53 protein-coding genes, 2 riboswitches and 1 other annotated feature (2 of these 56 cut by a window edge) are annotated in these 57,671 nt (G+C 45.0%); of the genes, 1 reads left to right on the top strand and 52 read right to left on the bottom strand.

The window, feature by feature from the left end:
* The 16 genes from Q3W56_RS00560 to Q3W56_RS00485 all read right to left on the bottom strand — a co-directional run.
* Positions 1 to 438, bottom strand: the 5' portion of a protein-coding gene (locus Q3W56_RS00560) for a thiamine diphosphokinase (RefSeq protein WP_302894151.1). The gene continues 210 nt to the left of window position 1, outside the view; only the first 438 of its 648 coding nucleotides appear in the window; its start codon is at positions 436 to 438; its stop codon lies off the left edge, out of view.
* Positions 439 to 509: 71 nt separating this feature from the next.
* Positions 510 to 1,163 carry a ribulose-phosphate 3-epimerase gene (gene rpe, locus Q3W56_RS00555; protein WP_268400966.1) on the bottom strand — a complete coding sequence of 218 codons (654 nt, stop codon included), beginning with the start codon at positions 1,161 to 1,163 and terminating at the stop codon, positions 510 to 512.
* A gap of 4 nt (positions 1,164 to 1,167) precedes the next feature.
* Positions 1,168 to 2,067, bottom strand: coding sequence for a ribosome small subunit-dependent GTPase A (gene rsgA / locus Q3W56_RS00550; RefSeq protein ID WP_302894150.1), 900 nt, complete (start codon positions 2,065 to 2,067; stop codon positions 1,168 to 1,170).
* A 14-nt stretch (positions 2,068 to 2,081) separates the two neighbouring features.
* The gene (gene prkC / locus Q3W56_RS00545) at positions 2,082 to 4,028 is read right to left on the bottom strand and encodes a serine/threonine protein kinase PrkC (RefSeq protein WP_302894149.1); all 1,947 of its coding nucleotides are present in this window, start codon (positions 4,026 to 4,028) and stop codon (positions 2,082 to 2,084) included.
* On the bottom strand, positions 4,022 to 4,786 hold the full coding sequence (prpC, locus tag Q3W56_RS00540; RefSeq protein ID WP_302894148.1) for a protein-serine/threonine phosphatase PrpC: 765 nt from the start codon (positions 4,784 to 4,786) through the stop codon (positions 4,022 to 4,024). The genes prkC and prpC overlap by 7 nt, the downstream gene beginning before the upstream one ends.
* A 6-nt stretch (positions 4,787 to 4,792) precedes the next feature.
* A complete protein-coding gene (gene rlmN / locus Q3W56_RS00535; RefSeq protein WP_019714373.1) occupies positions 4,793 to 5,884 on the bottom strand; it encodes a dual-specificity RNA methyltransferase RlmN in 1,092 nt (363 codons plus the stop codon).
* A 2-nt stretch (positions 5,885 to 5,886) separates the two neighbouring features.
* Positions 5,887 to 7,230 (bottom strand): 16S rRNA (cytosine(967)-C(5))-methyltransferase RsmB, encoded by a 1,344-nt coding sequence (gene rsmB, locus Q3W56_RS00530; RefSeq protein WP_302894147.1) that lies wholly within the window; start codon positions 7,228 to 7,230, stop codon positions 5,887 to 5,889.
* The gene (gene fmt, locus Q3W56_RS00525; protein WP_019714371.1) at positions 7,217 to 8,170 is read right to left on the bottom strand and encodes a methionyl-tRNA formyltransferase; all 954 of its coding nucleotides are present in this window, start codon (positions 8,168 to 8,170) and stop codon (positions 7,217 to 7,219) included. The genes rsmB and fmt overlap by 14 nt, the downstream gene beginning before the upstream one ends.
* 4 nt (positions 8,171 to 8,174) lie before the next feature.
* The gene (gene def / locus Q3W56_RS00520) at positions 8,175 to 8,657 is read right to left on the bottom strand and encodes a peptide deformylase (RefSeq protein ID WP_302894146.1); all 483 of its coding nucleotides are present in this window, start codon (positions 8,655 to 8,657) and stop codon (positions 8,175 to 8,177) included.
* 26 nt (positions 8,658 to 8,683) lie between these two features.
* Positions 8,684 to 11,101: a primosomal protein N' gene (gene priA, locus Q3W56_RS00515; RefSeq protein WP_302894145.1), complete on the bottom strand. Its 2,418-nt coding sequence runs from the start codon at positions 11,099 to 11,101 to the stop codon at positions 8,684 to 8,686.
* A complete protein-coding gene (gene coaBC, locus Q3W56_RS00510; protein ID WP_302894144.1) occupies positions 11,098 to 12,318 on the bottom strand; it encodes a bifunctional phosphopantothenoylcysteine decarboxylase/phosphopantothenate--cysteine ligase CoaBC in 1,221 nt (406 codons plus the stop codon). The genes priA and coaBC overlap by 4 nt, the downstream gene beginning before the upstream one ends.
* An 81-nt stretch (positions 12,319 to 12,399) precedes the next feature.
* Entirely contained in the window at positions 12,400 to 12,603 is a 204-nt protein-coding gene (gene rpoZ / locus Q3W56_RS00505; protein WP_003221520.1) for a DNA-directed RNA polymerase subunit omega, read from the bottom strand.
* 3 nt (positions 12,604 to 12,606) lie between these two features.
* Positions 12,607 to 13,221, bottom strand: coding sequence for a guanylate kinase (gmk, locus tag Q3W56_RS00500; protein WP_302894143.1), 615 nt, complete (start codon positions 13,219 to 13,221; stop codon positions 12,607 to 12,609).
* 7 nt (positions 13,222 to 13,228) lie between these two features.
* A complete protein-coding gene (gene remA, locus Q3W56_RS00495; RefSeq protein ID WP_003154355.1) occupies positions 13,229 to 13,498 on the bottom strand; it encodes an extracellular matrix/biofilm regulator RemA in 270 nt (89 codons plus the stop codon).
* Positions 13,499 to 13,574: 76 nt separating this feature from the next.
* A complete protein-coding gene (locus tag Q3W56_RS00490) occupies positions 13,575 to 14,450 on the bottom strand; it encodes a YicC/YloC family endoribonuclease (protein WP_302894142.1) in 876 nt (291 codons plus the stop codon).
* An 82-nt stretch (positions 14,451 to 14,532) separates the two neighbouring features.
* A complete protein-coding gene (locus tag Q3W56_RS00485) occupies positions 14,533 to 17,205 on the bottom strand; it encodes a calcium-translocating P-type ATPase, SERCA-type (protein ID WP_302894141.1) in 2,673 nt (890 codons plus the stop codon).
* A gap of 121 nt (positions 17,206 to 17,326) precedes the next feature.
* Between Q3W56_RS00485 and rqcH the strand changes: the two genes are divergently transcribed.
* Positions 17,327 to 19,039, top strand: coding sequence for a tRNA modification protein RqcH (gene rqcH / locus Q3W56_RS00480; protein ID WP_302894140.1), 1,713 nt, complete (start codon positions 17,327 to 17,329; stop codon positions 19,037 to 19,039).
* Between the two features lie 38 nt (positions 19,040 to 19,077).
* Here rqcH and sirC read toward each other — a convergent pair whose 3' ends face one another.
* The 36 genes from sirC to ftsA form a co-directional block, all read right to left on the bottom strand.
* Complete coding sequence (sirC, locus tag Q3W56_RS00475; RefSeq protein WP_302894139.1) at positions 19,078 to 19,566, bottom strand: precorrin-2 dehydrogenase; 489 nt, start codon at positions 19,564 to 19,566, stop codon at positions 19,078 to 19,080.
* Entirely contained in the window at positions 19,547 to 20,332 is a 786-nt protein-coding gene (gene sirB / locus Q3W56_RS00470) for a sirohydrochlorin chelatase (protein WP_302894138.1), read from the bottom strand. Before sirB ends, sirC begins: the two co-directional genes overlap by 20 nt.
* Before the next feature lie 2 nt (positions 20,333 to 20,334).
* Positions 20,335 to 21,108, bottom strand: coding sequence for a uroporphyrinogen-III C-methyltransferase (gene cobA / locus Q3W56_RS00465; protein WP_019714362.1), 774 nt, complete (start codon positions 21,106 to 21,108; stop codon positions 20,335 to 20,337).
* 98 nt (positions 21,109 to 21,206) lie between these two features.
* A complete protein-coding gene (cysC, locus tag Q3W56_RS00460; protein ID WP_268399393.1) occupies positions 21,207 to 21,800 on the bottom strand; it encodes an adenylyl-sulfate kinase in 594 nt (197 codons plus the stop codon).
* A 12-nt stretch (positions 21,801 to 21,812) separates the two neighbouring features.
* Positions 21,813 to 22,961 (bottom strand): sulfate adenylyltransferase, encoded by a 1,149-nt coding sequence (sat, locus tag Q3W56_RS00455; RefSeq protein WP_268399396.1) that lies wholly within the window; start codon positions 22,959 to 22,961, stop codon positions 21,813 to 21,815.
* 48 nt (positions 22,962 to 23,009) lie between these two features.
* Positions 23,010 to 24,074: a sulfate permease gene (gene cysP / locus Q3W56_RS00450; protein WP_302894137.1), complete on the bottom strand. Its 1,065-nt coding sequence runs from the start codon at positions 24,072 to 24,074 to the stop codon at positions 23,010 to 23,012.
* Positions 24,075 to 24,085: 11 nt separating this feature from the next.
* Positions 24,086 to 24,787, bottom strand: a complete 702-nt coding sequence (locus Q3W56_RS00445) for a phosphoadenylyl-sulfate reductase (RefSeq protein ID WP_003221498.1) — start codon at positions 24,785 to 24,787, stop codon at positions 24,086 to 24,088.
* Between the two features lie 164 nt (positions 24,788 to 24,951).
* Positions 24,952 to 25,057: riboswitch (SAM riboswitch) on the bottom strand.
* 144 nt (positions 25,058 to 25,201) lie between these two features.
* On the bottom strand, positions 25,202 to 25,834 hold the full coding sequence (pyrE, locus tag Q3W56_RS00440) for an orotate phosphoribosyltransferase (protein ID WP_302894136.1): 633 nt from the start codon (positions 25,832 to 25,834) through the stop codon (positions 25,202 to 25,204).
* A complete protein-coding gene (gene pyrF / locus Q3W56_RS00435; protein ID WP_302894135.1) occupies positions 25,831 to 26,550 on the bottom strand; it encodes an orotidine-5'-phosphate decarboxylase in 720 nt (239 codons plus the stop codon). Before pyrF ends, pyrE begins: the two co-directional genes overlap by 4 nt.
* Positions 26,519 to 27,454 (bottom strand): dihydroorotate dehydrogenase, encoded by a 936-nt coding sequence (locus tag Q3W56_RS00430; protein WP_302894134.1) that lies wholly within the window; start codon positions 27,452 to 27,454, stop codon positions 26,519 to 26,521. The genes pyrF and Q3W56_RS00430 overlap by 32 nt, the downstream gene beginning before the upstream one ends.
* The gene (gene pyrK / locus Q3W56_RS00425; protein ID WP_302894133.1) at positions 27,454 to 28,224 is read right to left on the bottom strand and encodes a dihydroorotate oxidase B electron transfer subunit; all 771 of its coding nucleotides are present in this window, start codon (positions 28,222 to 28,224) and stop codon (positions 27,454 to 27,456) included. Before pyrK ends, Q3W56_RS00430 begins: the two co-directional genes overlap by 1 nt.
* Complete coding sequence (gene carB / locus Q3W56_RS00420) at positions 28,221 to 31,436, bottom strand: carbamoyl-phosphate synthase (glutamine-hydrolyzing) large subunit (RefSeq protein ID WP_302894132.1); 3,216 nt, start codon at positions 31,434 to 31,436, stop codon at positions 28,221 to 28,223. The genes pyrK and carB overlap by 4 nt, the downstream gene beginning before the upstream one ends.
* Positions 31,421 to 32,515 (bottom strand): carbamoyl phosphate synthase small subunit, encoded by a 1,095-nt coding sequence (locus Q3W56_RS00415; RefSeq protein ID WP_302894131.1) that lies wholly within the window; start codon positions 32,513 to 32,515, stop codon positions 31,421 to 31,423. Before Q3W56_RS00415 ends, carB begins: the two co-directional genes overlap by 16 nt.
* Entirely contained in the window at positions 32,512 to 33,798 is a 1,287-nt protein-coding gene (locus Q3W56_RS00410; protein ID WP_302894130.1) for a dihydroorotase, read from the bottom strand. Before Q3W56_RS00410 ends, Q3W56_RS00415 begins: the two co-directional genes overlap by 4 nt.
* The gene (locus Q3W56_RS00405; protein WP_268399414.1) at positions 33,782 to 34,696 is read right to left on the bottom strand and encodes an aspartate carbamoyltransferase catalytic subunit; all 915 of its coding nucleotides are present in this window, start codon (positions 34,694 to 34,696) and stop codon (positions 33,782 to 33,784) included. The genes Q3W56_RS00410 and Q3W56_RS00405 overlap by 17 nt, the downstream gene beginning before the upstream one ends.
* A 146-nt stretch (positions 34,697 to 34,842) precedes the next feature.
* On the bottom strand, positions 34,843 to 36,150 hold the full coding sequence (gene pyrP / locus Q3W56_RS00400; RefSeq protein ID WP_302894129.1) for a uracil permease PyrP: 1,308 nt from the start codon (positions 36,148 to 36,150) through the stop codon (positions 34,843 to 34,845).
* Positions 36,151 to 36,324: 174 nt separating this feature from the next.
* Positions 36,325 to 36,870: a bifunctional pyrimidine operon transcriptional regulator/uracil phosphoribosyltransferase gene (pyrR, locus tag Q3W56_RS00395; RefSeq protein ID WP_003221477.1), complete on the bottom strand. Its 546-nt coding sequence runs from the start codon at positions 36,868 to 36,870 to the stop codon at positions 36,325 to 36,327.
* Between the two features lie 181 nt (positions 36,871 to 37,051).
* Positions 37,052 to 37,963, bottom strand: a complete 912-nt coding sequence (locus tag Q3W56_RS00390; protein WP_302894128.1) for an RluA family pseudouridine synthase — start codon at positions 37,961 to 37,963, stop codon at positions 37,052 to 37,054.
* A 1-nt stretch (position 37,964) separates the two neighbouring features.
* Positions 37,965 to 38,429: a signal peptidase II gene (gene lspA, locus Q3W56_RS00385; RefSeq protein WP_003221473.1), complete on the bottom strand. Its 465-nt coding sequence runs from the start codon at positions 38,427 to 38,429 to the stop codon at positions 37,965 to 37,967.
* 102 nt (positions 38,430 to 38,531) lie between these two features.
* On the bottom strand, positions 38,532 to 38,906 hold the full coding sequence (locus Q3W56_RS00380; protein WP_302894127.1) for a TraR/DksA family transcriptional regulator: 375 nt from the start codon (positions 38,904 to 38,906) through the stop codon (positions 38,532 to 38,534).
* Positions 38,907 to 39,049: 143 nt separating this feature from the next.
* Complete coding sequence (gene ileS, locus Q3W56_RS00375) at positions 39,050 to 41,815, bottom strand: isoleucine--tRNA ligase (protein WP_302894126.1); 2,766 nt, start codon at positions 41,813 to 41,815, stop codon at positions 39,050 to 39,052.
* A 53-nt stretch (positions 41,816 to 41,868) separates the two neighbouring features.
* Positions 41,869 to 42,095: a binding site (T-box leader), on the bottom strand.
* Positions 42,096 to 42,157: 62 nt separating this feature from the next.
* On the bottom strand, positions 42,158 to 42,652 hold the full coding sequence (gene divIVA / locus Q3W56_RS00370) for a septum site-determining protein DivIVA (protein ID WP_003221468.1): 495 nt from the start codon (positions 42,650 to 42,652) through the stop codon (positions 42,158 to 42,160).
* A 93-nt stretch (positions 42,653 to 42,745) separates the two neighbouring features.
* Positions 42,746 to 43,519 carry a YlmH family RNA-binding protein gene (locus Q3W56_RS00365; RefSeq protein WP_302894125.1) on the bottom strand — a complete coding sequence of 258 codons (774 nt, stop codon included), beginning with the start codon at positions 43,517 to 43,519 and terminating at the stop codon, positions 42,746 to 42,748.
* A gap of 60 nt (positions 43,520 to 43,579) precedes the next feature.
* On the bottom strand, positions 43,580 to 43,852 hold the full coding sequence (locus Q3W56_RS00360; protein WP_014479736.1) for a YggT family protein: 273 nt from the start codon (positions 43,850 to 43,852) through the stop codon (positions 43,580 to 43,582).
* 6 nt (positions 43,853 to 43,858) lie between these two features.
* Entirely contained in the window at positions 43,859 to 44,314 is a 456-nt protein-coding gene (gene sepF / locus Q3W56_RS00355; protein ID WP_014113725.1) for a cell division protein SepF, read from the bottom strand.
* The gene (locus tag Q3W56_RS00350; protein ID WP_302894124.1) at positions 44,311 to 45,003 is read right to left on the bottom strand and encodes a YggS family pyridoxal phosphate-dependent enzyme; all 693 of its coding nucleotides are present in this window, start codon (positions 45,001 to 45,003) and stop codon (positions 44,311 to 44,313) included. Before Q3W56_RS00350 ends, sepF begins: the two co-directional genes overlap by 4 nt.
* 6 nt (positions 45,004 to 45,009) lie before the next feature.
* Positions 45,010 to 45,846 (bottom strand): peptidoglycan editing factor PgeF, encoded by an 837-nt coding sequence (gene pgeF / locus Q3W56_RS00345; RefSeq protein WP_302894123.1) that lies wholly within the window; start codon positions 45,844 to 45,846, stop codon positions 45,010 to 45,012.
* 162 nt (positions 45,847 to 46,008) lie between these two features.
* On the bottom strand, positions 46,009 to 46,254 hold the full coding sequence (locus Q3W56_RS00340; RefSeq protein ID WP_003221455.1) for a YlmC/YmxH family sporulation protein: 246 nt from the start codon (positions 46,252 to 46,254) through the stop codon (positions 46,009 to 46,011).
* 82 nt (positions 46,255 to 46,336) lie between these two features.
* Positions 46,337 to 47,617 (bottom strand): acetylornithine deacetylase, encoded by a 1,281-nt coding sequence (locus Q3W56_RS00335; RefSeq protein ID WP_302894122.1) that lies wholly within the window; start codon positions 47,615 to 47,617, stop codon positions 46,337 to 46,339.
* Between the two features lie 87 nt (positions 47,618 to 47,704).
* A riboswitch (TPP riboswitch) is annotated at positions 47,705 to 47,807 on the bottom strand.
* Positions 47,808 to 47,818: 11 nt separating this feature from the next.
* Positions 47,819 to 48,613 carry an ABC transporter ATP-binding protein gene (locus Q3W56_RS00330; RefSeq protein ID WP_302894121.1) on the bottom strand — a complete coding sequence of 265 codons (795 nt, stop codon included), beginning with the start codon at positions 48,611 to 48,613 and terminating at the stop codon, positions 47,819 to 47,821.
* Positions 48,614 to 48,765: 152 nt separating this feature from the next.
* Positions 48,766 to 49,548: an RNA polymerase sporulation sigma factor SigG gene (gene sigG / locus Q3W56_RS00325; protein WP_019714339.1), complete on the bottom strand. Its 783-nt coding sequence runs from the start codon at positions 49,546 to 49,548 to the stop codon at positions 48,766 to 48,768.
* Between the two features lie 138 nt (positions 49,549 to 49,686).
* Positions 49,687 to 50,406, bottom strand: a complete 720-nt coding sequence (sigE, locus tag Q3W56_RS00320; protein ID WP_003221446.1) for an RNA polymerase sporulation sigma factor SigE — start codon at positions 50,404 to 50,406, stop codon at positions 49,687 to 49,689.
* A gap of 62 nt (positions 50,407 to 50,468) precedes the next feature.
* Complete coding sequence (gene spoIIGA / locus Q3W56_RS00315; protein ID WP_029317037.1) at positions 50,469 to 51,398, bottom strand: sigma-E processing peptidase SpoIIGA; 930 nt, start codon at positions 51,396 to 51,398, stop codon at positions 50,469 to 50,471.
* A gap of 195 nt (positions 51,399 to 51,593) precedes the next feature.
* Positions 51,594 to 55,895, bottom strand: coding sequence for a S8 family peptidase (locus tag Q3W56_RS00310; protein WP_302894120.1), 4,302 nt, complete (start codon positions 55,893 to 55,895; stop codon positions 51,594 to 51,596).
* A gap of 287 nt (positions 55,896 to 56,182) precedes the next feature.
* Entirely contained in the window at positions 56,183 to 57,331 is a 1,149-nt protein-coding gene (ftsZ, locus tag Q3W56_RS00305) for a cell division protein FtsZ (RefSeq protein WP_003232167.1), read from the bottom strand.
* Between the two features lie 35 nt (positions 57,332 to 57,366).
* Positions 57,367 to 57,671, bottom strand: the final stretch of a protein-coding gene (ftsA, locus tag Q3W56_RS00300) for a cell division protein FtsA (protein WP_302894119.1). 1,018 nt of this gene lie beyond the right edge of the window; 305 of the gene's 1,323 nt are visible here — the last part of the coding sequence; the start codon falls outside the window, past its right edge; the stop codon is at positions 57,367 to 57,369.

Here is a 57,671-nt window from a genome sequence, read left to right as displayed (position 1 = left end):
ATCATATTCACCGGGAGGAAACATTTGAATATAATTTTGTTTGTCTATCAGCCTAATTTTTATATTCGTTTTTACACCTCTGTACAGAAGCTGAATGTTGCCTAAAAAATGATCAGCTCTGCCGCCTGTAATGCCGAATATCTGAATGATATCCGGCTGCTTTTCCAGTGCCCAATCAAGGGCGAGGTCTAAATCTGTTTGATCTTTTTCTGCTTGATACACATGGAGTGCGGGAGCGGCTTTTTGAATACGGAGGCGTTCTTGCTCTGTTATGCTATCAAAATCTCCAAAGGCTTCATCAGGAATGATCCCGGCATCTAAAAGAGTGACGGTGCCTTTGTCAACACCGATCCAAAGGATGTGCTCAGCCGCCGTATAGCAGGTTAGATCGGGAATGAGATCTTTAGGGCCTCCCGCAACAATATTGATTGTTTTCATTTCTGATTCCTTTCTCTGCATACAGGAAAAAGAGCTTAGGCCTCTGTACGCCCAGCTCTTTTTTCTGCTGCTTATTTACTTCCTCTAATTTCAGAAATTGCTTTTTTGCGGTCGGGCTGGCCATAAACAGCTGAACCGGCAACGAGTAAATTTGCACCCGCTGCAATGACTAACGGAGCGGTTTCCTTGTTGACACCGCCGTCTACTTCAATTAAAAGATCTTTTTTTCCTCTTTCTTCAGCCAATCGCTTAACCTCTTTGATTTTAGGAAGGACGGAATGAATAAATTTCTGCCCGCCGAATCCCGGGTTCACCGTCATCAAAAGAACAAGATCAAGGTCGTCAAAAACGTGCTCGATGACTTGTACAGGCGTATGCGGGTTTAGAACAACACCGGCCTTTACACCTTGTTCCTTAATGAGCTGGATGGTGCGATGCAGGTGCGGACATGCCTCAGCATGCACAGACAGGATATCTGCGCCCGCTTTCGCGAAAGCGGGGATGTAACGATCCGGCTCTTCTATCATTAAATGAACATCAAGCGGCAGATCTGTTACCGGCCGGACAGCTTCTACAATCAGTGGACCGATCGTGATATTCGGGACGAAATGGCCGTCCATGACATCAATATGAATAATATCGGCCCCGCCCTTTTCTACATCTTTAATCTCATTGCCTAAAGCGGCAAAATCAGCGGAAAGAATAGATGGTGCAACCTTTATCATTATGCTAATACCTCGGCTTTCTGTCTTTAATCTCCGTCATAAATTCAACATAATGGTCATAGCGGTACTGCTTTAAATCCCCGTCTTTAACGGCTTGTTTCACCGCACATTTCGGCTCTTTTAAATGTAAACAGCCTCTAAATTTGCATGAAGAGCTTTTTTCTCTCATTTCAGGGAAGGTATAGCCCAGCTCTTCTTCCTCAATGTCTGTAAATTCAAGCGAGCTAAATCCCGGAGTATCCGCAACCAAGCCTCCGGACGTGTGAATCAACTCCACGTGGCGGGTTGTGTGTTTCCCGCGGCCCAAATGCTCGGAAATCTCGTTTGTCTTTAAACCGAGATCCGGACTAATTGCGTTGAGGAGCGAGGATTTTCCAACACCGGACTGACCGGCAAATACCGTTGTTTTGTTCTGAAAATGCGGGATGATATCCGCTAAACTGTCTTGGTCCTTAGAGGAGGTGAGATACACGTCATAACCAATATTTCGGTAGTCTTCTGCATAGGCTTGAATCGCAACTTGTGTATCTTGATCTTCAATCAGATCCATTTTTGTAATGCATATAATCGGCTGAATATCATTGGACTCAACGAGAACCAAGAAGCGGTCGAGCAATGCCGTGCTGAAAGAAGGCTGAACCGCTGAAAAAACAAGGACCGCTTGATCAATGTTGCAAATTGGCGGCCTGATCAGCTCATTGGTTCTTTCTTTAATTTCTAACAGATATCCCTCTTTGTCATTTTCAGCTTGATACACAACGTAATCACCGACAAGAGGGGTAATTTTGTTCTTTCTGAAAATACCTCTTCCTCTGCATTGTATTACTTTATCTGAATCTTCCTCTGATTCATCCAGTACATAGTAAAAGCCGCTTAGCGCCTTAATAATTTTGCCCTCAGGCATATTTTCCCTCCTTGTTATTCATCTTTCGGATACGCAATGGTTTTGTAGCTGACGACTTTATTGTTTACCATTACTTGATAGTACCCTTTTTGGCCGGGTTCAATCTTTAGTTCAATCGTCCGTTCAGTCGGCCCTTTTATCTTAAATTCTTCATATGTGTCAGAGATGCTGTGATCCGCATCGTCAATCGCGACTTGCACTTCAAGCTCGTCCCCTTCATTATCTGGCTCGTAGGGGATCTCGACCTTTTCTTTCACTGTTTTCGCAGGTTTTTTCTCAGGTCCCAGAGAGAATGTCACTTCAACTTCGTTTCCTGGCTTTACTGCCGTGCCTGCCGCTGGTTTTTGTTTGACAACCTGTCCTTCTGGAACGTCATCTGAGTATGCTTCTTTTTCTACCAGCTTCAGTCCGTTGTCTTCCAGATATCCAGACGCTGCTTCTTTACTGTACGTTTTTAAGTCTCTCAGCGTAATGTCTTCGGGACCGATACTGACTGTGAGTTTGACTTGATCTTCACTCGGCACAAGCTCAGTCCCTGCTGACGGATTCTGTTCAATGACAGTGCCCGCACTTTTCTCGTCGTTCACTTCATTCACCGTTACATGTTTAAATCCTTGGTCCTTTAAGGCTTTTTTTGCCTGATCGACTGTTTGGCCTGTCACATCACCGATCTCCGTTTTAGCTTTTCCGGTGCTTTTATAAAGCGTGACCGTTGCACCTTCTTTAACTGTGGAATCCGCTTTAGGATCCGTTTTCACCATCAGGCCTTCTTCAATTTTCTCATCTGAGATTTCTAAGACCTTTGAATCAACTTGCAAACCGTCTTTTTCCAAGAGGTCTGCCGCCTTTTCGTATTCCATTCCGGAGACATCAGGTATTTTGACATCTTCAGGCATAAAAAGTGACGGGAAAACGGTGACAGCGAGAATTCCAGCTGTGATGAAGACGATGCATATCGTGAGCAAAACCCACGGCCACTTTTTTCTTTTGCCGTTTTTCTTTGCTTTATTGTCTTGGGCGGATGTCAATTCAGCTTCTTTTTCGCCAGCAGCTTTAGCGAGCTCTTCGTCTTTAATGATAGGGATCGCTTTTGTCATTTCTTCATCTTCTTGAACCGTAAATCTCTTTTCATTGAGTCTGTTGGCATCAAAAGCTGATTGGATATCTGCTTCCATGTCTTCAGCCGTTTCGTAGCGATGAAAAGGATCTTTGGCAGTTGCCTTTAGTATGATGTTTTCAACGCTTTGGGGTACTGACGGATTCCACCTTCTCGCCGAAGGGGTTTCCGCCTGCAGATGCTTTAAGGCGATGCTGACTGCCGATTCTCCATCAAACGGGATACGGGCGGTTAAGAGCTCGAATAGAACGATTCCAAGCGCATAAATATCTGATTTCTTTGTTGCCAAACCGCCCCGCGCCTGTTCAGGTGATAAATAATGGACTGAGCCCAGCACAGAATTGGTATGGGTGATTGTGGTCGAACTTAGTGCCGTCGCAATGCCGAAATCTGTCACTTTGATATTTCCCATGTGGTCAATCAAAATGTTATGCGGCTTAATGTCTCTGTGAACAATCTGATTTTGATGGGCATGAGCGATGGCTGAAACAATTTGCTTTATGATGTTCAGCGCTTCTTTAGGGTGAAGCGGCCCGTTTGCTGTTATGTATTCTTTAAGCGTCATGCCCTCAACGTATTCCATGACAATATAGTAGATATCATCTTCCTCGCCCAAATCGTAAATGCTGACAATATTCGGGTGATCGAGGCTTGATGCGGATTGGGCTTCTCTGCGGAAACGCCTGATAAACTCATTGTCGTTCACATAGTCAAACCGCAGGATCTTGATTGCGACTTCACGGTCTAGAATGATATCCTCAGCTAAATACACGTTGGCCATTCCCCCGCCGCCTATGACGCGGAGAATTTGGTAGCGTCCGCTGATCCGCTTGCCGATTAGCACTGATCTTCACCCTCTTCAACTTGTAAAGCAAGCTCAAGCAAAACTGCTGTAATGTTGTCTTCCCCGCCATTCTGATTGGCTTTGTCCACAAGCAGGTTTACTTTTTCCTGAGGAGCTGAATCGCTTTGCAGGATGTCTTTTAACTCAGTGCCTTCCACTTTATTCGTCAGTCCGTCAGAACATAGAAGCAGTTTGTCCCCGGCTTCAATGTCAAAAGAACGTGTGTCAATGCTGACTGACTGGTCTGTTCCAAGTGCCTTCGTCAACACATTTTTTCGCGGATGATGTTCGGCGTCCTCTCTGGAAATCTCTCCAGTGCGAACCAGTTCATTAACAAGCGAATGATCTTCTGTCACTTGAATGAAATCATCGTCCTGAAGCAAATAGCATCTGCTGTCTCCTATATGAGCAACAGAAACCGTTTTCCCCGTAAAAAGCGCACATACAATCGTCGTCCCCATGCCTTGGCATTCTGCGTGGGCTTGGGCATGATCGTATATTTTGCTATTTACCGCAAGAATCTGTTCAATGAGCCATTCTTCACATTCCGAGGGCGCAACTGGAATCGCCTCTGCTTCATTCCATTTCTCCCCCATGGCTTTCACAGCCATCTTGCTTGCAACATCTCCAGCAAGATGGCCGCCCATGCCATCAGCGACAACCGCTAATACAAATTGATCTTTCCCCTTGAATATCCCCGCATCATCTTCATTATGCTGGCGGATTTTTCCTGCATCTGTTTTTAAGGCTGTTAACAACCCTCATCACCTCGTCTCGTCTTGACGCTCCTTCGCGCGAAGCTGACCGCAGGCTGCGTCAATGTCATGGCCTTGCTCTCTTCGGATTGTGACATTTACTCCGCGGGATTTCAGCGTTTTCTCAAAAGCAAAGATTTGATCGCGCGGTGTGCGAACATAGTCCCGTTCAGGCACGTAGTTTACAGGAATCAAGTTCACGTGGCATTTGACTCCTTCTAGCAAGTCGGCAAGTTCTTCAGCGTGCTCGACCTGGTCGTTCACACCCCCGAACAGCCCGTATTCAAAGCTGATACGGCGTCCCGTTTTATTAATATAATATTTAACGGCTTCCATTAAGTCAGGAAGCTTGTACGCTCTGTTAATCGGCATTAATCGGCTTCTGATTTCTGTGTTCGGTGCGTGCAGAGAAATCGCAAAGTTAATTTGCATTTGCTGATCAGCGAATTCGTAAATTTTCGGGATGATTCCGCTTGTTGAAACCGTTATATGGCGAGCGCCAATATTCAGGCCCTTGTCATGGTTTATGATTTTCAAGAAAGCGAGCATTTCATTAAAGTTATCAAAAGGTTCACCGATTCCCATGATCACGACAGAGCTGACGCGTTCATCGGTCTCATCCAGAGCTTTTTGAACTTTGAGTACTTGAGCGACAATTTCACCCGCTTCAAGGTTCCGCTTCAAACCTCCGAGCGTTGACGCACAGAATGTACAGCCGATACGGCATCCGACTTGTGTCGTTACACATACAGAATTGCCATACTCGTGTCTCATTAAAACGGTTTCGATTGTATAACCGTCATGAAGCTCGAACAAAAACTTCATTGTACCGTCTTGAGAGGTTTGCTTAACAGCCGTTTTTAGCGTTGTTAGCACAAAATGAGTGCTTAATTTCTCACGCAGACCCTTTGACAGGTTTGTCATTTCTTCAAAAGAAGATACGCGTTTTTCATATAGCCATTCAAAGATCTGGGCCGCGCGGAACGGTTTCTCTCCGTTGTCTGTCAGCCATTGTTTGATTTCATCTAATTCAAAAGAATAAATAGACGGACGCTCTGTCCGCAATTCTTTTCTAGCTTTTGTTTTTTTAAGTTCTGCCATTGTTATCCCTTCTTTCTCATGCTGCAAATAAAGAAACCATCTGTTCCGAAATAATGAGGAAGGATTTGCAGCCTTCCATCCCGAACAAAGGGTCTCGCCTTTTCGGGCAGCCGCTTTTCAAGAGACAAATCGGGTTCAAAATCAGGATGTTCTTGTATAAACGCATGAATTACTTCATCATTTTCTGTCCGGTCCATTGTACACGTACTGTAGACAAGAGTGCCACCTTTTTTTACTAATGGTGCGATTTCCCTCAAGATCGACAGCTGGATTTCAGCAAGCCGTGCGCTGTCGTCAGGCTTTTTCGTGTACTTCATATCCGGCTTTCTTCGGATCACGCCAAAACCTGAGCACGGGGCATCGACCAATATCCGGTCAAACTGACCATTTTCAAACGTTTCTCCTGCTTTTCTCGCATCCATTGTTTTCGCGTCAATGATTGTAAGGCCAAGCCGGTCTGCCGCTTCTTTAATCAATTTCACTTTATGTTTGTGAAGATCAAGCGATGTAACGCTCCCCTTGTTCTCCATCAATTCTCCGATATGAGCTGACTTTCCGCCAGGCGCAGCACACGCATCAAGCACCGTTTCACCGGGCTTAGGATCAAGGGCGCGGGCAACGAGCATGGAGCTCTCATCCTGGATGGAAACTTCACCGTTTTGGAAGAAATGAGTTCCAGCGATTGACCCCTTTAAGAGCTTCACCGCGTCTTCTGCAAGGTCGCCATTTTCAACTTCGATTCCCTCAGCAGCCATTTGATCAATTAAATTCGCTCTGTCTGCTTTCATTTGATTAACACGCAGTGTCTGCCTTGGCGGAATGAGGTGGATGCGGCAAATCTTTTCAGCCGCATCAAATCCATACGCATCCGTCCACTCTTTTACGAGCCATTCCGGATGGCTTGTCTCTGTCGCCAACCGGCGGACAGGATCTTCGATGGCGTCAAAGGATGGAACACCTTCGCGCTGTATGGAACGAAGCACACCGTTGACAAATGAAGCAATCCCCTGGTGTCCGCGGATTTTAGCAATCTCGACCGCTTCATGAATGGCAGCCCTGTCTGGAATCTTCTCCAGATACTCCATTTGATATAAAGATAGGCGAAGAAGCTGAATCACCCATGGCTTTACTTTTTGAGGCTTATTAATAAACGGTTTGAGCATATAATCAAGCGCGATCTTGTTTTGCAATGTCCCGTAGACAAGTTCAGTCAAAAGTCCTCTGTCCTGATCACTCAGTTCATTTGTTTTAATGACCGATTTGAGGAGAAGGTTGCTGTATGCCTGGTTTTGTTCTAGTTTGATCAGCGCCTCAAGGGCGATATCACGAACACTATTTTTTTTCATTGTTTACTCCTAACTTTTCGCCAGCTTCAACATGAGCGCCGCGCACAAAATCCTCGCCTTTCATGCGTTTTTTGCCGGCTGGCTGAAGTTCGGTTAATAAGAGGGCCGTATCGTTACCTGTGGCAACGATAATCCCTTCCTTTTCAACCGCAACGACTGTACCGGGCTCAGCTTTTGTTGGTGCGGGTGTTTTTTTCGACGCCCACACTTTCAAGTTTTGTCCATTAAGAGTCGTATAGGCAACAGGCCAAGGGTTTAAGCCGCGGACCTGGTTGTAAAGCTCTTCACCCGTTCTAGACCAGTCGAGCAACTCTTGCTCTCTTTTGATGTTAGGCGCGTATGTCGCTTTCTCTTCATCTTGCTTTTCAGGTGATATGCTGCCGGCAATAACGTTTGGAACCGTTTCAGACAATAGCTTTGCGCCAGCTACGCTTAATTTATCATGCAGCGATCCGACATTGTCGGTTTCCTCGATGTCCACTTCCACTTTGGAAATCATATCGCCGGCATCCAATTTTTCTACCATATACATAATAGTAACCCCAGTTTTTTTCTTTCCCTGCAGAATGGAGTAATGGATCGGAGCACCGCCGCGCAATTCCGGCAAAAGTGACGCGTGAACGTTAATGCAGCCGTATTTCGGGCTGTCAAGAAGCTCCTTGGGCAAAATTTGGCCAAATGCCGCTGTTACAATAAGGTCAGGCTTTAATGCCAACACTTTTTCAATCTCTTCTTTTAATCTGACTTTTTCCGGCTGGAGAACCGGGATGCCGTGGCGCAATGCCTCTTCTTTTACCGGAGGAGGTGTAAGCACTTTTTTTCTGCCCTTCGGACGGTCCGGCTGTGTGACGACCCCCACTACTTCATAACCATCCTCTATCAGGGTTCTTAAAACAGGAACTGAAAAGTCCGGCGTCCCCATAAATACGATTCTCGTCATCAAATCATCCTTCCATATCCGCTAGTTCATCTTCTGTATAGTATTTACTTATTTTAGATGTAAACAGCACACCGTCTAAATGGTCCATTTCGTGCTGCACGGCTCTCGCTAAAAAGCCACGCGCTTCCAGAATGAACGGTTTTCCCTGACGGTTAAACGCACGCACTTTGACATATTCAGCACGTGTGACATCACCATAGACGCCAGGAAAGCTCAGGCATCCTTCAATTCCGGTTTGCTCACCGCTTTTTTCTAAAATCTCGGGATTAACAAGATCAATTCTGCCGCTGTTATCCCCGATATCTACAACAGCCACTCTTTTTAAGATGCCGATTTGCGGCGCTGCCAGTCCGACTCCATCCATTTCAAGCATGGTATCGTACATATCATCCAGCAGTTTTTTTAGCTTTTTATCAAAAACAGTCACGCTTTCCGTCGGTGTTTCCAAAACTTCCGCTGGATGTGTGACGACCTTTTTTACTGCCAATTTGTTACCCTCCAAGACGTGAGATCTTACATCATCATATAAGGATTCATATCAATTGAGATCATTATATGCTTTTGTTCAATTTCTCGTTTATAATGTTCCAGTATCTTCTTCAATAAAGCGGATAACTGGGTTTCCTGTTTGTATTTTATCACGCATTGATAGCGATATCTATCTTTGATCCTGGCTATCGGTGACGCGCTTGGCCCAAGAATTTTCGTGTCAGCTCCGCAGTTTGCTTTCAAAAAGTGAGCGATTTTTTCAGCCGTCACAGCTGCTTTCGCTACTTCCTCATGAGAAACAGTCACAAGAGCCAAATAATAATAAGGCGGATAGGATTGCTCTCTCCTGTGCGCCATCTCATGCTGATAGAACGTTTCATAATCGTGCGTCTTCGTCAGCTGGATGCTGTAATGGGACGGTGTATACGTTTGAATGATGACTTTGCCGGGTTTTTCATGCCTGCCTGCCCGGCCGCTGACTTGCGTTAACAGCTGAAATGTTTTTTCGGCCGATCTGAAATCAGGGATATGGAGTGTTGTATCAGCACTTAACACTCCGACAAGAGTAACATTCGGAAAATCAAGCCCTTTCGCAATCATTTGCGTTCCGAGAAGAATATCCGCTTTTCCTTCTCCGAAAGCTGACAATAATTTTTCATGGGCGCCCTTCCTTGAAGTCGTATCAACATCCATTCGTATCACTCTCGCATTTGGCAGAACTTTTGTCAGCTCTTCCTCCACTCTCTGTGTCCCCGTCCCAAAAAAGCGGATATGCTCGCTTGCACATTCTGGACAAGTATGCGGGACAGGCTCTTCATGTCCGCAATAATGGCATTTCAGCCTTTGCCCGTAACGATGGTACGTCATGGAAATGTCGCAGTGCGGGCATTGCGGGACATATCCGCAATCCCTGCACATCACAAAGGACGAATAACCCCTTTTATTTAAAAACAGCACAGCCTGCTCGCCCTTGGAAATCGTTTCTTCAAGCTTTTCCATCAATTCAACTGAAAACATTGAGCGATTGCCGCTTCTGAGCTCCTCTCTCATATCAACAAGCGAAACCTCTGGCATCACCTGATGGTTAACGCGGTGCTTCAGTGAAAGAAGCTCGTATACACCCTTTTGCGCCCGTGCATATGACTCTAATGTCGGCGTAGCGCTGCCCAGTACAACCGGACAGCTGTGATGCTCAGCCCGCTTGATCGCCACCTCTTTCGCATGATAGCGCGGCATTTCTTCTTGTTTATACGAGGACTCATGCTCTTCATCGATGATAATCATTCCGAGATTTTCAAACGGTGCAAAAATAGCTGATCTGGCGCCGACGACAAGCCGCACTTCCTTCCGATGGATTTTACGCCACTCATCATATTTTTCCCCTGTGGATAAACCACTGTGCATGACTGCCACCTGAGAGCCGAAGCGGCCCTTGAAGCGATTGACCATCTGTGGAGTCAGGGAGATCTCCGGTACAAGGACAATGGCTTCTTTTCCTTTCGCCAGTACTTTCTCAATTGATTGCAGATAAATCTCTGTTTTTCCGCTTCCAGTTACGCCGTGAAGAAGGAACACTTTATGCTCATCATTGTCCAATGTCTGGCGTATTGGCTGAAAGGCAGCGCTCTGTTCGTCTGTCAGCGGGAGCGGCTCTGTTTTTTTGAACATTTTGTCCTGATAGGGATCTCTGTAAACCTCTTCATAGCTTTCCTTCAAAAGCCCCTTTTGGATAAGGGTTTTGATAGTCGCAGAGCTCGCGCCCGTTTTTTTGCACAAATCCGCTGCAGGGATGTTCACCCCTTCCGGCTCAGCAATGAAAAAGTGAAGAATCGCCTGCTGCTTGGCTGCTTGGCGGGATAATCCATCAGCCTGCCTGCTAAGCTCTTCTTTACTCGCATTGGCCTGAATATGCCTGACCATTTTTTTATTGGCTTTTTGCGCTACTTTATAGGTCACATCAATGCTGCCTTTTTGAACATGCTTTTGAATCAGTTTCAGCGTATCGTGATCGGGTATATCCGAATACAGAAGAGTCTTTGTTTCAGAAAACAGCCGTTCCACTTGCGGAGGCAGGTCGGCATCGTATGCGATCTTTAGTTCTTTTTCATATTTTGCCTTTAATGCGGCAGGCAGCATCGCTTGAAGCGCCGTTATTTTAAAAGACAGCGTTTTGTCGGACAGCCATGATGACAGATTCATAAGCTCCTCTGTCAAAACAGGTGTAAGATCTAATAAATCCTCTACCTCCTTGACAGATTTCCCCGAGAGATCGGATGCTTCTTTCACAGCTGTCACAAACCCTTGAATTTTACGGGGACCAAACGGGACAATGACTCGCATGCCCGTTTTGATCATGCCTTTGAGATGGTCTGGGATTTTGTAATCAAAAGGCCTGTCTATATTTTTGGTGCTGACATCAACGATGACTTCGGCAAAATTCATGAGTGCTCTCCGATTTGTGTTGAGAGGACTGTAATTTCCTGAAGGATTTCAAAAGAAACATCAAGCTTCGACATGATCGGAAGCTCGCGTGTGCGCCCGTCTTTAAAAAAGATTGTTACGATATTCGTATCAGCACCAAAACCGGCCCCATTTGCTTTCACATCATTAGCCACAATCATATCAAGATTTTTGGCAGCGAGCTTTTTAAGGGCATAGTGTTCAACATCTTGTGTTTCAGCTGCAAATCCGACCAACAGCTGCTCCTTCTTTCTCTCGCCTAATTCTTTTAAAATATCGACCGTTCTTTCCAGTTCCAGGGTCATACCACTGTCTTGCTTTTTCATTTTATGGTCAAATACTGTTTTCGGCGTAAAATCGGCTACCGCAGCAGTTTTGATGACAATATCACTCGAGTCATACACTGAGAGTACCGCTTCGCGCATATCTGCAGCCGATTGAACAGGAATAAACTGAGCAAGGCCTTTCGGCTGATCCAGCGAAACAGGGCCAGAGATTAAAGTTACCCGTGCGCCGAGCTGGACAGCAGCCTCCGCTAATGCGTACCCCATCTTGCCCGTTGATTTATTGGTGAAAAATCGGACAGGATCAATCGCTTCCCGTGTCGGACCAGCTGTAATGACCACATGTTTGCCTTCTAGAGGAGCGATTTTTTCTTCAGCAAAATGCTTTTCGGCTAGCTTCACAATATTTCCAGGCTCTTCCAACCTGCCTTTTCCTACGTAACCGCACGCTAAATAACCCTCGCTCGGCTCAATAAAACGATAGCCATCCTGATAAAGAACAGAAATATTTCGTTTAACTGCCGGATGGTCATACATGTGCACGTTCATTGCCGGCGCGATCCACACAGGAGCGGTTGCTGCTAACAATGTAGTTGTCAGCATATCATCAGCAATACCGTTTGCCAGTTTTCCAATCACGTTAGCCGTAGCAGGCGCAACAATAATCAAGTCAGCCCAGTCTGCGGCATCAATATGAGAAATGACGCTTGGATTTTGTTCTTTAAATGTATCCGTATATACTTCGTGGCGGCTTAATGCCTGAAATGTCAGCGGTGAGACGAAACGGCATGCTGATTCAGTCATAATCACTTTGACATTTGCTCCTGCCTGAACCAGCTTGCTCGTTAACGCACAGGCTTTATAAACAGCGATGCCTCCGCTCACGCAAAGTAACACATTTCGATTGTTAAGCAATGACTTCTCCCCCTCTGCACTTTACAAAAACCGCACGGAAAAAAATAACAACCTACATGATATAGGTTGCTACTTGTGCTACTATTCGCGGTCTTCCTTTTCAAACGAAAGCAGGCCTGCATCAATTTCTTCTAAAGCTTTGCCTACATATTTGTGTGAGATTGTATGTTCAATCATTTGGTCTTTTTTGATTTGCATTTCACGTGCACGTCTTGCAGAGACAGTCACGAGCGTGTATTTAGAATCTAATTTATTCATTAAAGAGTCAATTGACGGATCTAACATTTGTTATTCAACCTCCAGCATTTTCTTATATCTTGGTGCAACGCGCTCACGCTTTAAATGTTCGGCGAGAACGATTGCTTTGATTTTATCGCAAGCCTTTTCAACATTATCGTTTTCAACGACATAATCATAAGCATCCATCATATCGATCTCAGCTTTTGCGGCTTTCATTCGATTTTCAATCAGAGCGTCTGTTTCTGTTCCTCGTGTCACGATTCTGTTCTTCAGTTCAGAAAGGCTTGGAGGCGCAAGGAAAATAAACAGACCTTCCGGGAAAGCATTTCTCACTTGAAGAGCGCCTTGAACTTCAATTTCTAAAAAGACGTCTTTTCCTTCTTGTAGCGTCTGTTCAACATAATCGACAGGCGTGCCGTAATAATTGCCGACATACTCTGCCCATTCAAGCAGCTTGTTGTCTGTAATCATTTGCTCGAATTCTTCTCTCGTTTTGAAAAAATAATCGACCCCGTTTACTTCGCCCTCTCGCGGACTTCTTGTGGTTACTGAAATCGAATATTCAAATTTTGTGTCTTCCTGCGAAAAGATCGCTTGCCGAACCGTTCCTTTACCAACTCCTGAGGGACCTGAGAGAACGATTAATAACCCTCTTTCTTTCATGCGGCAACTACCCCTGCCCTTCATCCATAATTTCTTCTTTAACAGAAAGTCTGTGTGCAACTGTCTCAGGCTGGACGGCAGATAAGATAATGTGATCACTATCCATGACGACAACTGCACGGGTTCTTCGCCCGTATGTAGCGTCAATTAGCATTCCGCGGTCTCTTGCATCCTGGATCATCCGTTTGATTGGCGCAGACTCCGGGCTGACAATCGAAATCATCCGATTGGCGGAGATAATATTGCCAAATCCGATATTAATCAGTTTAATCGTCATCTTCTACGTTCCCCCTGTAAAATAGACGTCTCTAGTCTAGCCTAGTAAGACCGTCTGTAAACAATACGCACAGTTACTATTCTATATTTTGCACTTGTTCTTTTATTTTTTCAATAGAACTTTTCATTTCGACGACAAGCTTTGTGATCTGATGATCATTTGCTTTTGAGCCAATTGTATTTGCCTCCCGATTCAGCTCCTGAACGAGAAAGTCGAGTTTGCGCCCGACAGCTCCGCCACCAGCTAATATATCACGAAACTGGGCGAAGTGGCTCTTGAGCCTGGTAATCTCTTCAGAGATATCAGAGCGGTCTGCAAAAATTGCGCATTCTGTTACAAGCCGGCTCTCGTCTAACACGTCTTCAGTCCATTCTTTTATTCTGGCGTACAGCCGTTCACGATAACGAGATACGACGTCCGCTGCCAGCAATTCGGTCTCTTTCACCAGCTCTTCAAGCTGATCAATATGCAGCAGGCAGTCTTTTGCTAAAAGCTGCCCTTCTTTTTCACGCATTTCACAGAGTTCTTTTACCGCTTCCTCTGCAGCAGCTGTAATTAACGCCTCCAGCTTGTCATTTTGCGTCTGTTCTTCATGAATCTGGACGACATGGTCAAGCTTAAAGAAATCCATTACATCAGGCTCTGCAGACAATTGATACCGTTTCTTCATATTTCCCGCAGCTGCGACATACTCATCAAGCAGCGGCCAATCAATGTCAAGCCTTTTCTCAATAAGCATATCGCTGTCAACGGATACGAATAGCTCAATTCTTCCGCGCTGGATATGCTGCAGAATGGTCTGTTTCAGCTTATCTTCAAAATATAGCAAAGGCCTTGGCAAACGAGCGTTCACTTCTTTAAATCTGTAATTTACAGATTTAAGTTCAACGCTTACAGAGAGATCATCTTGTGTTTTGCTTGCTCTGCCGAAGCCTGTCATACTTCGTATCATTTTAAAACACCCAATTCTTCCCTGTTCTCATAATAAAAGGGCAATAGACATGCTATTACCCCTAAGATTATATCATATGAATTTATTTTTTTCTTGTCAAAAGTGACCCAGCCAGCAAAAAAGTAGGGATGGCGGACATACCGATGACAAGCATCCAGTCTCCAGGCGTGATGGCAACGGTATGGAAAATCGGCTGTAGCGGGGGATAGTAGATCACAACAAGCATCAGCAGAATTGATGACAATACTGCGCCCAGTAAGTACAGATTTTGAAACGGATTTCTGGAAAAAACAGAGGTCTCACTGCGACAGTCAAAAACGTGAATAAGCTGAGCCAGCACCAAAGTGGCAAACGCGATCGTCTGGGCATAAGCCAAATTCTCCGGATTCCGGTGATACACAATGATAAACGCCAAAATAGTGGCAGCTCCGATTAAAAACCCTCTGGAGACGACCTTCCATCCAAGCTTGCGGGCAAACACCCCTTCTTTCGGATGACGAGGCTTTCGCTTCATCACGTCTCCTTCCGGCTGATCCATGCCGAGAGCCATTGCCGGCAATCCGTCCGTCACCAAGTTGACCCACAAAATCTGAATCGGCACGAGCGGCAAAGGAAGGGCAAGCAGCATCGCAAACAGCATAACAAGAATTTCTCCGACGTTAGAAGCCAACAGATATCTGATGAATTTTCTGATATTTTCATAGATGTTTCTGCCCTCTTTTATCGCAGATTTGATCGTCGCAAAATTATCATCCACGAGAACAAGAGATGACGCTTCTTTTGCCACATCTGTCCCTGTAATACCCATAGCGACTCCGATGTCAGCTTGTTTAATGGCTGGAGCGTCATTGACGCCGTCTCCCGTCATCGCCACAATATGCCCATTTTCCTGATAGGCTTTTACGATTTTCAGTTTATGCTCGGGAGAAACGCGGGCAAATACATACACATCCTCCACCACATTAGAAAGCTCTTCTTCAGAAAGTTCATTCAGCATCTTGCCGTCCATGATTTTGCCGCTTTTCGGAAGGAGGCGCAAGTCTTTCGCTATCGCTTTAGCTGTCTCCACATGATCGCCTGTAATCATGACGGTCTTAATTCCCGCTTCACGGCATTCTTTAATCGCCTGTCTGACTTCCGGCCGGGGCGGATCAATAATGCCCGAAAGACCGAGCATCGTCAGATCTTTTTCCGCCTGCTCCATAGAAGGTGTTTCACCAGCTTTTATCGGCTTGTAGGCGACCGCTATCGTTCTGAGCGCCTGGGATGCCAGATGTCTTAACACCGCCTCTGTTTCTGCTTTTCTCTCATTTGAGAAAAGAGCTGCTGAGCCGTCATAAAAAATACGGGAAGAGCGTTGCATCAGCACATCTGGTGCACCTTTTGTAATGATATACCGCTTTCTGTCCTGATCCTCTACAATGACAGTCATCATTTTCCGTGCAGAATCAAACGGAAACTCTTCAATCACCCGGTAATGAGAGTCAACAAACTCCTTTGAAAAACCGCCTTTTCTTGCCGCGGTAAGCAGCGCTCCCTCTGTTGGATCTCCGTCAAGCACATATTCGCCGTCTCTTTTCTCAATATTGGAATTGTTACAAAGCGCTCCGAATAAGAGCATTTGCTGAAGCGGCATATGCTCTTTCACACTAATCTCTTTTTCGTTCAGTGTGAAGCTTCCTTTCGGTTCGTAGCCTGCCCCCGTCACTCTCCATGTGTTCCCTCCAGACCAGACATGTGTCACTGTCATTTTGTTCTGCGTCATTGTCCCTGTTTTATCTGAACAAATAATAGAAGCACACCCAAGCGTTTCAACCGCAGGCAGCTTTCTTACGATTGATTTTTGCTTAATCATCCGCTGTACGCCTAGCGACAGCGCTACTGTTACAATTGCCGGGAGCCCCTCCGGAATCGCGGCTACTGCTAGCGACACACCCGCTAAAAACATGCTGTACAGATCGTGACCCTGGATGACACCGACAGCAACGACAAGTACCGTCAGGAGCAATGCAACAACAATTAAAATCTTCCCGAGCTGCTCCAGTCTTCTTTGCAGCGGGGTTGACAGTGTCCCTGCCGATTCAAGCATGTCAGCAATTTTCCCCATTGCCGTATTCATTCCTGTGCCAACGACGACCCCAACACCGCTGCCGCGGGTCACAATCGTTCCCATAAATGCCATATTTGTAATATCACCGAGCGAAACATCCGGTTTTTTCAATTTATCGGCATGCTTCACAACCGGGATTGATTCCCCGGTCAGCGCAGATTCTTCTATTTCAAGGCTTCTTGCTTCGACAATGCGAACGTCCGCTCCAATCCTGTCACCGCTCGTAAATTTCACAATATCTCCCGGCACAAGTTCCTTAGAAGGAATCTTTGTCCAGCTTCCTTCCCTGAGCGCCATGACATGTGGTGTTGAAAGCTCTTTTAGAGCCTGAAGAGATTGCTCAGCACGCCTTTCTTGAAAGAAACCGAGTATGCCATTCACAAACACAATCGCAATAATCGCAACCGCGTCTACGTATTCACCAAGAAATCCTGAGATTAACGTTGCCGCCAAAAGCACAAGCACCATAAAATCTTTGAACTGCGCGAAAAACAAGAGAAGCGCTGATGTTTTTTTCCCTTCTTGCAGCTCGTTCGGTCCATGCTTATCGAGGCGTTTTTTCACCTCTTTTTCTGTTAATCCTTGTTTCATGGACGTATTGGTTGCCTCTAGTAAATCTGTTTGTCCCATTTCATGAAACTTCATTCCGCTCGTCCACTCCCCTGCTCTCTTATAGAGATATCACTCTATAAGCATGCTTATTCTGACTCGTCCCATTTCATGCTATAATTATCGAATGCAGGAAGAATGAGAGGGTGTATTGCATATGTCGTTTGATGGCATGTTTACATACGGAATGACACACGAACTTAACGAGAAAATGACGGGCGGACGAATTACGAAAATCCATCAGCCATATAAGCACGATGTGATTTTTCACATCCGCGCCAATGGAAAAAACCAAAAACTATTATTATCGGCACATCCTAGCTATTCACGGGTGCACATCACGACGCAAGCTTATGAAAACCCAAGCGAACCGCCAATGTTTTGCATGCTGCTGAGAAAGCATATCGAAGGCGGATTTATTGAAAAAATTGAACAAGCGGGCTTAGACCGGATTATGATTTTCCATATCAAAAGCCGGAACGAGATTGGCGATGAAACCGTCCGAAAGCTTTATGTAGAAATTATGGGACGCCACAGCAATATCATTTTGACAGACGGAGCAGAAAATGTGATCATCGACGGGCTTAAGCATTTATCGCCGTCAATGAACAGCTACCGAACAGTACTGCCCGGCCAAGATTATAAGCTTCCGCCGGCCCAGAACAAAATCTCGCCGCTTGAGGCGACAGAAGACGATATTTTACGTCATCTCAGTTTTCAAGAAGGACGGCTGGATAAACAAATTGTCGAGCACTTTTCAGGTGTGTCTCCGCTCTTTGCCAAAGAAGCGGTGCACAGAGCGGGTCTAGCCAACAAAGTCACACTGCCAAAATCATTGCTGGAGCTTTTCGCCAAAGTAAAAGAGCACCGCTTTTTTCCCAACATTACAACTGTAAACGGAAAGGAATATTTTTACCTGCTGGAGCTGACTCATCTAACAGGCGAAGCACGCGGTTTTGATTCATTAAGCGAGCTGCTCGACCGTTTTTACTTCGGAAAAGCTGAACGAGACCGGGTCAAACAGCAGGCCCAGGATCTTGAACGATTTGTTGTCAATGAACGAAAGAAAAATGCCAACAAAATCAAAAAATTAGAGAAAACACTGGAGTATTCGGAAAACGCAAAGGAATTTCAGCTTTACGGGGAGCTGCTAACTGCTAATTTATATATGCTGAAAAAAGGTGATAAACAGGCTGAGGTCATCAACTATTACGATGAGGAAAGCCCGACTGTCACGATTCCTTTAAACCCGAACAAAACGCCTTCTGAAAACGCTCAGGCCTACTTCACGAAATATCAGAAAGCGAAAAATTCGGTCGCAGTTGTCGAGGAGCAAATCAGGCTGGCGCAGGAAGAGATCGAATACTTTGATCAGCTGATTCAGCAGCTTTCGTCCGCTTCTCCTCGAGATATCAGCGAAATTAGGGAGGAGCTTGTGGAGGGCAAATATTTACGCCCTAAGCAGCAAAAAGGACAGAAAAAACAAAAACCGCACAGTCCGGTTTTAGAAACATATGAATCTTCCGCAGGCCTGACAATTTTAGTGGGCAAAAACAACCGCCAAAATGAATATTTAACAACAAGAGCGGCGGCCAGAGACGATATTTGGCTTCACACGAAGGATATTCCTGGCTCCCATGTTGTAATCAGAAGCAGCGAACCGGATGAGCAAACAATCATCGAAGCAGCGACAATTGCAGCTTATTTTTCAAAGGCTAAAGATTCAAGTTCAGTGCCTGTAGATTATACAAAAATCAGGCATGTTAAAAAACCGAACGGCGCGAAGCCCGGCTTCGTCACCTATGACAGCCAGCACACCGTCTTTGTCACACCTGATGCAGATACTGTCATCAAGCTGAGAAAAAGCTGAGCCGCACAAAGAAAAGCCAGAGCATTGTATGCTCTGGCTTATTTCTTTCTTCTTACCTGATAAAGCCTGTCAACTTCATCTACAAAATCGCCGTCAATCAGCTTATCCACTTTTCCAGCCAGTTCCTTTGTATGCTTTGGACTGGCTCCGTTTGTAGAAACAGACACCGTAACATGCCCTCTTTTTACGATTTTCGGTATGTACACATTGCCAAGCTCAGCGTCACTGACACAATTAACAAGCTGAAAAGGTGAAGCAGTTTGAACAATTTCTTTGTTCACTGCCGCATTATCCGTCGCGGCAATAATCAAAAAAGCATCGAAATAATCTTCTTCTTCAATCGCACGGCTGACCCATCTGATACGGCCGCTTTCTGCCATCTGCTTGATTTCCGGTTCAACATCCGGACTGACAAGCGTAATATCAGCTCCCTCAAAAAGCACCGTTTTCAGCCTTCTGAGAGCGATGCTGCCCCCGCCCGCAATGACAACCTTCTTTTTTTCCAAGCTAATGTGCAGCGGGAGCATATGAACCTCCGTCAAAATCAAATTGTCCCTCAGGATTTTCAGCAGTTTCTCTCACACGGTTCAAAAATGCGTTTTTCACATGAGGGTGGAATCCTATATAAGAAGAAAGGTAGACATTCGGATTATCAGCCTTTAATGTCTGAACCTCTCGTTCGATTTCATTCATCAGCATGCCGGTAAAAAGCAAATAGGGAACAACAAAGGTTGTCACGCCGTCATCTTTTTTAAGTTTTGAAAAAACCTCTTTGTAATTCGGATCGCACGCTGTCAAAAAGCACGGGATGACTTCCTTGACCGGAATCATGTGTTGAAGAAGATTGGCAATTCCGGTTACGTCTCTTTTTACGTCGGGATCTGAACTTCCCCTTCCGATAAGCACAACTCTTGCATTTTCATACGGAACACCTATGTCCTTCATTCGGTGATATACAGCCTTGACTACTTCTACATCAATCCCGATCGGCTTCCCATATGAAATACGGATTGAAGGATATCGGGATGCAGCACGCGCAATTTCTTCCGGAATATCATGTTTTGCATGCGCAGCTGTTAAAAGAAGCAAAGGCACCACTGCGATATGAGTGGCGCCTTGCTTCACACATGCTTCAAACCCTGTCTCAATTGTCGGCTCCTGAAGCTCTAAAAAGCTGATTTCTTGTACAGGCGCAGAAACGTGCACCTTGCATCCTTCCAAAAAGGCTGCGGCTTCTTGCTGCGCCTTTTTTACCCGGCTGCCGTGACCGACATATAAAATCGCTTGTTTCATTCTTACAACGCCTCGCTTAAATCGTGTTTTTTCAGCTCAGATTCAAACCATTCCAGCTTATAGTGATAATTTACAACATTTCCAATGACAATTAAACTCGGATTTTTAATGTCTTCTTTTATCACCGTTTCTGAAAGAGTGTCAACTGTACAAAAAACAGATTTTTGCTTATCCGTTGTTCCCCAGTGAATAAAGGCTGCCGGCGTAGAACCGTCCCGGCCGTTTTCAAGAAGTTTTCTTTCAATCTGCTGCACGTTTTTGATACCCATATAGATGACAAGTGTATCAATTCCTGTAGCCAGCGCTTTCCACTTTTCCTCAAAATCTTCGTCTTTTTTATAATGACCCGTTACAAAAGCGACGTTAGAGCCCGCATCCCGATGAGTAACAGGAATCCCGGCATAAGCCGCTGCCGCAATTCCTGACGTAATGCCGGGGATGATTTCAAACGGAATTCCGTTTTCAGAGAGACATTCCGCTTCTTCCCCTCCCCTTCCGAACACAAAAGGGTCTCCGCCTTTCAGTCTGACAACGGTTTTCCCTTTTTGCGCATACTTTACAAGAAATCGATTGATGGTTTCCTGCTGCATCGTATGAAAATCTGGAAGCTTCCCGCAGTAGATCAGGTCTGCTTGCTCTTTGGCATATTGTAAAATCTCTTTATTGACTAATCTGTCATATAAAATGACATCAGCTTTTTCAATGGCTTTTAGCGCTTTAATTGTGAGCAGATCAGGGTCACCGGGACCCGCTCCTACAATATATACTTTCCCCATCGTATTTCCCCCGATCTATTCGAGTTCTTCCAGAACATTTGCTGTGATGTTGTTCTCGCTTGCATTACGGCATCTGATAAGAACACAGCAGATCATATTTAGCTCAATTTTTGTTTGACAAACTCGATCAGCTGATTTTTGCACGCTTCACGGTCATACTGTCCTGAATCAAGAACGAGCTCCGGTGCATCCGGCTCCTCATAAGGAGAATCAATTCCTGTAAAGAACGGGATTTCTCCGTTTCTTGCTTTTTTATAAAGCCCTTTCGGATCTCTTTGTTCACAAATATCGAGGTCGCATTTAATGTATACTTCATTGAATTCGCCTGCTTCTACAAGCTGGCGAACCTGTTCTCTGTCCTCGCGGAAAGGAGAGATAAAAGCAGTAATCACAATGGTGCCCTGCTGAACAAAAAGCTTTGCCACCTCTCCGATTCTGCGGATATTTTCTTTTCGGTCTTCGTCAGAAAAACCAAGATCCTTATTTAAGCCGTGACGGATATTATCCCCGTCCAGCACAATGACTTGGTAGCCCTGCTCAAACAATTCTCTCGCAGCGGCATTGGCAATAGTTGATTTGCCTGAACCGCTCAACCCTGTCAGCCAGAGAATGGAGCTTTTATGCTTATTTTTTTGCTGGTATTCTTCTTTTGTAATAGAGGCTTCATGCCATACGATATCGCGATTTGTCACTGCCAGTCCCCCTTAAGATACGCCTGCTTCTTCTTTTTTCTTCATCCCTCTGATTAACACTTCTACAACTTCTGCGCGGCTGAATTCTGCAGGCGGGAGCACACCGTCTCTCAGCATGCCTCTTACCTTAGTTCCTGATAAAATGACGTGGTGTTCTCTGCCGTGAGGGCACGTTTTCGCTGTCCCCATATTTCCGCATTTTTCACAGAAAAAGCTGTGCTCGAATTTCAGCGGTGTAATCCCGAGCTCTTCAGCTTTAAATGTGTCAAACAGTTCCTGCGCCTCGTACGTTCCGTAATAGTCACCTACACCTGCGTGATCTCGGCCGACAATGAAATGCGTGCAGCCGTAGTTCTTTCTGACAAGCGCGTGGAAAATCGCTTCTCTCGGTCCTGCATAACGCATCGCTGCTAAGAAGACACCGAGGAACACACGGTCTTTCGGGTAATAATTGTCAAGAAGCACTTGGTAGCTTTCCATCCGCACATCAGCTGGGATGTCATCAGATTTTGTTTCACCTACCAGCGGGTTTAAGAACAAGCCGTCTACTGTTTCAAGAGCCGTTTTTTGAATGTATTCATGCGCTCTGTGAACAGGATTTCTTGTTTGGAAACCAACAATGGTTTCCCAGCCTTTTTCCGCAAACTGGCGTCTTGTTTCCGCCGGTTCAAACGTAAACTCAGGGAACTGTTTTGAAGCCTTTTTCATCAATGTGATTGGTCCGCCGACGTATGTATTGCCGCGGCTGAAAAGCTTTTTAACACCCGGGTGCTCCTGCTCATCCGTTTTATACACATTGACAGCTTCTTTTTGTTTGTCAGGCACGTACAGGTCTTCGATTTGGATAACGCCGTATGTTTCTCCTTCATACGTTAACTTTACCGTTTCACCGACTGACAGTTCCGCTGCTTTTTGCGCATCAACCGGAAGCGTAATTGGAAGGGACCAGACAACGCCGGAAGAAAGACGCATGCTTTCGACAACAGATACGTAATCTTTTTCATTAAAGAAGCCTTCGATCGGGCTGTATGCACCTATCCCTATTAATTCCAAATCTGCAAAAGAAATCAAATCGAGTTCAATTTCTTTTTGAATGCTGCTCACATCATATGATTCATCTACTCTGTTTACTAATGTTCCTCCGTGTGGTGCTAAGCTCATAATATCGATTTCCTCCTAGTTAACATATAAAATAACTCAGATTAATGGTCAGATTCCCCCGCCTTGTTCGTGGACCGAGCGTCTCTCTTTACGTATGGCCTTCATCAGGCTGATGGCACCGCCCGCCGCTAAAAGCACACTTACCATGATAAAGATTGAATAATAATCCGCTTTTAAAAACAAGGATACAAGCAGATAAGAAATTGATAAAGATAAAAACGGCGATACGATCCATACCTTCAGCATCGTTTGAACAACTTGTTTATGGAACACGTTCGGACCGTTTTTTGCCATGCCTATTCCGATAATAGAGGATGACGTGACTTGCGCCAATGGCACCGGCATCCCAAATACAGAACTGATGATTACCAGTCCGGCTCCTGTACCGGATAGGAGAATGCCTTCTCCTTTTGAGAATCTCGTAATTTTCTTCCCGTTTGTTTCTAACACCCGGCGACCTAGTAACAACGCGCCAAGAGCAACAAAAGCTCCCCCGTACAAGGTTCCTTTCGTTACATCCAGCACACCGGCCGCTACTAACGGGCCAACGGCATTTGCCACATTGTTCATACCGGCAGAGAATGCTTCAAAAAATCCTGCACCTAACAAAACTATGCCAAGGATTTTTTGCTTTTTAGAAGATGTAATTTCAATCTTAAAATAACGAAACAGCTTAGATACAAAATAGGTAAAACCGAAAGCGAACAGCGGGACGAAAACCCAAAAAGACACAATGACCAGCAGGTTGTTCACAAACAATACTTTGTAAGCCACTCCCACACCGACAACTGCGCCGACTGTAACTTCACTTGTCGACAAAGGAATCCCGAGGAGATTAGCCGTAAAGAGCGACAGCGCAGCGGCTCCAATAATAATACAAACAATCGTCAGTGTAATCGTCTGCTCGGGAATAATCCCGGAGCTGATGGTTTTTACAACCTCTCCCCCGCCAATGACCGCCCCGGCCAGCACACCGACTGCGCATAGGATCAAAGCGTAGGTTTTCTTTTTGATGGCTCCAGAGCCGTAAGCAACTCCCATCGAAGCTGCAGCGCCGCTTGCACCAATATTCATCGCGAAAAACAAGCTAAATAATATAGCGGCTAGTTCCATTTTGCAGCTCCTTATTCATGCAGTCCGCATTCTGTTTTCGCCATACCATTCCATCTGCCTGAACGTAAATCCTCTGCGGTAAAAGCAGGAGCCGTGCAAGGCGCGCAGCCAATACTTGGATATCCTTGGTCATGAAGCGGATTGTAGTCCAGCTCATTCCGGGAAGTGTATCTCCAAATGTCTTTCCAAGTCCAATGGATAAGCGGGCATACTTTTACTGATTTAAATTTTTCATCTTTGTTTAAGAAATTCGTATTGGCACGGCTCGGCCCTTGATCGCGGCGCAGACCGGAAAGCCAGGCTGGGTGTCCTGACAGTGCTTCTCTTAAAGGGACAACTTTTCTAAGATAGCAGCACTGATTCGGTTCTCTTTCCCACAGTTTGTCACCATGTTCTTCGGCTTGCTCCTCAAGGGTAAGGTCTGGTTTTTTCAGGATGATATTAAGACCTGGATACCGTTCTTTCACTCGTTCAATCGTTTCATAGGTTTCTTTAAAATGAAGCCCTGTATCAAGAAACACAATCTCTGCGTCTTTTTTCACTTTATAAATTAAGTCAATCAGAACGATTCCCTCAATTCCGAAACTGCAGGCATAAACAAGCTGATTGCCGTAATGGCCGTATGCCCACTTTAAAACTGACAGCGCTCCTTTATAAGGATCGTCTTCCGGAAATGTAATCGTTGGTTCTTCCCAATTATCGTACGTTAACATTTCTTCTTTCCTCCTTTCGGAGACAAACAAACAGTAGCTTTCTGCCGGTTGTCTTTTTCCAATTGTAATGTGATGCGCGGCTGCTGTATCAAAATCAGCCTTTTTTTCCTCTTAAAATAAAAAACTTCCAATCCGGCGGAAAGAAAGACAGGAACAGCATGTAGCCCTTATCTTTCAAAATGGAATTCATTTTGCTGGAAGTAGCACCTTACAAACTATGCAGGTTGCCGGGCTTCATAGGTCCAGTCCCTCAGCCGCTCTTGATAAGTTTTTAGATTTGTAGTAAATTTTAGCACAATTCTAACATAAGTCAACCCGACTTTTTTTATAGGATTAATAAAAAAACAGGCCGAGTGGCCTGATTTCAAGTACAGCAAGGCTTTAAAGCCTCTGCACATCACCGGAATTTATTTGTTATTTTTTAAACCAATCTGTTGACTCGGGATTTTGTTTCCACGTTTTCAGCTTTTCCAGATCGTCTGAATGAATATTTCCGTTTTCAAGCGCGACCTCTGTAAGCGTATCATAATCTGTTAAAGAGTAGTATGGCAGTTCTGCCTTTGCAAATGCTTCCCGCGCTTTAGGGAGCCCGTACGTGAAAATCGAGACGACACCGAGCACTTCACTGCCAGCCGCTTGTAAAGCTGCCGAAGCTTCAAGTACGCTTCCTCCTGTGGAGATTAAGTCTTCAATGACGACAGTTTTTTGCCCCTTTTGAACAGCTCCCTCAATCTGATTGCCTTTTCCGTGCGCTTTCGGCTTGCTTCTCACATAACACATCGGAAGATTCAATCGGTCAGCCGCCAGAGCAGCATGAGGAATACCGGCTGTTGCTGTTCCAGCAATCATTTCAGCTTCAGGAAAATGCTCTTCGACAAGCTTGCTGATGCCTGAGGCGACATCATTTCTGACCTCTGGGAAAGATAGCGTAAGGCGGTTGTCACAGTAGATTGGCGATAAAATGCCGCTTGCCCATGTAAATGGCTCGTTCGGGCGTAAACATACAGCTTGGATGTCTAATAGATGTTTTGCGATGATTTGTTTCATAATTTGATTCCCTCCCATTCGAGTCTGACAGCTTCATAGGCTTTTACTGGGTTTTTCGCTTTTGTAATCGAGCGTCCTACCACAATCGCTGATGACCCTCTCTCTCTTGCAATTGCAGGTGTCGCTACGCGAATTTGGTCATTCGCAGCGTCCTCAGACATCCTGATCCCCGGAGTGACAGTCAGAAATGAAGGCGACACCGATTGGTAAATGGCTTTTGCTTCATGAACAGAGCAGACCACTCCATCAAGCCCGCTTTCTTCTGCCAGCTTACTGTAGTGCACAACCGTGTCGATCAGAGGCTTTTCGATTAGCAGTTCATTCTTCATCATTTGTTCAGATGTGCTTGTCAGCTGGGTTACCGCGATAAGTGACGGGCGTTTTTTTCCGGACGGCGTTCCTTCTTCTAAGCCTTCCAGGGCTGCTTGCATCATTTTTTTGCCTCCGGCCGCATGAACATTGACGAGGTCCACCCCGAGACCAGCAAGGCGCTTCATCGCTTTGTTTACAGTGGTCGGGATGTCATGAAGCTTTAAATCTAAAAACAGCTCGCAATTTCTTTCTTTTAATTGTTTAACTATAGATGGTCCTTCTTGATAAAAAAGTTCCATCCCAACCTTTACAAATAACGGTTCTAGCTGAAAAGGCGCTAAGAACGCAAGTGTTTCTTCAGCTGATGCAAAATCAAGCGCGATGATGGGCAGGTTGTTTTTCATGGTTCCAGCTCCTTCCGATGCATTCTTCAACAGATTCATAGCCGTATTGGCGTAAAACAGCAGGGAGCTGTTCAATAATGTCCGGGCATGCAAAAGGATTCACAAAGTTTGCTGTTCCGACAGCTACCGCGCTTGCTCCCGCGAGAAGAAACTCCAGTGCATCTTCGGCCGTCTGCACGCCTCCCATCCCGATAATCGGAATATTGACCGCTTGGCTGACTTCATACACCATGCGAATGGCAACCGGCTTCACGGCAGGGCCGGAAAGCCCCCCTGTTTTATTCGCTAATATCGGTTTTCCTGATTTTAAATCAAGCCTCATGCCGATTAATGTGTTAATCATTGTAAGGCCGTCCGCTCCCGCCCCTTCGATCGCAGATGCAATTTCTGTGATACTTGCCACGTTCGGGGAAAGCTTTACATAAACGGGTACATCCGAAACCTTTTTAACCGCCTTCGTCAAATCAGCAGCCATTTCAGGATTCGTACCAAAAGCAATTCCGCCTGTTTTCACATTCGGACAAGAAATGTTCAATTCAAGAGCATGAACATTAGGCGCTTGGCTGATATGCTCTGCGACTTCAACATACTCCTCGACTTGAGAGCCTGCAACATTTGCAATAATCGGCGTATCAAACTGTTCAAGCCACGGCAGCTCATTTTGCAAAACGCTTTCCAGCCCCGGATTTTGGAGACCGATCGCATTGAGCATTCCAGCGCCAGTCTCAGCTACTCTAGGCGTCGGGTTCCCGAAGCGAGGTTCCTGTGTCGTAGCTTTGATCATAATGGCTCCGAGACAAGATAAATCATAAAAACGCGCAAATTCTTTTCCAAAACCGAAGCAGCCTGATGCCGGAATGATCGGATTTTTCAATTCAAGTCCAGGCAATTTGACCTCTAGCATTACAGCGCCACCTCCTGAGCTTTAAATACAGGTCCGTCGAGACATACTTTTACGTAGGATGCCTCACTTTCGTTTGTATGGCACACACACGCGAAGCAGGCACCGATTCCGCAGCCCATTCGTTCCTCCATAGACAGGTAAACTTCTTTATGGGCATATTCCTGTTTTAATGCCTTCAGCATCGGTGTTGGCCCGCAGCTGAGGAGAATATCAAACTCTAGATTCTTCTGTTTTATGACATCTGTGACAAACCCGGTTTCCCCGTAGCTTCCGTCAGCTGTTGCCACATACGTGTCTCCATACTGTCGGCACTCTTTTTCATAAAAAACATCCTTTGCCGATTGGAACCCTAACACGTGTATGACCTTTACCCCTTTTTCTTTCAAGCGTTTCGACAGCTCTTGGAGAGGCGGGACACCTACACCGCCTCCTACCAGCAAAGCCGTCTTTCCGGGTTGGACTTCATTGACAGGAAAGCCATTTCCCAAAGGTCCGAGAACATCCACAGGTTCTCCCTGCTGCTTCATCGATAAGAGTCTTGTTCCTTCCCCATCTACTCGATAAATGATGGTGACTTCATTTTTTTCTAAGTTGACGTCAGCAATGCTGATTGGTCTTCTTAAAAGAGGCGTAACCGCTTCGCTCACTTTAAGATGAAGGAACTGTCCCGGGGTTGTAAACCCTTGGACAAGCTCCCCTTTCAAAACCATTTGATACACCCGGTCTGCAATTTGCTGGTTAGAACATACTGTCAAATACGCTTTTTTCATATAGTGACTGCCGCCTCCTGATTTGTGTTGACTGCCGGCATTTGATCGGCACGGAATGTCATGCTTTCCAGCACTCGCAGTATCGCTTCAGCCGTATCTAAAGATGTTAAGCAGGCAACACCATTTTCTACTGATTCACGTCTGATTCTAAATCCGTCTCTTGCCGGCTGCTTTCCTTTTGTCAGCGTATTGATGACAAACTGCGCTTCTCCGTTTCTGATCACATCTAGCAAGTTCGGGCCGTCCTGGCCGATTTTTCCGACGACCTTCGCTGGAATTGACGCTTCCTTGAGATACCCCGCCGTTCCTTCGGTCGCTAAAATGTTATACCCGATCGCATGGAATCGCTTAGCGATGGCAAGCCCTTCTTCTTTGTCCTTATCAGCCACTGTTAAAAGCACGGATCCGTAGTTAGGGATTTGAATGCCTGAAGCAATTAGAGCTTTATAGAGCGCTTTTTCAAGTGTGGAATCTTTCCCCATGACCTCTCCAGTTGATTTCATTTCAGGCCCTAACGTAATATCCACTCTTCTCAGCTTAGCGAAGGAAAAGACTGGCGCTTTTACAAAAACCCCCTGCTGTTCAGGCTGAAGGCCCTCTGTATAGCCAAACGCCGCCAGCTTTTGGCCGAGAATGACCTTTGTAGCAAGGTTCGCCATTGGGATACCCGTGATTTTGCTTAAGAACGGTACGGTTCTGCTCGATCTCGGATTTACTTCGAGCACGTACACTTCGCCTTGTGATAAGACAAATTGAATATTGAGCAAACCGACAATGTTCAGCCCTTTAGCTAGTGCTATTGTGTACTGTTCAATTTTTTTCTTAATGTCTTCTGTGAGAGACTGAGGCGGATAAACAGCGATTGAGTCTCCGGAGTGAACGCCCGCCCGTTCAATGTGCTCCATAATTCCCGGAATGACGACTGTTACACCGTCAGATACTGCATCAACTTCAATTTCTTTCCCAGTTAAATATCTGTCAATTAATACAGGATGCTGCGGATTGATTTTGACTGCGTTTTTCATGTAATGAAGCAGTTCTTCTTCATAATACACAATCTCCATCGCCCGGCCGCCAAGTACATAGGAAGGGCGCACCAGTACCGGATAGCCGATATCACTCGCAATGCTTACCGCCTGATCAACTGATGTCGCTGTTTTGCCAAGCGGCTGCGGAACACCGAGTTCTCCAAGCGCATGTTCAAATTTATCCCGATCTTCCGCACGGTCTAAATCTTCTAACGAAGTCCCAAGGATTTTCACTCCACGTGCAGAAAGCTCGTCAGCAAGGTTAATCGCAGTTTGTCCGCCGAACTGTACGACAACGCCCATTGGCTGTTCGAGGTCAATGATGTGCATGACATCTTCAATCGTAAGCGGTTCAAAGTACAGCTTGTCTGAGATACTGAAGTCTGTTGAAACGGTTTCCGGGTTGTTATTGACAATAATGGCTTCATAGCCTGCTTGTTTAATTGCCCATACAGAGTGAACAGTCGCATAATCGAATTCAACACCCTGACCGATTCGAATCGGCCCCGAACCAAGCACTATCACACTTTTCTTTTCTGTAACGACAGATTCATTTTCCTCTTCATATGTGCTATAGAAGTATGGCGTTTCTGATTCAAATTCCGCCGCGCACGTATCCACCATTTTGAATACCGGCGCAATTCCCGCTTGTTTTCTTAAGCTGTAAAGCTCCGATTCTTTCATTTCCCACTCACGGCTGATGTACTTATCAGAGAATCCGAGTTCTTTTGCCCGCCTCAGTACGTCAGTATCACCTGCATTTGCCTTCAATTCTTTTTCAAACTGTACAATTCCGAATAGCTTATGCAGGAAGAAGACGTCGATCGCAGAAAATTCATGGAGGTCTTTTACCGTGTAGCCTCTTCTGTACGCTTCAGCTAAGTAGAATAAGCGTTCATCACCGGCCTTTTTAATTCGTTTTTCAAGAAGCTCATCGGAAATGTCTCCAGCGTCCTTTAATTCAAGATGATACACATCCGCTTCCAGTGAACGCACAGCCTTCAGCAATGACTCTTCAAGCGTGCGGCCGATCGCCATGACCTCTCCTGTCGCTTTCATTTGCGTGCCGAGCTTTCTGTTTGCTGATTCAAACTTATCAAACGGCCAGCGCGGAATTTTGGATACGACGTAGTCAAGAGCCGGTTCAAATGCTGCATATGTTTTTCCTGTCACTGGGTTCATCATTTCATCTAATGAAAGGCCGACAGCAATTTTAGCAGCAAGCTTTGCAATCGGATATCCCGTTGCTTTTGAGGCAAGGGCAGATGAACGGCTGACCCGCGGGTTTACTTCAATAATGTAGTATTGGAAGCTGTCTGGATCTAAAGCGAGCTGGACGTTACATCCACCTTCGATTCCAAGCGCGCGGATCAGTTTTAACGATACATTCCGCAAGAGCTGATATTCGCGGTCACTGAGCGTTTGGCTTGGCGCGACAACAATACTGTCTCCAGTGTGGATTCCGACTGGATCAATGTTCTCCATATTACAAACGACAATCGCGTGGTCCTGGCTGTCTCGCATCACTTCATACTCGATTTCTTTATAGCCCGCGATGCTTTTTTCAAGCAGACATTGATGCACCGGGCTTAATTTTAAGCCGTTCTCAACAATTTCTTTCAGTTCGGTTTCATTCGAGCAGATGCCGCCGCCTGTTCCTCCCAATGTATATGCCGGGCGGACAATGACAGGGAAACCAATTTGGCTGACGAAGTTTTCTGCTTCTTCAAGAGAGTGGATAATTTCACTTTCTGGCACCGGCTCATTCAGATCATTCATAAGTGTTCTGAACAAATCGCGGTCTTCAGCCTGCTGAATCGCAGACAGCTTCGTGCCAAGCACTTCGACGCCGCACTCTTCCAGCACGCCTCTCTCAGAAAGCTCAACCGCAAGATTCAAACCGGTTTGGCCTCCGAGAGTAGGAAGAATGGCATCCGGGCGCTCTTTTCTGATGATTCGCGTCAGGAATTCAGGAGTGAGCGGTTCGATGTAGACTCGGTCAGCCATTTCTGTATCTGTCATGATCGTAGCAGGGTTTGAGTTGACAAGGATGACCTCATAGCCTTCTTCTTTCAATGCGAGGCAAGCTTGTGTTCCAGCATAGTCAAATTCTGCTGCTTGGCCGATGATGATCGGTCCAGATCCAATTACTAAAATTTTGTTAATGTCTACGCGTTTTGGCATACCGCTTCCCCTTCTTTCACTGTTGTTTCGATCATTTCGATGAATCTGTCAAATAGATGGTTGGCATCCTCAGGACCAGGAGAGGCTTCAGGATGATATTGAACCGTAAAAGCCGGCAGTATTTTATGCTTCAGCCCTTCAATCGTATCGTCGTTAATTGCGATATGCGTCACTTCCAGTTCTGTTTTGCTGATTGATGAGACTGTATAGCCATGGTTTTGAGATGTTAAGGCGACTTTTCCGGTAGACAGCTCTTTTACCGGGTGGTTCGAGCCCCTGTGGCCGAATTTCATTTTTTCAGTATTCGCTCTGCACGCCAGCGCGAATAACTGATGGCCGAGACAAATTCCGAATAATGGCACTTTTCCAAGCACACCTTTAATCATCTCAATCGCTTCAGGCACATCTTTCGGATCTCCAGGTCCGTTAGAAAGCATGATGCCGTCCGGTTTCAGCTGAAGCACTTCTTCCGCTGTAATGTTGTAAGGCACAACGATGACATCACATTTCCGTTTGTTCAGCTCTCTAAGAATACCGTGCTTCATGCCGAAATCAACCAAGACAATGCGTTTGCCTCTTCCAGGGCTCGGATATGCTGTCTTGGCCGATACTTGGGAGACTTGATTTCTTGGCAGTTCAGTTTCATTCAGTTTTTTTAGCACCGCTTCGATATCTTCATCAGGTGAAGCGAATGTTCCTTTTAGCGCGCCTGCCGTGCGAATCATTCGTGTCAGCTTTCTTGTATCAATTCCCTGCAGTCCCGGAATGTTTTTCATTTTTAAATACTCGTCTAATGTGTATGCTGAACGCCAATTGGAAGGCTGTTCACACAATTCTTTGATAATCAGCCCTTTCACAAAAGGGGTAATGGATTCAAAATCATCACGGTTGATGCCGTAATTTCCGATAAGCGGATACGTTAATGTTACGATCTGCCCGCAGTAAGAAGGATCAGATAATATTTCCTGATAGCCTGTCATCCCAGTGTTAAAAACGACTTCTCCCATGCTGTGTTCTAAGCTTCCGAAAGCTTCTCCCTCGAATACCGCTCCGTTTTCCAGTACTAATCGTCTCTTCATTTGACAAGTCTCCCTTCTTCGTAAGCAAGCTTCCCTGCCGCAATTGTAGCGACAGGCCAGCCGGTGCAGCTGATGCCGTTAAATGGTGTGTTTTTTCCTTTTGATAAAAATGTCTCTTTGTCAATAACTGCTTCCTTTTCCAGGTCGATTAACGCAATGTCGGCAACTTGCCCCGTTTGTAATGTTCCGTATGGGAGACCGAACGCTTCGCATGGTTTGATTGTCATGTAATCAATCAGCTGTTTCAGCGACCAGCTGCCATTTTTGACAAAGTGTGTGTATAGGAGCGGGAACGCTGTTTCTAAGCCGACAATTCCAAATGGCGCCAGCCTCATTTCTGTATTTTTCTCTTCCTCAGTATGCGGCGCATGGTCTGTTGCGATAAAATCAATCGTTCCGTCTAAAAGACCTTCGATTAAAGCAGCTCTGTCTTCTGCCCCGCGGAGCGGAGGATTCATTTTATAATTGGTATCCAATCCCGGAATGTCTTCATCACAAAGCAGTAAATGATGAGGTGATACTTCTGCTGTCACCCGAATTCCCGCTTTTTTCGCATCACGCACGACTCTCACAGATTCTTTCGTGCTGATATGGCATACATGATAATGGCAGTTTGCCGCCTCAGCCAGCAATACATCGCGGGCAATATGAACTGATTCACACACAGAAGGGATGCCGCTGAGCCCGTTCGCTTTGGAGAATGTCCCCTCATGAACGCTTCCTCCGTAAATTAAGGAGTTGTCTTCACAATGTGCCACAATGGCTTTGTCGATCGCAGCTGCCCGTTTCATCGCTTCATACATCATTCCTGCTGTCTGTATACCAACACCGTCATCTGTAAAAGCAAATGCTCCGGCTTCTTTTAAAGCTTCAAAGTTTGTCATCTCATCACCGATTTGTCTGATCGTAATGGATGCATACGGAAGAACTCTGACACATGATGTTTCTTTAATACGGTTTTGCACCCATTCCATCTGCTCCTTCGTATCAGGGACCGGCCGCGTATTCGGCATTGCCGCTACTGTTGTATAGCCGCCGCGCGCCGCTGCTTTTGCACCGGTTTCAATGGTTTCTTTTTTCTCTCCGCCCGGCTCTCTGAAGTGTACGTGGAGATCAACAAACCCAGGTGAAACGAGCAAGCCTTTTGCATCAATTACGGTTTCGTCATCCGCTGCATCAAGCCTGCCGATTTCGGAGATGATTTCTCCAGTCACTCGAATATCCGCTTCTGTTTTTTCACCATTTTCGTTAAGTATCCAGCCATTTTTAATGAGATATGACATACGCTGTTTCTCCTCTTTTCACTTTGGTTTGTAAGGCACGCTGTATCACTGCCATTCTGATAAATACACCATTTTGCATTTGTTTGAAGATTCTTGATTTTTTGCTTTCTACTAAGCTGTCATCAATCTCCACTCCTCTGTTTACCGGAGCTGGATGCATAATAATCGCATGCTGCTTCATACGCTCAGCCCGCTCTACGGTCAAGCCGTATTTATTTAAATAGCCGTCCTGACTGACAGCGGACTGATGTCTTTCATTTTGAATGCGAAGCAGCATGACAACATCGGAAGACTCAACTGCTTCATCCATTGAGACATACGTGCCGAATGGATTTTCTTCATCCTGCCATTCCGAAGGACCTGAAAACAGGACACGGGCACCTAGTCTTGTCAACACTTCCGCATTTGATCTAGCCACTCTGCTGTGCTTAATATCGCCATGAATGGAGACGGTAAGCCCTTTGAATGTATGGAACTCTTCATTAATTGTCATTAAATCAAGCAATGATTGCGTCGGGTGCTGGCCGCATCCGTCTCCCGCGTTCAGAATCGGGATCTTCACCTGGCTGACAAGTTCTTTATAGTACTCATCCTCACTGTGCCTGATGACGCACACGTCCACACCGATTGATTCGAGCGTTCGGATGGTATCATATAAGGTTTCGCCTTTTTGCACGCTTGTACTTGTTCCATCAAGATTCAGCACATTCATACCCAGCTTTTTTTCTGCCACCTCAAAGCTGAACCGCGTTCTCGTGCTCGGTTCGAAAAACAGGTTTGCTGCAAATTTCCCCATAAGCTGATTGTCTGTTTTTCCGCTTTTGAGGTCTTGTGCTGTTTGAAGCAATTCTTTAATTTCCTCAATACTGAGCTCGCTCATCGTCGTTAAATGCTTCATGTTCTTTCCCCTCTCATTTCAACTTGAAGGCTGAAAAAACCCCGGTCTAAGATAGACTCGGGGTATGGTTAAACAGAGGGCAGCATTAAGCTTCCTTCTCCTCATAACCCTTCCAAGCCTCTCTGGACTTTCTTTAAAAGGTTGTTTTAGATATGATGTTGTTCAGATGTGTCTGCCTGCTCTTCCTTCGACTGCGGAAGAACCAGGTTTAAGATGACACCGACAATTGCGGCTAGCGCCATTCCTGACACTTGGAATCCCCCTTGAGACACTTGGATAAATGCGCCTCCTACACCGATCACTAGGATAACCGATGTGATAATAAGGTTTCTGTTGTCTTCATAATCAATTTTGTTGTCAATCAGCATTCTTAGGCCGCTCGAAGCGATGATTCCAAACAGCAGGAAGGAGACACCTCCCATGACCGCCGACGGCACTGAACTGATCAGTGCTGAGATTTTGCCGATAAAGCCGAAGCAAAGGGCAATCACCGCCGCACCGCCGATGACAAAGACGCTGAATACTCTTGTGATGGCCAGCACGCCAATGTTTTCTCCGTAAGTCGTTGTCGGCGGACCGCCAATCAAGGAAGCAAGGATGGTCGCTACGCTGTCACCCATAATGGAGCGATGCAGCCCCGGTTTTTTAATGAAATCTTGTCCAACAACTTTGCTCAGCACCATTTGGTGGCCGATATGCTCCGAGATTGTCACAAACGCGACGGGAACCATTGCTGCTGCGATGCCGAGTGTTACTGACGGTGAATAGTCTTTAAACGGGATGATAAATTCAGGCACTGCAAACCATTTCGCGTCAAGTACCGGCTGAAAGTTGACAATCCCTTGAGTAAGGGCAAACAGGTATCCGCCGATGATTCCGATCAGAACCGGAATCAGGCTTAAAAATCCACGTAAGAAAATCGCGCAAATAATCGTGATCGCCAGCGTAACTCCTGCGACACTGAAGTGCTTTAAGCTATAGACCAATTCACTCGCATTCGGATCAGCGTACATCGCCATGTTTACTGCAGTACTTGCCAGCCCCAGCCCGATGACGATAATAACGGGGCCTACGACGACAGGCGGGAGAATCTTCATCAGCCAACCGGTTCCTAGCTGCCTGATCAATAAGGCAATCAGTCCGTATACCAGCCCTGCAAGAAACGCCCCGACCATTGCCGCTCCCGGCCCGCCGGTCGCTTTTACCAGTATGATCGGAGAAATAAAGGCGAAGGATGAACCGAGATATGCCGGAATTTGCCCTTTCGTTATAAGAAGATAAGCAAGTGTCCCGATACCGCTTGTCACCAGTGCCACAGCAGGACTCATTCCGACCAGCTTCGGTACCAAAATCGTTGAGCCAAACATGGCAAACAAATGCTGCAGGCTGAATGAAACCCAAGAGAAAGGTGTCGGGACATCCCTGACCCCTAAATTTACTTTTTTCTTACTCATGATGATTTTCCCCCTGATTGTTAACTTTCATTTTAGGTTGACTCAATGACCGTATAAAAAAACCTCTTTGCTATTTTTACGCAAAGAGGCATACAAAGACCTGCCGAACACTTTCGGGACTTTGTTGTGCACCTCTTTGCAACCTCTCTGGATTGCCTTTAAAAAGGTGATCTATTATTCATTTTCATAAATGGCGACAAGATCGTTTTGATCTACCTCATCAAGCTGAACCATAACCTTTTCAGCCTTTGATGTCGGGATGTTTTTCCCAATATAATCCGCTCTGATCGGCAGCTCCCGATGTCCTCTGTCAACTAGTACAGCCAGCTGGATAGAGGAAGGTCTTCCTACATCAACCAGCGCATCCATACCTGCTCTGACCGTTCTTCCTGTGTACAAAACATCATCTACGAGGATCACTTTTTGATCTGTGATGTCTACCGGAATATCTGCGCCTTTCACAAGCGGTTCTTCGTTGCTCGTTTTTTTGGAAAGATCGTCTCTATAAAGGGTAATATCAATTTCACCGACTGTTACAGGATTCCCTTCAATCTGTTCGATTCGTTCCGCGAGGCGTTTTGCCAAGTAAATCCCTCTTGTCTTGATGCCGACAAGGATACAGTTATTCATTCCTTTATTGCGTTCAATCATTTCGTGAGCAATCCTGGTCAGCGCCCGTCTGATTGCCTGTTCATCGAGAATGACAGCTTTTTGATTCAATATGTGACACCTCACAGTTCATATAGAAGAAAAACCCCTCCTGCCAGAGCATAGAGGGGTTTTAGGACAAGGTGCGCGTATATACACGCATCCTGTCTATCCGTTATCCTTCTCAGCCTCTCTGGACTGTTTTAAAGAATCTATTCAGCTTCGTTTATTATTTCAGAAAAGAAACAGTCTGTCAATCGTTTTTTCTGAGGTTTTCGATTAATTCTGCCATATCCTCCGGAAGCGGCGCTTCAAATTCGACATATTCGCCAGTGCGGGGATGATCAAATCCTAAAATACCGGCGTGAAGGGCCTGACCGTTAAAATCGATCGTTTTTCTCGGACCGTATTTTGGATCGCCGGCTAATGGAAATCCAATATATTTCATATGAACACGAATTTGATGCGTTCTTCCGGTTTCAAGCTGGCATTCCACCAACGTAAAATCCTGAAAACGCTCAAGCACATGGAAATGAGTGACGGCATTTTTGCCATCACGCGTCACAGTCATGCTTTGACGGTCTTTCTTGTCCCGTCCGATCGGCGCGTCAATTGTGCCGTCATCGTGAGAAATAAGCCCATGGACAACTGCCGTATATTTCCGCGTGACCGTTTTGTTGACCAATTGGTTTACAAGTGACTCGTGCGCCATATCATTCTTCGCCACCATTAATAAGCCGGACGTGTCCTTATCGATTCTGTGGACAATCCCCGGACGCATCACACCATTTATTCCGGAAAGGTCCGTACAATGAGCCATAAGGCCGTTTACAAGTGTACCGGTAAGGTGTCCGGGAGCTGGGTGCACAACCATTCCGCGAGGTTTATTGACGACCAGCACATCCTGATCTTCATAGTAAATATCAAGATCCATAGGTTCTGCCAGCACGTCGAGCGCTTCCGGCTCAGGCACAGTGACGGTCACCTGATCCCCCGGCTGAATTTTATAATTCGATTTTACAGGGCTTCCGTTCACGACAACTTGTCCGTCTTTCACCCATTGCTGTACCTGTGTTCTCGACCATTCATTTTCAGTCGATGCTAGAAATTTATCAATCCGCTCACTTTTTTGTTCTTCTGAAGCGGTTATATCAATTTGGTTCATGCTATTGCTCCTTTTTCTTTTTCCCGCTGTCCAACAACATTTGTATAAATAAAAGCATTACGCCGACACATAACGAGGAGTCTGCGATGTTAAAAATGGGGTAATTGTAATTCACAATAATAACATGGATAAAATCCACAACTTCCTGTCTGACAGCCCGATCAATGAAGTTGCCGATGGCACCGCCAAGCATAAGTCCGAGGGCCACGCCAAGAAGCCTTTGTCCTTTTGTGTAACGCTGTATGTAATAAACAATGCCAATAATTACCGCGGTTGTAATGAGGTAGAAAAACCACATCTGACCGGCTAATATCCCCCATGCAGCACCCGTATTGCGATGGGAGGTGATATAGAATACCTGATCAATGACCGGAATGCTTTGTCCAAGCTCCATGTTCTTAACGACAAGCCATTTTGTCAATTGATCGGCTGCAATAATAAGTAGTGCGATCACATAATACAGCACAAACGTTCCTCCAGTTTACGGTTACTTTAATCCATTATGCATTTTATCAATAAAAAGCACTGGAGTAAAGAAATATCAGGCATATTAACCGGCCAGACACTGTTATTCATACAGTGCCTGGCCATATTCGATATCCGTTGATTTCCACAGCGGAAGCGTTTTTTTTTCAAATTGGACAGAGTAAAGAAAATCGTTTTCTGTACGGGCAGTCGGCAGCACAGCAAGCTTTGAAAGAGGAATAGGAGCCCCGGTTTCTTCGCAGTACCCGAATGTACCGTTTTCGATTTTGGACAATGCGAGGAGAACGTCTTGAAGCTCTTCTTTAATGTGATAGATCAGAGTTGCTTTTTGTTTATGATTGATTACTGCTTGGGGGCTTGTTGAAGCCTGAAAGCAAGAATACTCAAATAATCTCGACTGTAATTCTTCTTTCGTCAGAAGAAGTTCCGTATATATTGCGGTCAGTTGATCATCCATTCATCACAACTCCTGCTCTTAACGTAGTACCTATATTGTTGCCTGTGAATGATGATCTAAAGCCCATAAGATTTTTCCTGCCGTTCTAAACGATGTCACTCTTGGCACAAAAAAGCCCGGCTTTTACGCCGGACCCTTTTCCTTTATTTTTGATAGTATTTTTCAACGATCTCAGCGTTTCGCAGGGAAAGTGTAGGATATTTCGGATTTGCACCTACATCTTTTGAAATCACACGTGATCTCTCACACATTTCGCCTTCGGCTTTCTCGACAGCAATTTTACCTGTCGCAAAGCTTTGCGCATCGTTCGGCGCTTCTTTTTCTTCGCTGATTGTCAGTTCAGAAACAATAAACAGCTGAGAAAGATTCTCTTTAATGGAAGCCAAGAGCTCTTGGTTTTCTTTATTTGGATACAATTTCAAATTGGCTTCCAATGATTTACCGATAACTTTTTCATTCCGCGCAGTTTCTAACGCTTTTAGGACATCATCACGGAAAGCCATAAATCGGTCAAACTTATCTTCTGTCGCTTCGCTATTTGGAACCGTGATTGTTTCCGGCATATCTGTCAGCTGAACGCTCTGCTCTTCAACAAATGTTAAATGAGACCATAATTCGTCAGCCGTATGAGGAAGGATAGGCGCTGAAAGCTTCACTAATGCAAGAAGCGTTTCATAGAATACTGTCTGCATGCTGCGTCTATCCGGATGATCCGCATGCTCGATGTACACAATATCTTTTGCGAAATCAAGATAGAACGAGCTCAATTCGATTGTGCAAAAATTATGGATGCTGTGATACACAACTGCAAATTCGTACTCGTCATACGCTTTTTTCACTTTATCAATCAGTTTGTTCAGTTTAATCAGCATATATTGGTCCACTTCGCGAAGGTCTTCGACAGCTACCGCATTCGTTTTTGGATCAAAATCGAATAAGTTGCCATGAAGGAAACGGAACGTATTGCGGATTTTACGGTATACTTCAGCAACCTGCTTCAAAATGGCGTCAGATACGCGAACGTCCGCCTGATAATCAACTGAAGACACCCATAATCTCAAGATGTCGGCACCAAGCTGTTTCATAACTTTAGCAGGAACAACGACGTTACCGATCGATTTACTCATCTTGCGTCCTTCTCCATCCAGTGCGAACCCATGGCTGAGCACACCTTTATATGGCGCTTTTCCTGTTACAGCCACTGCTGTAGAAAGAGATGAGTTAAACCAGCCGCGATATTGGTCAGATCCTTCTAGATATAAATCAGCTGGGCGAACGAGATCTTCACGCTCTTCAAGCACTGCTTGATGAGAAGATCCTGAATCAAACCAAACATCCATGATGTCCTGTTCTTTTGTAAATGTGCCGTTCGGGCTGCCAGGATGCGTAAAGCCTTCCGGAAGAAGATCCTTCGCTTCTTTTTCAAACCAAATGTTTGACCCGTGCTGTCTGAATAATTCAGAAACATGTTCAATGGTTTCATCTGTAATAATCGGCTCTCCGTTTTCAGCATAAAATACCGGGATCGGCACACCCCATGCACGCTGTCTGGAAATACACCAGTCTCCGCGGTCACGAACCATGTTGTGCAAACGCTGCTCGCCCCATTCAGGAACCCATTTGGTTTCTTTAATGGCATCCAGCAGGTCTGACCTGAAATCTTTAATAGACGCAAACCATTGCGCTGTCGCTCTGAAAATGGTTGGTTTTTTTGTTCTCCAATCGTGCGGATAAGAGTGAGTAATGAATTCAAGCTTCACAAGCGCGCCTTTTTCATCAAGCTGCTGCGTGATCGCTTTGTTCGCATCATCATAGAACATACCTTCAAAGCCTGGAGCTTCGCTTGTCATTACACCTTTTGCATCAACTGGACATAGCACATCCAAACCGTATTTTTGGCCGATGATAAAGTCATCTTCCCCGTGTCCCGGCGCTGTGTGAACGCAGCCTGTTCCGGCATCAGTTGTTACGTGTTCGCCAAGCATAACGAGAGAGTCTCTGCCATATAGCGGGTGTTCAGCGATAATGTTCTCAAGGTCTTTCCCTTTGATCGTTCTTGTTACTACATATTGATCAAATCCGCATGCAGATGCAACATTTTCGACTAAAGCACTTGCTACAACAAAGCGATCTTCACCTACTGCAATCACGCTGTACTCAAGATCAGGGTGCACTGAAATTCCGAGGTTCGCCGGAATTGTCCAAGGTGTTGTTGTCCAAATGATGATGCGCTCACCGTTTTCAAGAACGCCTTTTCCGTCTTTCACACCGAAAGCAACGTAAATAGATGCTGACCGTTTGTCTTGATATTCGATCTCGGCTTCAGCCAAAGCAGATTCACTTGAAGGTGACCAGTTAACCGGTTTAAGACCTTTATAAATGTAACCTCGTTTTGCCATCTCACCAAACACGCGGATTTGCTGCGCTTCGTATTCCGGTTTTAATGTCACATATGGGTTTTCCCAATCACCGCGGACACCAAGGCGTTTAAACTGCTCACGCTGTCCCTCGATTTGCTTCCAAGCGTATTCTTCGCACAGTTTGCGGAACTCCGCTACTGACATTTCTTTGCGGTTGACTTTTTTGTTTTTTGTGAGAGCCGTCTCAATCGGCAATCCGTGTGTATCCCAGCCCGGTACATACGGCGCGTTATAGCCGCTCATTGATTTGTAGCGCACAATAAAATCCTTCAAAATCTTGTTAAGCGCGTGTCCCATATGGATATCGCCGTTTGCATACGGAGGTCCGTCGTGTAAAACAAATTTCGGGCGGTCTTTCGTCCGTTCCTGTACAAGGCGGTAGATATCCTCTTCCTCCCATTTCTTTTGAATGTCAGGCTCACGGTTTGGCAAATTTCCACGCATCGGGAAATCTGTTTTTGGCATTAAGAGCGTTTCTTTAAAATCCATTTTCATTCCTCCACTGCAACTTTTTCAGAAAATAAAAAAAGCCCTCTCATCCCATAAGGGACGAGAAAGCTTATCTCGCGGTACCACCCTTTTAGAAAAAGCAAGCATACGCCTTTTCCTCTCGAGCATCGTAACGTGATGAACGTCCTAACCTACTGTGAGTTCAGAAAGGAAACTTAAGGGCTGATCTACATGATTCCGGCCTTCCCGGACTCTCACCATCTCCGGGTCGCTATAAAGGCCTGAAGGAAACATGACTGTCCCTTTCAACCGTTTTTTCATCTGAATTTATGAACGTATTATATTCGACAAGCTAAGAAAATGTCAAGGTAATCAAAAAATTTATTCCTTTTCCTCAAATACTGCGTCGACTTCATACTCAAGAAGATGATCCCAATCGTCATTTTTCAGAAGATCGAGCTGAGCTTCAATCAGCATTTGGAAACGTGTTCTGAAAACTTTAGACTGTTTTTTCAGCTCTTCAATTTCCATGGCAATTTTTCTTGATTTTGATAAAGATTCGTTGATAATGCGATCAGCATTTTTCTCCGCTTCGCGTACGATCAGCTTTGCTTCTTTTTGAGAATTGCGTTTTACGTCTTCAGCCGCTTCTTGAGCAACTAAAATCGATTTATTCAGTGTTTCTTCAATATTGGCAAAGTGTCCGATTCTCTCATCAAGTTCATTGACTTTCGCTTCAAGCTCAGTTTTCTTACGGAGAACAATTTCGTAATCTTTTCTGACTTGTGCCAAGAATTCATTTACTTCATCTTCATCATATCCGCGAAAACTTTTTGTAAAGGTCTTGTTGTGAATATCATTTGGCGTTAATGGCATGATGCCACCTCCATTTTTACATTTCAGTACGGTTATCTAGTTCACATTATAAAACAAATTTCGCACAGATGGAGAAAAAAACTGAAAAACTGACTATTTTTGTCGTTCAAACGTGACTCTCCACTTGTCTTTTTTGGTTTTTCCTTCGATTTTTGTTAAACTGCATCGGCCAAAGCCCCTGATAGACAGCATGTCCCCTTCTGCCACCATGTATGAAGGATCTTCAACCACCTTCCAGTTCACTTTCACAAGGCCGTTTTTCACAAGCGCCTGTGATTTCTGGCGGGATTGTCTGCTCATAGAGGCACAGACGGCGTCAAGCCTTAATGAAGAAACCGTGTCATCTCTTATTTCGACATCAACTGCTGGAATGTTAAGGTCTGATAAGTCGATTTTCTCTAGGCTGACTGCCGCTTTGCCTGCTTGGGTCAGCTGTGCAGCCACAAAATCAGCGGTATCGGCTGAGACAATCAATTGCACTGATGTCTCAGAAAACACGATGTCACCAAACTTTTGACGCTTTAAGCCTATGCCCATTAATGCACCAAGCAGAGAACGGTGATCTACAGAGACAAACTTTTCAGCATAACGGACGTTAAACGCCTGCAGTTCAAAATCCGATTCTTCCGGAGTGATGTACTCTGGATACAGAATCGCCCGTTTTCGTTCCGCTCTGTCATAGCCGCCGGAAAAAGCAAGCCCGACGTCTGCCTGTCCGGTAACAGCAGAGAGGATGACCTGCTCTCGGGGATCTAAAAAGTCAGTCAGCTTCATCCTGTACTGCTCCTGGACAATACTTTTCCATTCGAGCGCCTGATCAATAAAGGCCCGCTCGTCTTTTCTGAAGTGCTGATATATATCGCTCATCGTCTTTCCCTTCTATGTAAAGAGGCTTGGCTGCTGCCAAGCCCCTATCAAACTGTCACATTAAAACGCAATCATGCGATAAAGCCCCCACAAGCCGGTTGTCGCAAACCGCAGCACAAGTATAGCTACGATCGGTGAAATATCCAGCATGGCGATCGGTGGGATGATTTTTCTAAATGGTTCGAGATATGGTTCACAAATCGAAGCTAAAAACCGCCCGACTGCCGTTTCCCTTGTACTCGGCACCCATGACATAAAAATATATATGATCAGGGCAAATGAGTATATTGTAATTAATAAGTTTAAAACCGAAAAAACTTGATAAAGGATCATCTCGCTTTACCACCTCTGATGTTCGTCTTCAGATATGAGCTCAGAAATTGTGCCTGATACATCTACGTTGTCAGGCGTGCAGAGGAAAATATCCGAGCCGATTCTTTGAATATCGCCGCCAATGGCATAAACGGTTCCGCTTAAAAAGTCAACAATCCGCTTAGCCTGGTCATGCTGTATCCGCTGAAGATTGACGACAACTGCCCGCCGGTTCTTCAAATGATCGGCTATTTCCTGCGCCTCCGCATAAACGCGCGGCTCACTCAACACCACTTTAGAGGATTTCTGAACACTTTGCAAGCTCACTACATTCTGTTTGCCCGCAGGTTTGTTTGCAGTATAAGCCGGTTTTTCCTTTTGCTCATGCTCTTCATGAGATTCTTGCTCTGTCTCAATATATTCATATTCGTATTCTTCATCTTCCATTGAGAAAAAGTTTTTCAGTTTATTTTTCATACTCATTGCTGTACACCCCCTGTTTCATTTCCGACTAACGATGAGCCGATTCTAATATAAGTAGCCCCTTCTTCAATTGCAATTTCAAAATCATTTGACATGCCCATCGACAGTTCAGTACACGGAGCGTTCGGCTGTTTCAGCTCCTGAACCTGATCACGGAGTTCTCTCAGCGCTCTGAAACAGCCTCTGATCTCATCTTGATCATCAGTCAGCGGAGCCATAGTCATCAGTCCGGCCACAACGATGTGTTCGAAACCGGAAAGCTCCTGTATGAATGGTATGACTTCTTCTTTTTTCATACCATGTTTAGACGGCTCAAGAGAGGTATTGACCTGCACAAAGCATTGGACAGTACCTTCAGCCCTTTTTTCAATTTCTTTCGCTAATGAAAGCCGGTCTAGAGAATGGATATAGGAAACCGAATTGACGACAGCTTTTGCTTTCCTTGATTGCAGACTGCCGATAAAATGCCATTCCGGATCCCCTTTTATCATTTCCTGTTTGCGGAGCAGCTCCGCATCCCGATTTTCTCCGAGGCAGGTGATGCCAGCATCCACTGCCTCCTGTGCTCTTTCAGGCGATACATATTTTGTGACTGCAATAACCGTAACTTCATCGGAGCTGCGGCCCGATCTGTTACATGCTTCGTTTATTCGTTCGTTTATATGTCGTAAATGATCAACAACACGCAAGATCTTTTATGCCTCCTTCATTCCTATAAAGGACATCATCCGTCCAGTTTTCCCCTGATCGCGGCGGTGAGAATAGAAAAGAGACGGCTCGCTTTCCGTGCATAAACCACTGACAGAAATCTGTTCATTTACCAAACCGCTGTCAATCAATATAAGGCGGTTCAGCTCTTTCAGGTCAAGCTGATATTGTGCCTGTGCCGCCTGATTTACAGCACGTTCTGCGGAAACCGGCAATGCCCGGACAGCATCCATGACACGGTCGTCTACTGTATAGCATGCTCCGCTGATAGCCGGTCCAATAACAGCATAAATATCTGAGAGGTTTGAACCTTCCTGCTCGGTCCATTGCTTCACCATTTCTCTGCCAATCTGTTTGACAGTTCCTTTCCACCCGGCATGGGCGACCCCGATAAGCGATTTAACCGGATCATAAAAGAATAGAGGCACACAATCAGCAAAGCATAATGCTAAAAACACATTCTTTTCATTTGTATAAAGCCCGTCCGTTGCTTTTAGAGCCGTGTGATACTCACGGGCGCCTTTTCCCCTATCCCTCTGCGTCACTTTCTGAACGCGATTATCATGCGTCTGATCAGCAAATACCCAAGACTGCAAATCAATATTAAACATATCGGCAATATATTCACGATTTTTAACTACATCTGCATCTTTGTCATGAACGTGCAATCCTGTATTTAACGATTCAAAAGGCTTTTGGCTGACACCGCCGTTTTTCGTAGTAAATCCGGCAATGACTTCTCTGTTGTTTTGATTCGTTTGTGTCCAGTCTTGTATCATGAGTGTCGAGGGTGTGGTAAGACTGAATGGGTGATATGTATTCATGATGATCCAACCTTTCGACAAACATTTAAAAAAGCGGAATTTCCCACTTATTTTACCACATCTTTCTGCATTCGTTGAGCGCCGATTTGCATAATTTCTAAATGAAATGTGCCGGAAGAATCCAGACTTCCGGCATTTGCCAATCCGCTGCAGACGAGCAAGTTATGCATGCGGTTCATTTAATCGGACTAAGATTACATCTTCCCCGATTTTTACTATATTTCGCCATGGAATGACCAATTCCTCTTCTTTTCCAAAAAACCCAAGCACTTTTCCATTTCCACCTAGTATGATCGCCTGAATTTTGCCAGTGGTTACATTGATATCTATATCACCAATGCTCCCCAGCTTTTTTCCGTTTGAGACATTGACGACATCCTTCACTTGAAATTCTGAAATGCTGATCATTCCATCACGTCCTTTTTCCGTCCTTTTTTCAAGTATATGAACGGGCAGGCTGAACCTTGTCAGCAAGAAGAAATTTTCATGGTCACTGTTCTTTTTTTCGGCTGCACCAGCTGATGATAAAATTGAGCATAATTTTCGTATAATCGACCAGTTGCTCAATCGATACCTCCTCGTTCACGGAGTGTGCATTATGCAGATCTCCAGGTCCGTAAATCACGCTTGGAATGCCTGCATTATACAGCCATCCTCCGTCTGTAACGGATTGAGAAACGTCAATAACCGGACGCTCCCGTTTCACTTTCTCATGAGACGCTGTAAGCGCTGATACGCCTGGATGGCCAGGGTCAACTTCCAGTGCCGGAAAAATTTCTCCCCTGTCTTCAATCATAGATGAGCCTCCCCACTTGAAGACAGGGCGGTTTTCCCTAAGCCAAATATCACTGTCACTCAGTCGGTTAATATAATCTTCTATTTCCGCTGCCACTTGTTCATGAGTTTCATTAGGGTAAAAATGGACTGTGATCCACAGCCTGCACTCATCCGCTATAAAAGCCGCATGTCTGCCGCCTTCTATGACAGCCGGATTAATCGTATTTGTGCCTGGTTTAAAACCGGGATAACTTTTCATGATAGACCAGTGGCGCTCCAGTTCCCCGAGTCCCGCAATGATTTTTGCCATTTTTTCAATTGCGCTTGCTCCGAATGTTCCTCCGCCTGCGTGAATCATATTCCGCCTCGTCCCATCATGAAACGTTTGACTGCTTTTGATTTCAATCCAGCCTGTAATAACACCGCCTTGACCTTGAATATGCATATCGCTCGTATCCGCGACAACTGCAAAATCAGCATGATAGCCCCTCTTGCAGCATTCAAGCGTCCCGGCTTCTCCGACTTCCTCCCCGATTACCGATTGCAGAATCAAATCACCAGGAAGTTCAATGTCGGCTTCACGAATCAATTTTACCGCAAACAGCACACATGCCATTCCGCCTTTCATATCAGAAGCGCCTCGTCCAATTAAGAGGCCGTTTTTTTCAATTGGATGAAACGGATCATGCTCCCACTCCTCATCCTCTTTCACCTCTGCCACATCTACATGGCCATTGATGATCAAGCTATAATGACCTGCTGAATCTGTTCCCTTTAGTAACCCTACAACATTGGGATCTCCTGGGTACACGTCCCATTTATCAATTGAGAATCCCATTTCATTTAAAAACCCAGCAATCCAAGACTGAATGCCGTCGGTATTTCTTGCAGGCGGAGCAGGAGTTTTATAGGAAATCAGCGTTTTTGCTAGCTGAATAAGCTCCTCCTTTTGATCTTCCACCTTTGTTAACAGAGACTCTATTTGTTGATTCAATGCGATCCGCTCCTATTCTTTAAAATCAAAGAAGCCGTTTCAAATGTTATGAAACGGCTTAATAAAAACAAACAGAGTCCTATGTACTCCGTTTTTTCACCGCTTCCCTCCGCTGGCATGATCCAGATCAGGTCAAAAGGGTTAAGACAAATGTCTCTCTCAGCTTCGCAAAGCACCCCTAGGATGATCGATATGTGTTTGTCAGGCATTCGTTATTGGCTCAGCTCTTGTTAAAAACGGCCGATCCTGATTCCATAATACATGGATTGGCGTATCAAAAAAAGCGGAAAGGATTTGATCAGTAAGCATTTCCTTTATTTCTCCCGATTTAAAGACCTCTCCCTGTTTTAACAAAAGGGCTTTGTCAAAGACCGGCAAAATTTCTTCCGCATGATGAGTCACGTAAAGGATCGATGGCGCATTTTCTTTATTGGCAATGTATGTAATCGTGTCTAACAGCTTTTCCCGGGCAATAAAATCCAGCCCTGTGACCGGTTCGTCCAGTATCAGCAGCTCCGGATCGGCCATAAGCGCTCTTGCAATCAAGGCTCTTTGTTTTTCTCCTTGAGAAAGGGTTTCATAGCGGCGGTCGGCATATTCAATTGCTCCCAAGTCATCTAACAAACCAATGGCTTTTTCCCTGATTTCTGCACTGGGTGTTTCATATAATCCAATTGAAGCGTAAGCTCCGCTCAAAGCAATTTCAAATGCTGAATCTGCCGGATAAAATTTTTGCTGAAGAGTCGCTGAGACGAGGCCAATTTTCCGTCTAAGTTTCTCTCCAAGCTCCGTTTTACCAAATTGATGGCCAAGCACCTGCATCTCGCCCGATGTTGGAAAATAATATGAGCAAAGCATATTTAACAAGGCTGTCTTCCCGGCTCCATTCAGTCCGTAAAGCACCCAATTTTCTTTTTCTTCCACCTTCCAATGAATATCTCTCAGTATCCATTTTCCATTCCGCTTTAATGAGACATTGTCAAGTTGCAAAATCATTGTGGTCCTCCTCTTCACTACCCTTTATAATTATTTAAATTTTCATAAAACTTTGTACGAACTAGGATACCTTATTTTTCCCAAAACGTAAACCGCCTGCAACCAATAGAAAAGCCTTTAAAACACAATCGTTTTAAAGGCTTTCTATTTCATTATTGATGAATATTTTTATTCATTTGTTTGATAGCCGCTTTTTCAAGTCTGGACACCTGCGCTTGAGAAATACCGATTTCCTCGGCTACTTCCATTTGAGTTTTCCCTTGGAAGAATCGCTTTCTCAAAATCATTTTTTCCCTATCATTCAGCCTTCTCATGCCCTCTTTTAAAGCCAGCTCTTCAATCCATTGTGAATCTTTATTGCGCTCATCACTGATTTGATCCATCACAAAGATCGGGTCTCCGCCGTCGTTATAGATCGGCTCAAATAGTGAAACCGGATCCTGGATGGCATCCAGCGCAAATACGATTTCCTCATGCGGTACTTCAAGAACTTTTGCAATGTCTTCTGCAGTCGGCTCCTTGCTTGTCTCACTGATTAACCGCTCTCTTACTTGAAGTGCCTTATAAGCGATATCCCGGAGTGATCTTGAGACACGGATCGGGTTATTATCGCGTAAATACCTGCGGATCTCTCCGATAATCATAGGTACAGCGTATGTTGAAAACTTAACATTGTGGCTTAGGTCAAAATTATCAATGGATTTCATTAGTCCGATGCAGCCGACCTGAAATAAGTCATCAACATACTCTCCTCTGTTATTAAATCTTTGAATGACACTTAAGACAAGACGTAAGTTCCCGTTTACAAGCTTTTCTCTTGCTGAATCATCGCCTTCATCCTGCAGCTGCCTAAACAGCTTTCTCATTTCTTCATTCTTGAGTACTGGTAATTTGGAGGTATCCACCCCGCAGATTTCGACTTTATTTCTCGACACTTTTTTCCCTCCCTACAGGAGCTGCTGTACAACGTTAAGTATCTCCTCGGGTGGGAAAAATATGCACTGCACTCAGACCGAAAAATAGTCATTATTGGGAAATCCTTGTAGAATCAAGGGATTACCCGCAAAAAATTTTTACACCATTTTGTTGAATTCTTTTCGCAATCTTTTAATGATTCGTTTCTCAAGACGAGAAATATAGGACTGGGAAATCCCCATCATATCCGCTACATCCTTTTGGGTCTTTTCCTCCTCGCCGACAAGACCAAAACGGAGTTCCATGATTTGTTTTTCCCTCTCATTGAGCTGTTCAAGCGCTTTTTTCAAAAGCTTTTTATCTACGTTAGCCTCTATGTCTTTTGTGATGATGTCATCGTCAGTGCCAAGCACATCAGAAAGCAAAAGCTCATTGCCGTCCCAATCAATATTTAGCGGCTCATCAAAGGAAACCTCTGAACGGATTTTGTTGTTTCTCCTTAAATACATCAGGATTTCGTTTTCTATACAGCGGGAGGCATAGGTCGCCAGCTTGATTTTCTTTTCTGGATTGAACGTATTCACAGCTTTGATTAATCCGATGGTACCGATGCTGATTAAATCCTCTATATTAATTCCCGTATTTTCAAATTTACGGGCGATATAGACGACGAGGCGCAAATTACGTTCAATCAAAATGGCGCGTGCCGCCTGATCGCCGTTTGGGAGCTTCATTAACAGAACCTGCTCCTCATCTTTAGATAATGGAGGCGGCAGGGCTTCACTCCCACCTATGTAATAGACTTCATCACTTTTCAGCCCAAGTTTCATCAGCAGCTTATACCAGAGGTGCGTCAATCGCAATTTCAGTTTTTTCATCTTCCTCTCCCTTCTAAATGTCACGTCGTTTGAGTATGATAAGTAACGGACATTTGAGAACATTATGAAACGTGTTTGATGGCCTTGCCCGAAAGCATTTTCGGATGAATAATTGCGTCAAACTCTCCATCTGCCGATAGCTGTGTTGTGCTGATGCCGATTAAGCATTTATCTGCAGAAACCATATCTTCTTTTGTTATAATCGTTACGTGATCCGGTTTAACGCATAGTAAAAATTGATTTTGCTGACCTACTCCCCTGTATGGAATCAGCCTCAGTTTATCTAAAAAGCGAAATGAATCATCGAGTTGTTGGATGGCTTCCAATGGATCTGTGTTTCGAATAATTGTCGTTTCGGCTGCTCCGAAAATCGGTTCCAGTTTATCAATGTGAATAATCATGACCGGCGTTTTAGTAAGCGGATCGTACAGCTGATTACCGGAATCAATCAGCCCTCTGACATGAAGCGTTTGGCCGCCCAAATCAGCCTGTACGCTGACGCGTTCCTCATATTGAATGTTTTTTGTTTCAACATCTTCAATTCTTCTCTTAGAAAAAAACCATAATGCTGGAAAGCCAGCAACAATAAACAACCAGCTGATCGGATCTCCAAACCCAGTTTGATTGGTAATCATGACACCGTTTTGAACAACAGAATTTGACTGCAGCAAGGAATGGGCTCCGATTATTCCTCCCCCCATTAAAAAAGTCGCAAAATAAAAGGAAAACAAATTTTGAAAGAAATAGCGGAATCTCTTAAAGCCAAATGTCACCATCACAATAACAACTGAAAAAGCCAGCTTACCTGCCGGATGTTCAACGATCGGCGAAAAAGGAGTAAACATCAAAAGGACAATACTTGAACCGATGAACGCTCCGCCTATCAGTCTTCTTTTTTTCACATGACGTTTTAAAATAAATGCCGTGAGCAAAAGTAAAAGTGCATCAAAACAAAAGTTTAACAGCCAAATGACATCTAAATAGATTTTCACATCTGACTCCTTTCCTTCTTGCATCACGCTGTTCCCCTTCTTGTTTCATAGTATAAAGCAAGCTCCGTGGGAAAGTCTGTCAATTAATGTTGAGAGGAAAATACAATTTTTAAGGGATATCTGCTTAATTTGTCGAGGAATTGAATGAGAGGATATATAAAAAAAAGCTGCCTTTTAGCAGCAGCTTTTTCACACTTAATTTTCAGTATTGATATAAAGTTTTCCGTTCGCTGTTTTTCTTGTTTCATTTCCATAATCATCTCGTACAATTACTTCTACTTTTGCTCCGTTTGCTTTAATAGAAGAAGCGGCTGTCCAATAGCTTTCATATCTCCCAGGAGAAATTTCTCTTAGCGGGAGCTCTGTGGCATTTTGCACACTCGCTCTTGCATTTGTCAGAGGCAGACGAATAACAAACGTTGCATCCAAATCTTCAGCGCTTGAGAAAGCGATTTTCACAGATTCACCAGCTTTTAAGATTTTGTCCTCTCCCGGAATCAATCCAGAGATAACAGGCTGGTTAAAGTTGACATCAATGACAGCCTTTTTCGTCGTTTTGTTTCCTGCTAAGTCTGTAGCAGTCACCTTGATTTCATTGCTTCCGTTCTCCAAAAGAATACGAGCCGAGTATGAACCATCAGTTATCGTTGCTTTTTTGCCATTCACCTTAACTTCTTTCAGATTATCATCGGATACAGACCCTTTGACAGTCAGCGCCTCTTTATTTGTTTTCTCGCCATCCTTTGGATTGTCAAGCGTTAATTCAGGCTTGTCTTGATCAAGCGTGACCGTGATCGGGCTGGAGGCATCCGTTGTTCCGCTGTCTGTTGATGCAGTTGCCGTCAGCTCATTTTCGCCCTTGCTGAGTGTGATGCCTGCCTGGAACGTGCCATCCGCAGAAGCTTTTGTTTCTCCTGCTTCTTGCTCTCCATTATAAATGTGTACCGTTGTTCCCGGAGAGGCTTTTCCTTTTACGGTGACGCTCTCCTTATTTGTATATGATTTATCTGCCGGTGAAGTAATCTCAGGTACAGCAGCTTCATAATCAACTAATGCGCGGATCATATAGTTGCCGTCTGCTTCGTCACCTGGCTGCCATTTTCGGTCTATATACTGCCAGTTCCGGCCGGAATTCTGACCGGTTTCATCCATAGCCAGTCCAGGTGAATACGGGTCAGGTTTCGACTGGATATACACAAGATAAAAGTCTTTATCGACCATAATCCCTTTTGAACTGAGATCCACCTTGGTCCATTCGCCATTGCGAAGGGCTTCAGCGTTAAATGGCCCGGCAATTTTCTTACCCGGTGCTCCGTTTTCTCCTGTAGCATCGTATACCTCAACCTTAAACTCTGTGCCACCTGGATCAGGAAACTCTGTATCCCAAAATCGGAACAGTCCTCCTGTAAGCATGCCTTTTTCCTTGCCGTCAGCCAGCGTCATTTTGACGGCCCATCCGTTACCGGCCGCAAAATAGGAATTGGCATTCTCCGCCGTTCCGTCATCATATGCAATCTCACCCGGATACCCGACGAAAGGCTTCAGTACAGTTTCTTTTGTCACATCACCTCTTAAATCAACAGAAAATTCATCGCTGTAAAAACCCGGTGCAGCGACTTTAATCGTATAGGCGTCTTCATATGCCTCTAGCGTATATTCGCCTTTGTCGTTTGTTGTAGCCGGTTCAACCGCAGCATCCTCTACCACATAAACAGAGGCGCCTTTTACCGGATCTCCTGTCGTTTTATTGATGACTGTCCCTTTTAATGTGCCCTTCTTCATTTCCTCTAACGTAAAATTAGCTTGTGTCGTCTGATCTGCCTGCAGAGAAACTTTTTGTGTTTTCGATTGATAGCCGTATGCTTCTGCCATTAGCGTATAGTCTCCCGCTTTGTGCGTCAGCGTGTACTTCCCTGTGGATTGATCTGAATATGTTGTTTTTCCTGTTTCTACCACACTGACTTGTGCCCTGAGCGGCAAGACATGAGGCTGTATATCTTTACTCTGATGATTTACCGTTGTGTTTGCAGATGGCTTAGCTTTTTTCGGATTTACTGCCTTTTTCTTTAGCTTTCCAGACGGCTTTTCGACACCCAGCTTATTCTTTTCGGCTGTTTTGCCGGCTGATTTGTCAGAAAGCACTACATCATCAATGTACCAGCCCTCTTTTGTAATACTTTCATCAGATTGGAGGTTAAACATTACTTGAATGTTTTGACCTTTATAAGCGGATAAATCAATTTCTTCGTCTGTCCAGCTTGATGTCTTTCCATTATAGACACCTGCCTGCTCCCAATTCTTTTCACCCTCAGGCAAAACAAAAACGTAGCCGTAATCAAAATCATCCTCTAAATTGTGCCAGCTTTTAAATTGGAGAAACAGGTTTCCTGAATCCGGCACTTGAACAGGAGGCATCACAAGATTCATGTTTGCTGAGTTGGCATAGTTTCCTGACAGGTTTGTTCCGTATACCTTTTCTCCGGATGCTGCTGTAGTTGGGCCTGCTGACGGAACTCCCCATTCCCAGCTATTATTTGTTCCGCTTGCAATCCAGCCGCCGGGTGCAGTTTCAAAGTCCTGCTTATATCCCACCGTGATGCTCGGTTTCACTATTACATCGTATGTGTCAGACACAACGACATGGCCGCCAAAGTCCTGAATTATCCACTTATAGCTTAGTGCAGTTCCTTTTATATTTGGAATCTCTGCCTGATACGTTCCTTTCAGGTGATCACCGCTGATTCGCTTAGCCGTTACTTCTGTCCATTCACCTTGATCCAGCTTATAAGACAGTTTTACAGATGTCACGCTTACATTGTCTTCAGCTGTCAAAGTAAGCGGCAGGCTCGCGCCCTCATAGGCTTCTGTTACTTTCTCATGCTGATAGACAGGAGGCTCTTGATCATCTCCCTCAACAGAAACTTGTCCTTCTGCTTTTCCTAAACCGTCTGTAACAGCTGATACAGCATCAAAAGCGTTCACCAAACCATGGCCGTATCCGTTATTCGGAGAATCAGGAAATGTTGAATCCGTCAGCGGTTCAGCCGTACTGGTTAATATATCCTCCATCTCATCGACAGAAAGTGAGGCATCCGCCTGTTTCAGCAGTGCGGCAACAGCGGACACATGCGGCCCTGCCATTGATGTGCCATCCCATCCGTCCTCATATGTCTGACCGGGAACGGAAGAACGAATATTTACACCTGGTGCAGAAATTTCCGGCTTTATTTCATCATATGGAGATGGCCCTTGAAGAGAAAAGTCAGCCAGCTTTTTGTTTATATCAGTCGCTCCGGTTGCAAACGATTCAGGATAGTTTGCCGGGTTTGCGATAGAACCAGGGCCGCCAGGAATAAAGAGATCCGTATTCCCCGCTGAAAACTCAGGGAAAATATCGGCCGCACGCCAGGCATTGACCATGTCTCTGTACCATTCATCAAGTCCTGAACCCCCGCCCCATGAATTATTGACAACATCAGGAGCCATTTCCGGGTGAGGATTGCCCTCTGCATCCTTTGGAGCTAAAACCCATTCACCGGCCTCTAAAATGTCAGCATCAGTGCCGCCATCTTCAGAGAACGCTTTTACAGCAATCCACTTTGCGCCTGGCGCTACACCGATTTGATTTGTTCCATCGGGTTCAGATCCCACCATCGTACCTGTCACGTGGGTTCCATGAGCCAAATCATCATAAGGGCTTGCTTCCCCGGCTACGGCATCATACCAGTTCATTTCATGATCCGGCTCATCAGGATTTTCCGGATGATATCCGCGATATTTCTCCTTTAATGCCGGATGGTTCCATTCCACGCCTGTATCAATGGACGCGACAACCGTGCCAGTTCCGTCATATCCAAGTGCCCAAGCTTTCGGGGCGTCGATTTGGCCTACATTCCATTCCACACCGTCAGTTGCTTTGACAGCTTTTTGCGCTTTTTTTATATTAAATGGAGAGGATGACTTAAATAACTGTCGTTTCTCATTTGGAAGCACCTTTTCCACTTCGGGGAATTGTGCTACTTTTTCCATCACTTCTTTTGAGGCATGAACAGCGATCCCATTCACTACATAATAAGAGTGAATTTGGTCTGCATTCCCCTTATTTTTCTGGCTGTTCAAGTATGTTAAGACATCTCTCTGGGATTCATCGGCTGTGACTTTTAAGGAAGACACAACGGCAGAACGCTTTTGATATTCTGTCTTAGCGGCAGTCAGCTTCTTCGATTTCGCTTTTTTAACAGCAGCTTTTGCCGCTTTTTCTGTGTCAGCTTGATCTTTAAATTTAATCAGAAAAGTCATTTTTTCTTTCTTCTTAAAGCTTTTCTTTAATGAACTCGAGATCTTGTTCTGAATGGATTCAGCAGATTGAAGCTCCTGTTTAACAGAAGCTAAAGCGCTTTTGCTGCTTGCCCCGGCTACACCCGGAAACAACAGTGAACCGATGACAACCGTACTTAAAACAGAGCTGATGAGTCTGTTTTTCGTTTTTTTCCTCATATTTATCCCCCTTTTTTAAAATACTTTGTAAAAAAATGTCGTCCCTCCTTTTAAAAATGAATGGTTTTGTCAGAACATCGCTGTACGTTAACTGTAGACAATCTGCACTACAGATATTGTCGTTTTATGTCATTCGATTTCCATATATATGAAAATGATAAAATCGTCACGAAATAAGAATAGGTCTAATAGGCTGATTTGTTATTCTGTGAAGGAAGACATAGGGAAAGGAAAAATTTTGGAGAAAAACAAAAAGGACAAAATCGAAAACGATTTTGTCCTTTACATTAGCCGCGTTTATTACGGTTTCTTAAGAATGTCGGGATGTCAAGCGTATCATCAGCCGGCTGTGACGTGTGACGGCTTACTGTGTTTTGTTGCTGAGGCTCCTCACGTTTTGGTTCACGCTTTGGAACACTTTGATTATGTGTTTTGATGCTTTGGTTTAAGCTTGGACGCTGAGGTTTCGTCACGTCCTTCTCTTGTTCAATAAAGCCAGTCGCAATCACTGTCACCACAATTTCGTCTTTTAGATTTTCATTAATAACAGAACCGAAAATCATGTTTACGTCTTGGTCAGACGCAGAAGCGACAATGTCTGCTGCTTCCTGAACTTCATATAAGCTGAGGTTTGTTCCCCCAGTGATGTTCATGAGGACACCTTGCGCACCGTCAATGGCCGCTTCAAGAAGCGGGCTGGAGATTGCTTTTTTTGCTGCCTCTGCCGCGCGGTTTTCTCCAGTCGCAATACCGATACCCATCAAAGCAGATCCTTTGTTTGACATGATGGTTTTCACATCAGCAAAGTCAAGGTTGATAAGACCAGGTGTAGCAATCAAGTCTGAAATACCTTGAACCCCTTGGCGAAGTACATTATCCGCTTCGCGGAATGCTTCAAGCATCGGTGTGTTTTTATCAACAATTTCAAGGATACGGTCGTTCGGGATCACGATCAGTGTATCCACCGCTTCTTTCATTGCTGAGATTCCGCCTGCAGCCTGAAGCTGTCTTTTGCGTCCTTCGAATGTAAACGGTCTTGTAACAACTCCAACTGTTAATGCGCCTAAGTCTTTCGCGATTTGGGCGATAACCGGTGCAGCACCTGTTCCTGTTCCGCCGCCCATACCAGCTGTCACGAATACCATGTCAGCGCCTTTTAACGCTTCTTCAATCTGCTCTTTGCTTTCTTCAGCGGCTTTTTTTCCGACTTCCGGATTCGCACCTGCTCCCAATCCTCTAGTCAGTTTTGCGCCGATTTGCATTTTCACTTCTGCTTTTGACAGGTTAAGAGCTTGAGCATCCGTATTAACCGCAATGTACTCTACTCCTTGCACTTCATTTTCAATCATTCGGTTAACGGCGTTGTTACCGCCGCCTCCTACTCCGATTACTTTAATTGATGCTAAGCCGTCTATGTTTGTTTCGAACTCCAACATGCTAAATCCTCCTAATCTGCCGAATGACTATCTATCTATTCCCAAAACATGCTTAATAGTTTTTTCATTTTGCTCTGTTTATTATGTTCGGCTTGTGTTTTTTGTTTTCCTTTTGGCCGCTGCTGCACCTCATTTTGGTGATGATGCTGCTCTTGTTCCTCTGATGATGAGACTGCAATTTCCTGTAACGCTTCTTCAGGCATCTTGAAGCCTATTTTTCTGCCTTGAATTCTTGCATTTCGGCAGGCGAATTGGATCAGGCCCACTCCCGTCATATATTGAGGATCTCTTACACCGATATAATTCGGGCTTGCCACTCTGACATTGTTTTGCAGCACAT

Origin of the sequence: Bacillus sp. C28GYM-DRY-1, assembly GCF_030519405.1 — a bacterium.
GTDB lineage: Bacteria > Bacillota > Bacilli > Bacillales > Bacillaceae > Bacillus > Bacillus spizizenii_A.
The sequence above is the reverse complement of the archived record's forward strand: the minus strand, read 5'-3'. Positions and strand labels throughout refer to the sequence as shown.

What these genes read in the sequence shown, in the direction of transcription:
- cobA (WP_019714362.1), bottom strand. Translation starts at nt 21,108, where the DNA reads ATGGGGAAAGTATATATTGTAGGAGCGGGTCCCGGTGACCCTGATCTG.
- Q3W56_RS00430 (WP_302894134.1), bottom strand. Translation starts at nt 27,454, where the DNA reads ATGCTAGAGGTCAAATTGCCTGGACTTGAATTGAAAAATCCGATCATT.
- Q3W56_RS00340 (WP_003221455.1), bottom strand. Translation starts at nt 46,254, where the DNA reads ATGATCAGCATTTCAGAATTTCAAGTGAAGGATGTCGTCAATGTCTCA.
- sat (WP_268399396.1), bottom strand. Translation starts at nt 22,961, where the DNA reads ATGAGCTTAGCACCACACGGAGGAACATTAGTAAACAGAGTAGATGAA.
- Q3W56_RS00330 (WP_302894121.1), bottom strand. Translation starts at nt 48,613, where the DNA reads ATGATTTTGCAACTTGACAATGTCTCATTAAAGCGGAATGGAAAATGG.
- pyrF (WP_302894135.1), bottom strand. Translation starts at nt 26,550, where the DNA reads ATGAAAAACAACCTGCCCATCATCGCGCTTGATTTTGCATCAGCTGAA.
- carB (WP_302894132.1), bottom strand. Translation starts at nt 31,436, where the DNA reads ATGCCAAAACGCGTAGACATTAACAAAATTTTAGTAATTGGATCTGGA.
- pyrP (WP_302894129.1), bottom strand. Translation starts at nt 36,150, where the DNA reads ATGAGTAAGAAAAAAGTAAATTTAGGGGTCAGGGATGTCCCGACACCT.
- ftsZ (WP_003232167.1), bottom strand. Translation starts at nt 57,331, where the DNA reads ATGTTGGAGTTCGAAACAAACATAGACGGCTTAGCATCAATTAAAGTA.
- Q3W56_RS00410 (WP_302894130.1), bottom strand. Translation starts at nt 33,798, where the DNA reads ATGTCATATCTCATTAAAAATGGCTGGATACTTAACGAAAATGGTGAA.
- Q3W56_RS00365 (WP_302894125.1), bottom strand. Translation starts at nt 43,519, where the DNA reads ATGAGCGATATATATCAGCACTTCAGAAAAGACGAGCGGGCCTTTATT.
- rpe (WP_268400966.1), bottom strand. Translation starts at nt 1,163, where the DNA reads ATGATAAAGGTTGCACCATCTATTCTTTCCGCTGATTTTGCCGCTTTA.
- rsgA (WP_302894150.1), bottom strand. Translation starts at nt 2,067, where the DNA reads ATGCCTGAGGGCAAAATTATTAAGGCGCTAAGCGGCTTTTACTATGTA.
- fmt (WP_019714371.1), bottom strand. Translation starts at nt 8,170, where the DNA reads ATGACGAGAATCGTATTTATGGGGACGCCGGACTTTTCAGTTCCTGTT.
- Q3W56_RS00445 (WP_003221498.1), bottom strand. Translation starts at nt 24,787, where the DNA reads ATGTTAACGTACGATAATTGGGAAGAACCAACGATTACATTTCCGGAA.
- Q3W56_RS00485 (WP_302894141.1), bottom strand. Translation starts at nt 17,205, where the DNA reads ATGAAGTTTCATGAAATGGGACAAACAGATTTACTAGAGGCAACCAAT.
- pgeF (WP_302894123.1), bottom strand. Translation starts at nt 45,846, where the DNA reads ATGAATACATATCACCCATTCAGTCTTACCACACCCTCGACACTCATG.
- rsmB (WP_302894147.1), bottom strand. Translation starts at nt 7,230, where the DNA reads ATGAAAAAAAATAGTGTTCGTGATATCGCCCTTGAGGCGCTGATCAAA.
- rqcH (WP_302894140.1), top strand. Translation starts at nt 17,327, where the DNA reads ATGTCGTTTGATGGCATGTTTACATACGGAATGACACACGAACTTAAC.
- Q3W56_RS00405 (WP_268399414.1), bottom strand. Translation starts at nt 34,696, where the DNA reads ATGAAGCATTTAACGACGATGAGCGAGCTCAGTATTGAGGAAATTAAA.
- Q3W56_RS00415 (WP_302894131.1), bottom strand. Translation starts at nt 32,515, where the DNA reads ATGAAGAGACGATTAGTACTGGAAAACGGAGCGGTATTCGAGGGAGAA.
- rlmN (WP_019714373.1), bottom strand. Translation starts at nt 5,884, where the DNA reads ATGGCAGAACTTAAAAAAACAAAAGCTAGAAAAGAATTGCGGACAGAG.
- sirC (WP_302894139.1), bottom strand. Translation starts at nt 19,566, where the DNA reads ATGCTCCCGCTGCACATTAGCTTGGAAAAAAAGAAGGTTGTCATTGCG.
- Q3W56_RS00360 (WP_014479736.1), bottom strand. Translation starts at nt 43,852, where the DNA reads ATGATCCTTTATCAAGTTTTTTCGGTTTTAAACTTATTAATTACAATA.
- priA (WP_302894145.1), bottom strand. Translation starts at nt 11,101, where the DNA reads ATGAATTTTGCCGAAGTCATCGTTGATGTCAGCACCAAAAATATAGAC.
- pyrK (WP_302894133.1), bottom strand. Translation starts at nt 28,224, where the DNA reads ATGAAAAAAGCGTATTTGACAGTATGTTCTAACCAGCAAATTGCAGAC.
- cysP (WP_302894137.1), bottom strand. Translation starts at nt 24,074, where the DNA reads ATGGAACTAGCCGCTATATTATTTAGCTTGTTTTTCGCGATGAATATT.
- sirB (WP_302894138.1), bottom strand. Translation starts at nt 20,332, where the DNA reads ATGAAACAAGCGATTTTATATGTCGGTCACGGCAGCCGGGTAAAAAAG.
- rpoZ (WP_003221520.1), bottom strand. Translation starts at nt 12,603, where the DNA reads ATGTTAGATCCGTCAATTGACTCTTTAATGAATAAATTAGATTCTAAA.
- Q3W56_RS00310 (WP_302894120.1), bottom strand. Translation starts at nt 55,895, where the DNA reads ATGAGGAAAAAAACGAAAAACAGACTCATCAGCTCTGTTTTAAGTACG.
- divIVA (WP_003221468.1), bottom strand. Translation starts at nt 42,652, where the DNA reads ATGCCATTAACGCCAAATGATATTCACAACAAGACCTTTACAAAAAGT.
- gmk (WP_302894143.1), bottom strand. Translation starts at nt 13,221, where the DNA reads ATGAAAGAAAGAGGGTTATTAATCGTTCTCTCAGGTCCCTCAGGAGTT.
- Q3W56_RS00490 (WP_302894142.1), bottom strand. Translation starts at nt 14,450, where the DNA reads ATGATACGAAGTATGACAGGCTTCGGCAGAGCAAGCAAAACACAAGAT.
- sigE (WP_003221446.1), bottom strand. Translation starts at nt 50,406, where the DNA reads ATGAAAAAACTGAAATTGCGATTGACGCACCTCTGGTATAAGCTGCTG.
- pyrE (WP_302894136.1), bottom strand. Translation starts at nt 25,834, where the DNA reads ATGAAACAAATCATCGCAAAACATCTATTAGACATCCAAGCTGTATGT.
- remA (WP_003154355.1), bottom strand. Translation starts at nt 13,498, where the DNA reads ATGACGATTAAACTGATTAATATCGGATTTGGCAATATTATCTCCGCC.
- Q3W56_RS00380 (WP_302894127.1), bottom strand. Translation starts at nt 38,906, where the DNA reads ATGGATGATCAACTGACCGCAATATATACGGAACTTCTTCTGACGAAA.
- Q3W56_RS00390 (WP_302894128.1), bottom strand. Translation starts at nt 37,963, where the DNA reads ATGAACCAAATTGATATAACCGCTTCAGAAGAACAAAAAAGTGAGCGG.
- ileS (WP_302894126.1), bottom strand. Translation starts at nt 41,815, where the DNA reads ATGGATTTTAAAGAAACGCTCTTAATGCCAAAAACAGATTTCCCGATG.
- sepF (WP_014113725.1), bottom strand. Translation starts at nt 44,314, where the DNA reads ATGAGTATGAAAAATAAACTGAAAAACTTTTTCTCAATGGAAGATGAA.